This is a genomic window from Streptomyces sp. NPDC085927, assembly GCF_044540975.1.
Lineage (GTDB): Bacteria > Actinomycetota > Actinomycetes > Streptomycetales > Streptomycetaceae > Streptomyces > Streptomyces hirsutus.
Map to the genome: position 1 here is coordinate 216,958 of NZ_JBITSN010000008.1, position 56,209 is coordinate 273,166.

General features: G+C 72.3%; 52 protein-coding genes and 1 pseudogene (2 of these 53 running past the window's edge). 25 read left to right on the forward strand and 28 right to left on the reverse strand.

Going from position 1 to position 56,209, the window contains the following annotated elements; all coding sequences use genetic code 11:
* Both ACIF80_RS22405 and ACIF80_RS22410 read right to left on the reverse strand, forming a co-directional pair.
* Window positions 1-853 carry the 5' portion of a B12-binding domain-containing protein gene (locus ACIF80_RS22405; protein WP_399807272.1) on the reverse strand. The gene continues 254 nt to the left of window position 1, outside the view, so only the first 853 of its 1,107 coding nucleotides appear in the window; it begins with the start codon at window positions 851-853; its stop codon lies beyond the left edge, outside the window.
* Window positions 850-2,469 carry a PP2C family protein-serine/threonine phosphatase gene (locus ACIF80_RS22410; protein WP_399807274.1) on the reverse strand — a complete coding sequence of 540 codons (1,620 nt, stop codon included), beginning with the start codon at window positions 2,467-2,469 and terminating at the stop codon, window positions 850-852. Before ACIF80_RS22410 ends, ACIF80_RS22405 begins: the two co-directional genes overlap by 4 nt.
* A 681-nt stretch (window positions 2,470-3,150) precedes the next feature.
* Here ACIF80_RS22410 and ACIF80_RS22415 point away from each other — a divergent pair.
* On the forward strand, window positions 3,151-3,348 hold the full coding sequence (locus ACIF80_RS22415; protein ID WP_399807276.1) for a hypothetical protein: 198 nt from the start codon (window positions 3,151-3,153) through the stop codon (window positions 3,346-3,348).
* Between the two features lie 343 nt (window positions 3,349-3,691).
* On the opposite strand, the gene ACIF80_RS22420 is transcribed toward ACIF80_RS22415, so the two are convergent.
* Together ACIF80_RS22420 and ACIF80_RS22425 are read right to left on the reverse strand one after the other, a co-directional pair.
* Entirely contained in the window at window positions 3,692-4,126 is a 435-nt protein-coding gene (locus ACIF80_RS22420) for a DUF2267 domain-containing protein (RefSeq protein WP_399807278.1), read from the reverse strand.
* Between the two features lie 424 nt (window positions 4,127-4,550).
* The gene (locus ACIF80_RS22425) at window positions 4,551-4,985 is read right to left on the reverse strand and encodes an Hsp20/alpha crystallin family protein (protein ID WP_399807281.1); all 435 of its coding nucleotides are present in this window, start codon (window positions 4,983-4,985) and stop codon (window positions 4,551-4,553) included.
* 133 nt (window positions 4,986-5,118) lie between these two features.
* Here ACIF80_RS22425 and ACIF80_RS22430 point away from each other — a divergent pair, with 133 nt between their 5' ends.
* Window positions 5,119-5,811 carry a type III effector protein gene (locus ACIF80_RS22430; protein ID WP_399807284.1) on the forward strand — a complete coding sequence of 231 codons (693 nt, stop codon included), beginning with the start codon at window positions 5,119-5,121 and terminating at the stop codon, window positions 5,809-5,811.
* A 98-nt stretch (window positions 5,812-5,909) separates the two neighbouring features.
* Here the strand turns inward: ACIF80_RS22430 and ACIF80_RS22435 are convergent, their stop codons facing one another.
* The 4 genes from ACIF80_RS22435 to ACIF80_RS22450 all read right to left on the reverse strand — a co-directional run bounded on the left by ACIF80_RS22435 (window position 5,910) and on the right by ACIF80_RS22450 (window position 8,922).
* On the reverse strand, window positions 5,910-6,368 hold the full coding sequence (locus tag ACIF80_RS22435) for a DoxX family protein (protein ID WP_399807286.1): 459 nt from the start codon (window positions 6,366-6,368) through the stop codon (window positions 5,910-5,912).
* Window positions 6,369-6,872: 504 nt separating this feature from the next.
* Window positions 6,873-7,559, reverse strand: a complete 687-nt coding sequence (locus ACIF80_RS22440) for a hemerythrin domain-containing protein (RefSeq protein ID WP_399807288.1) — start codon at window positions 7,557-7,559, stop codon at window positions 6,873-6,875.
* A complete protein-coding gene (locus tag ACIF80_RS22445) occupies window positions 7,556-7,735 on the reverse strand; it encodes a hypothetical protein (protein WP_399807291.1) in 180 nt (59 codons plus the stop codon). Before ACIF80_RS22445 ends, ACIF80_RS22440 begins: the two co-directional genes overlap by 4 nt.
* A 50-nt stretch (window positions 7,736-7,785) precedes the next feature.
* Window positions 7,786-8,922, reverse strand: coding sequence for an HD domain-containing phosphohydrolase (locus ACIF80_RS22450; RefSeq protein WP_399807293.1), 1,137 nt, complete (start codon window positions 8,920-8,922; stop codon window positions 7,786-7,788).
* Between ACIF80_RS22450 and ACIF80_RS22455 the strand changes: the two genes are divergently transcribed.
* The 3 genes from ACIF80_RS22455 (at window position 8,826) to ykgO (ending at window position 10,300) form a co-directional block, all read left to right on the forward strand.
* A complete protein-coding gene (locus tag ACIF80_RS22455) occupies window positions 8,826-9,269 on the forward strand; it encodes a hypothetical protein (RefSeq protein ID WP_399807296.1) in 444 nt (147 codons plus the stop codon). The genes ACIF80_RS22450 and ACIF80_RS22455 overlap by 97 nt on opposite strands.
* A gap of 656 nt (window positions 9,270-9,925) precedes the next feature.
* Complete coding sequence (rpmG, locus tag ACIF80_RS22460) at window positions 9,926-10,090, forward strand: 50S ribosomal protein L33 (RefSeq protein ID WP_399807297.1); 165 nt, start codon at window positions 9,926-9,928, stop codon at window positions 10,088-10,090.
* 87 nt (window positions 10,091-10,177) lie between these two features.
* The gene (gene ykgO / locus ACIF80_RS22465; protein ID WP_006130958.1) at window positions 10,178-10,300 is read left to right on the forward strand and encodes a type B 50S ribosomal protein L36; all 123 of its coding nucleotides are present in this window, start codon (window positions 10,178-10,180) and stop codon (window positions 10,298-10,300) included.
* Window positions 10,301-10,409: 109 nt separating this feature from the next.
* On the opposite strand, the gene ACIF80_RS22470 is transcribed toward ykgO, so the two are convergent.
* The 3 genes from ACIF80_RS22470 to ACIF80_RS22480 all read right to left on the reverse strand — a co-directional run bounded on the left by ACIF80_RS22470 (window position 10,410) and on the right by ACIF80_RS22480 (window position 12,378).
* Complete coding sequence (locus ACIF80_RS22470) at window positions 10,410-10,817, reverse strand: DUF4190 domain-containing protein (RefSeq protein ID WP_399807299.1); 408 nt, start codon at window positions 10,815-10,817, stop codon at window positions 10,410-10,412.
* A gap of 26 nt (window positions 10,818-10,843) precedes the next feature.
* Entirely contained in the window at window positions 10,844-11,716 is an 873-nt protein-coding gene (locus ACIF80_RS22475; protein ID WP_399807302.1) for a hypothetical protein, read from the reverse strand.
* A gap of 239 nt (window positions 11,717-11,955) precedes the next feature.
* Window positions 11,956-12,378, reverse strand: coding sequence for a DUF6003 family protein (locus ACIF80_RS22480; RefSeq protein WP_399807304.1), 423 nt, complete (start codon window positions 12,376-12,378; stop codon window positions 11,956-11,958).
* Window positions 12,379-12,850: 472 nt separating this feature from the next.
* Here ACIF80_RS22480 and ACIF80_RS22485 point away from each other — a divergent pair, with 472 nt between their 5' ends.
* The 7 genes from ACIF80_RS22485 to ACIF80_RS22515 all read left to right on the forward strand — a co-directional run bounded on the left by ACIF80_RS22485 (window position 12,851) and on the right by ACIF80_RS22515 (window position 19,394).
* Window positions 12,851-13,576 (forward strand): VOC family protein, encoded by a 726-nt coding sequence (locus ACIF80_RS22485; RefSeq protein WP_399807306.1) that lies wholly within the window; start codon window positions 12,851-12,853, stop codon window positions 13,574-13,576.
* A gap of 505 nt (window positions 13,577-14,081) precedes the next feature.
* Window positions 14,082-14,435, forward strand: coding sequence for a sortase-dependent protein (locus ACIF80_RS22490; protein WP_399807309.1), 354 nt, complete (start codon window positions 14,082-14,084; stop codon window positions 14,433-14,435).
* The gene (locus ACIF80_RS22495; RefSeq protein ID WP_399807312.1) at window positions 14,432-15,046 is read left to right on the forward strand and encodes a class F sortase; all 615 of its coding nucleotides are present in this window, start codon (window positions 14,432-14,434) and stop codon (window positions 15,044-15,046) included. The genes ACIF80_RS22490 and ACIF80_RS22495 overlap by 4 nt, the downstream gene beginning before the upstream one ends.
* Before the next feature lie 104 nt (window positions 15,047-15,150).
* On the forward strand, window positions 15,151-15,642 hold the full coding sequence (locus ACIF80_RS22500; protein ID WP_399807314.1) for an RNA polymerase sigma factor: 492 nt from the start codon (window positions 15,151-15,153) through the stop codon (window positions 15,640-15,642).
* Complete coding sequence (locus tag ACIF80_RS22505) at window positions 15,626-16,048, forward strand: hypothetical protein (RefSeq protein WP_399807316.1); 423 nt, start codon at window positions 15,626-15,628, stop codon at window positions 16,046-16,048. The genes ACIF80_RS22500 and ACIF80_RS22505 overlap by 17 nt, the downstream gene beginning before the upstream one ends.
* A 506-nt stretch (window positions 16,049-16,554) precedes the next feature.
* Complete coding sequence (locus ACIF80_RS22510; protein ID WP_399807318.1) at window positions 16,555-17,754, forward strand: AAA family ATPase; 1,200 nt, start codon at window positions 16,555-16,557, stop codon at window positions 17,752-17,754.
* 20 nt (window positions 17,755-17,774) lie between these two features.
* Window positions 17,775-19,394: a VWA domain-containing protein gene (locus tag ACIF80_RS22515; RefSeq protein WP_399807574.1), complete on the forward strand. Its 1,620-nt coding sequence runs from the start codon at window positions 17,775-17,777 to the stop codon at window positions 19,392-19,394.
* A gap of 430 nt (window positions 19,395-19,824) precedes the next feature.
* Here ACIF80_RS22515 and ACIF80_RS22520 read toward each other — a convergent pair whose 3' ends face one another.
* Together ACIF80_RS22520 and ACIF80_RS22525 are read right to left on the reverse strand one after the other, a co-directional pair.
* On the reverse strand, window positions 19,825-20,724 hold the full coding sequence (locus ACIF80_RS22520) for a GNAT family N-acetyltransferase (protein WP_399807321.1): 900 nt from the start codon (window positions 20,722-20,724) through the stop codon (window positions 19,825-19,827).
* Between the two features lie 294 nt (window positions 20,725-21,018).
* Entirely contained in the window at window positions 21,019-21,918 is a 900-nt protein-coding gene (locus ACIF80_RS22525; protein ID WP_399807324.1) for an NAD-dependent protein deacetylase, read from the reverse strand.
* 546 nt (window positions 21,919-22,464) lie between these two features.
* Here ACIF80_RS22525 and ACIF80_RS22530 point away from each other — a divergent pair.
* The 8 genes from ACIF80_RS22530 to ACIF80_RS22565 all read left to right on the forward strand — a co-directional run bounded on the left by ACIF80_RS22530 (window position 22,465) and on the right by ACIF80_RS22565 (window position 30,638).
* Complete coding sequence (locus tag ACIF80_RS22530; RefSeq protein ID WP_399807326.1) at window positions 22,465-22,974, forward strand: hypothetical protein; 510 nt, start codon at window positions 22,465-22,467, stop codon at window positions 22,972-22,974.
* Between the two features lie 153 nt (window positions 22,975-23,127).
* Complete coding sequence (locus ACIF80_RS22535) at window positions 23,128-24,555, forward strand: flotillin family protein (protein WP_399807329.1); 1,428 nt, start codon at window positions 23,128-23,130, stop codon at window positions 24,553-24,555.
* 364 nt (window positions 24,556-24,919) lie between these two features.
* Window positions 24,920-25,807 (forward strand): alpha/beta fold hydrolase, encoded by an 888-nt coding sequence (locus tag ACIF80_RS22540; RefSeq protein ID WP_399807332.1) that lies wholly within the window; start codon window positions 24,920-24,922, stop codon window positions 25,805-25,807.
* Window positions 25,808-25,891: 84 nt separating this feature from the next.
* Complete coding sequence (locus ACIF80_RS22545) at window positions 25,892-26,080, forward strand: hypothetical protein (RefSeq protein ID WP_399807334.1); 189 nt, start codon at window positions 25,892-25,894, stop codon at window positions 26,078-26,080.
* 406 nt (window positions 26,081-26,486) lie between these two features.
* Entirely contained in the window at window positions 26,487-27,650 is a 1,164-nt protein-coding gene (locus tag ACIF80_RS22550; RefSeq protein WP_399807337.1) for a glycosyltransferase, read from the forward strand.
* Window positions 27,647-28,747: a glycosyltransferase family 4 protein gene (locus ACIF80_RS22555; RefSeq protein WP_399807340.1), complete on the forward strand. Its 1,101-nt coding sequence runs from the start codon at window positions 27,647-27,649 to the stop codon at window positions 28,745-28,747. The genes ACIF80_RS22550 and ACIF80_RS22555 overlap by 4 nt, the downstream gene beginning before the upstream one ends.
* The gene (locus tag ACIF80_RS22560) at window positions 28,744-29,769 is read left to right on the forward strand and encodes a glycosyltransferase (RefSeq protein WP_399807343.1); all 1,026 of its coding nucleotides are present in this window, start codon (window positions 28,744-28,746) and stop codon (window positions 29,767-29,769) included. The genes ACIF80_RS22555 and ACIF80_RS22560 overlap by 4 nt, the downstream gene beginning before the upstream one ends.
* A complete protein-coding gene (locus tag ACIF80_RS22565; RefSeq protein WP_399807346.1) occupies window positions 29,769-30,638 on the forward strand; it encodes a glycosyltransferase family 2 protein in 870 nt (289 codons plus the stop codon). Before ACIF80_RS22560 ends, ACIF80_RS22565 begins: the two co-directional genes overlap by 1 nt.
* A gap of 326 nt (window positions 30,639-30,964) precedes the next feature.
* On the opposite strand, the gene ACIF80_RS22570 is transcribed toward ACIF80_RS22565, so the two are convergent.
* Complete coding sequence (locus ACIF80_RS22570; protein ID WP_399807348.1) at window positions 30,965-32,431, reverse strand: FAD-binding oxidoreductase; 1,467 nt, start codon at window positions 32,429-32,431, stop codon at window positions 30,965-30,967.
* Between the two features lie 461 nt (window positions 32,432-32,892).
* On the opposite strand from ACIF80_RS22570, the gene ACIF80_RS22575 reads away from it, so the two are divergent.
* Window positions 32,893-34,104, forward strand: a complete 1,212-nt coding sequence (locus ACIF80_RS22575) for a cysteine desulfurase-like protein (protein ID WP_399807351.1) — start codon at window positions 32,893-32,895, stop codon at window positions 34,102-34,104.
* 218 nt (window positions 34,105-34,322) lie between these two features.
* On the opposite strand, the gene ACIF80_RS22580 is transcribed toward ACIF80_RS22575, so the two are convergent.
* On the reverse strand, window positions 34,323-34,604 hold the full coding sequence (locus ACIF80_RS22580; protein WP_399807354.1) for a hypothetical protein: 282 nt from the start codon (window positions 34,602-34,604) through the stop codon (window positions 34,323-34,325).
* 790 nt (window positions 34,605-35,394) lie between these two features.
* Complete coding sequence (locus ACIF80_RS22585) at window positions 35,395-36,321, reverse strand: GNAT family N-acetyltransferase (protein ID WP_399807356.1); 927 nt, start codon at window positions 36,319-36,321, stop codon at window positions 35,395-35,397.
* Between the two features lie 213 nt (window positions 36,322-36,534).
* On the opposite strand from ACIF80_RS22585, the pseudogene ACIF80_RS22590 reads away from it, so the two are divergent.
* The 3 genes and pseudogenes from ACIF80_RS22590 to ACIF80_RS22600 form a co-directional block, all read left to right on the forward strand.
* A pseudogene (locus ACIF80_RS22590) lies at window positions 36,535-36,828 on the forward strand (transposase); the annotation flags it as partial.
* Window positions 36,829-36,973: 145 nt separating this feature from the next.
* Complete coding sequence (locus ACIF80_RS22595) at window positions 36,974-38,092, forward strand: NAD(P)-dependent alcohol dehydrogenase (RefSeq protein ID WP_399807359.1); 1,119 nt, start codon at window positions 36,974-36,976, stop codon at window positions 38,090-38,092.
* A gap of 412 nt (window positions 38,093-38,504) precedes the next feature.
* A complete protein-coding gene (locus tag ACIF80_RS22600; protein ID WP_399807361.1) occupies window positions 38,505-39,617 on the forward strand; it encodes a glutamate--cysteine ligase in 1,113 nt (370 codons plus the stop codon).
* A gap of 9 nt (window positions 39,618-39,626) precedes the next feature.
* Here ACIF80_RS22600 and ACIF80_RS22605 read toward each other — a convergent pair whose 3' ends face one another.
* Window positions 39,627-39,794, reverse strand: coding sequence for a hypothetical protein (locus ACIF80_RS22605; protein WP_399807363.1), 168 nt, complete (start codon window positions 39,792-39,794; stop codon window positions 39,627-39,629).
* Window positions 39,795-40,086: 292 nt separating this feature from the next.
* Here ACIF80_RS22605 and ACIF80_RS22610 point away from each other — a divergent pair, with 292 nt between their 5' ends.
* A complete protein-coding gene (locus ACIF80_RS22610; RefSeq protein ID WP_399807365.1) occupies window positions 40,087-40,260 on the forward strand; it encodes a hypothetical protein in 174 nt (57 codons plus the stop codon).
* A gap of 192 nt (window positions 40,261-40,452) precedes the next feature.
* Here the strand turns inward: ACIF80_RS22610 and ACIF80_RS22615 are convergent, their stop codons facing one another.
* From ACIF80_RS22615 to ACIF80_RS22665, 11 genes are all read right to left on the reverse strand, one after another.
* Window positions 40,453-41,220, reverse strand: coding sequence for a CAP domain-containing protein (locus ACIF80_RS22615; RefSeq protein ID WP_399807368.1), 768 nt, complete (start codon window positions 41,218-41,220; stop codon window positions 40,453-40,455).
* A gap of 999 nt (window positions 41,221-42,219) precedes the next feature.
* Window positions 42,220-43,518, reverse strand: coding sequence for an amidohydrolase (locus ACIF80_RS22620; protein WP_399807370.1), 1,299 nt, complete (start codon window positions 43,516-43,518; stop codon window positions 42,220-42,222).
* 70 nt (window positions 43,519-43,588) lie between these two features.
* On the reverse strand, window positions 43,589-45,544 hold the full coding sequence (locus ACIF80_RS22625; RefSeq protein WP_399807373.1) for a TOMM precursor leader peptide-binding protein: 1,956 nt from the start codon (window positions 45,542-45,544) through the stop codon (window positions 43,589-43,591).
* Entirely contained in the window at window positions 45,541-46,296 is a 756-nt protein-coding gene (locus tag ACIF80_RS22630; RefSeq protein ID WP_399807376.1) for an ABC transporter permease, read from the reverse strand. Before ACIF80_RS22630 ends, ACIF80_RS22625 begins: the two co-directional genes overlap by 4 nt.
* Window positions 46,293-47,255: an ATP-binding cassette domain-containing protein gene (locus ACIF80_RS22635; protein ID WP_399807379.1), complete on the reverse strand. Its 963-nt coding sequence runs from the start codon at window positions 47,253-47,255 to the stop codon at window positions 46,293-46,295. The genes ACIF80_RS22630 and ACIF80_RS22635 overlap by 4 nt, the downstream gene beginning before the upstream one ends.
* 46 nt (window positions 47,256-47,301) lie before the next feature.
* A complete protein-coding gene (locus ACIF80_RS22640) occupies window positions 47,302-48,477 on the reverse strand; it encodes a metalloprotease (RefSeq protein WP_399807382.1) in 1,176 nt (391 codons plus the stop codon).
* The gene (locus ACIF80_RS22645; protein WP_399807384.1) at window positions 48,474-49,604 is read right to left on the reverse strand and encodes a lantibiotic dehydratase C-terminal domain-containing protein; all 1,131 of its coding nucleotides are present in this window, start codon (window positions 49,602-49,604) and stop codon (window positions 48,474-48,476) included. Before ACIF80_RS22645 ends, ACIF80_RS22640 begins: the two co-directional genes overlap by 4 nt.
* Window positions 49,592-52,414: a lantibiotic dehydratase gene (locus tag ACIF80_RS22650; RefSeq protein ID WP_399807387.1), complete on the reverse strand. Its 2,823-nt coding sequence runs from the start codon at window positions 52,412-52,414 to the stop codon at window positions 49,592-49,594. Before ACIF80_RS22650 ends, ACIF80_RS22645 begins: the two co-directional genes overlap by 13 nt.
* 19 nt (window positions 52,415-52,433) lie before the next feature.
* The gene (locus tag ACIF80_RS22655; RefSeq protein ID WP_399807390.1) at window positions 52,434-54,068 is read right to left on the reverse strand and encodes a nitroreductase family protein; all 1,635 of its coding nucleotides are present in this window, start codon (window positions 54,066-54,068) and stop codon (window positions 52,434-52,436) included.
* A 54-nt stretch (window positions 54,069-54,122) separates the two neighbouring features.
* Window positions 54,123-56,057: a TOMM precursor leader peptide-binding protein gene (locus ACIF80_RS22660; RefSeq protein WP_399807393.1), complete on the reverse strand. Its 1,935-nt coding sequence runs from the start codon at window positions 56,055-56,057 to the stop codon at window positions 54,123-54,125.
* Window positions 56,047-56,209, reverse strand: the end of a protein-coding gene (locus ACIF80_RS22665) for a TOMM precursor leader peptide-binding protein (protein WP_399807395.1). 2,099 nt of this gene lie beyond the right edge of the window; 163 of the gene's 2,262 nt are visible here — the last part of the coding sequence; the start codon falls outside the window, past its right edge; its stop codon occupies window positions 56,047-56,049. Before ACIF80_RS22665 ends, ACIF80_RS22660 begins: the two co-directional genes overlap by 11 nt.

The following is a 56,209-nucleotide window of genomic DNA, read 5'->3' on the forward strand; positions in this document are numbered from 1 at the left end:
TGTAGTCCTTCATCGCCGGAAAGCGCTGTTCCAGGAGCTGGAAGGTGTCGCGTACCAGACGGGTGCAGGACCGGGCGACCATGGTGTACTCCTGGTCGGCCAGATGCGGCAGGTCGTCGGTCGTCTGGCGGGCGGCCGAGGGCTGGGGCAGGGGACCGGCGGCGAGTTCGTCGGCGGCCGCGCGTGCTTCGGGCGCCCAGGCGTCGGCACCCAGCAGGCGGGCGTAGCGGCCGTCGGCGCCGAAGGCGAGACCACCAACCATGACCGGCGTGCCGGCGGCCTGGCACGCCGTGATCGCGGTGTGGGCCATGGGCAGGCGGGTGGGCAGCGAGCTGGACAGACACACCGCGGCGGGGGCGGTGCGGTGGATGTGCCCGATCAGGTGGGCGGTGGGCACCTGCGCGCCGAGGTAGTCCACCTCCCAGCCGCGCAGCCGCAGTGTCTCGGCCACCAGGCGCGCGGGCAGCGAGTGCCACTCCTGGTCCACGCAGGCGACCGCGACCCGGCCCCGGCCGGCAGCGGGGCGGTGGGGGGACAGGGTGACGATGACACGGTCGTTGATGGCGGTGGCGACGTGTTCCTCGGCCACGCTCATGCGGTTGGCGGCCCACTCCAGGCCGACCCGGTGCTGGACGGCACCTATGACGTCCAGCAGCACCGCCTCGGACTCCAGCCCTGCGTGCAGGGCGTCGGTGACGACGTCGACGGCCGAGTACTCGTCCCCCGCCCGGACGGCGGCCCACAGCCTGTCCGCCCACTGAGCGGCCTTCGTGTCACTGTGCGGTGAGGCGAGGCGGGCGCCGACATTGTGGCGGTTCGGCTCGTTCTGGAGGCCGGTGATGCGGGTGGTCATGCGGTGAACCTGCCCGGGGACGTCCCGTCCACCGCATTGAGATGGGCGCCGCGGGGCGCGGTGATGGCCATGAGGGCGATGTCGTCGTGGCGTCTGTGGCCGATCCACTGGGAGACGATCATCTGGACGCGCTCGACGACAGCCTCGGCCGGCATGCCGGCGCACTCGGCCACGGCACGCTTGAGGCGTTCGTCCCCGAACATGGTGTCGCCCAGCGGGCCGCCCTTGGCCTCGGTGACGCCGTCGGTGAAGAGGAGGCACGTTTCCCCCGGCGCGAGCCGGACCTGTGCGGTACGGGAGGTGACGGTCGGCAGGACACCGATCAGGGTTCCGCAGGTGTCGGCCTCCTCGACGGTTCCGTCACGGCGCACGATCAGCGGCGCGGGATGTCCGGCGGAGGTCAGCCGCAGCATGACGTCGTGCTCTTCACGGCGGACGGAGGCCATCACGAGGGTGGCGAAGCGGGTGTGGTGGCTGGTGCGCATGGCGTTGTTCAGCAAGCGCAGCATCTTGGCGTGATCGTCGGCCATGGGCAGCAGGGCGTGCAGCGTGTTGCGGATCTTGCCGGTGAGCACGGCGGCTTCCAGCCCCTTGCCCGCAACGTCCCCGAGGACGGCGAGGGTCTCCGGGAGGTCCTCACCGGGTGGGTGGACGTCGTAGAAGTCACCGCCGATGCGTTCGGTGTCCTTGCTGGCCCGGTAGCCGCCCGCGAACTCCACCCCCTGGACCTGCCTCAGGGCGGGCGGCAGGAGTTCTCGCATGAGGGTGTCGGAGATCGTGTTCTGCTCCGCGTAGAGGCGGGCGGCCGACATCGCGGCACCGGCCCGGGCGGCGAACAACCCGGCCAGCGCCTCTTCGGCCTCGGTGAAGGCGTTCTGCTGCGCGCGGCGCAGCAGGATCAGCGCACCGGCCGGCACCCCGTGGCCCGGAAGCGGAGTGATCGCCACCGAGCCGACCTCACCGAACCCCGCCGGGACCAGCCAGTCCGGGGCCGCGGCGGGGTCGATCCACTGCGTCGGCACCGGAGGGAAGCCCCGCAGCGCTTCGGCCAGGCCGGGCATGCTCTCCGGCGCCTCGGAGACCGTGGTACGAGTGAGCTCGCCCCGGTGGTCGCAGACGGCCACCGGCAGCTCCCTGGCCGGGACGGGCACGATGACCAGCGCGGCGTCAGCCAGATGCTCACTGGCCAGGCGGGCGGTGACCTCCATGCACCGGTCCAGGTTCAGCGACGTCAGCAGGGCGCTGGAGGCATCGGTGAGGAACCGCGTACGCGCGCGCTCCGCCTCCAGTTCCTCGACCACCGACCGGTAGGCGATGTCCTCCAGCAGCCACCACGCCGTGCCGCCGTCCGCGAGGAGGGACGGGCGCGCCGAGAAGAACCGGTCGCCCACCGGGCCGGTGACGGGGACCGGGCACGAAGCCCTGCTGGCGGTCGCGAGCCAGGCCGGGGAGAGAAGGGACTGGCCGGGGCGAGCGGCGGGCAGCAGGCCGCGGGCCATGTCGTTGAGTTCCACGACGTGCCCGTCCGCGTCCACCACCATCACCGGGCAGGGAGCGGTAGCAGCGCTCACCGTGCTCGCAGCACCGGCGCGGGGCCTGGTCGGGGAAGAAGTCATGGAACGGGCCCCTGTGCGTGGACCCTCACCTCACTTGACGAAGAGGACAGTTCCAAGAACAGTCCCGCAGCCGGGTGGCAATGTGCAACTGCCGCGCTCGTCATCGGCTCTTGCCGGCAACGGTATGGGCTGCGAATCCCCAGAACCAAGGGCCGGGCCCGCCCGGAGGGTCGCAGGACCGTGCGTAGTTTCACATCGTGTCCACGTGATGCCCGGGATGCGGACGCCCTGTGAAGCGTGCGACTCCGGCGAGCCGGAAGGAGGCCCGCGGGCGTCCTGCGCGGGCCGGGTTCCGGTCTCGGCTCTCGCGGTCCGAGTCCGGTGACCGGCCCGGTTCCCCGCGCCGAATATCAGGGTGTGTCCGGCCGTGAGGATCTCCTGCAGTGCCGTCATGCGCGTCGTTTTCACCCAGGGGCCCGGCACGAGCTACGACATCGCCGTGCAGCGAGCGAACGGGGCGGAACTCGCTCCGCGCAATGGGCCGGGCGGGCATCCGTACCTGCCGCACGACCTGGGCACTTCCTGGTCGAGGCGGAGGCGGGCATCCGGCTCGGGGTCTACGGGCGGCCGGCCGCCGGCGAGAACGGCCTGTTCCGGCCCGCCGATCCCGCGGAGCGCGCCAAGGCCGCGCGGCGTCGCAAGCCGAAGCAGGGAGAACCCTCTCCCCGGGCGCAGGCGGACATGGCCCGCTCGGAGCACCTGGCGGGCATCGCCGTACCCGTGTGGGAGGTGCGGCGCGGCCATGTACAGGAATTGCCCGCCTATGTGACGACGGATGAGATCCCCGCGGTGGTCGACCGGATCGTGTCCCGGTTCGACGACTACGCCGACCGCTGGCACACGCCGGCGGTCGGGGGTTCGCTGACCCTGACGTGGTGAGGACCCGGGCCACCAGTACCCCCTCGACCTCGACCGGCCGGTCCGGCACCCGGCGGAAGCCGGCCTCGCGGTCCACGACGTCGTTGAACTCGCCGCCGGTGGCGCGGTCCAGCTGCCGAGGACGGCTTCCGCGTCGGGGGGACGGTGTCCTGATCCGCGGGACCCGCTCGGCCCGGTCGTCTCGAGGACGGCGTACGGCACGCGTCTGACGGAACCCGGTCGCGCGGATCACGGCGCGTCCGCTTCGGGCTGCCGGACGCGCCGGGGAGCGTGGTCCGCTCATTCGGTCGCAGTGCCCCAGCCCTGTTCCGCAGCCGCGCACCGCCTGCGCACCGCCCCCGCGTCAGGCCGCCTGGGTGAGTTCGGCGCGGCCGAACAGCAGGGCGTAGCCGGTGGGGAGCTGGGCGAGGACACGGTCGAGGAGCTTCTCGCCGGCGAGCTGGGCGACGACGCGAAGGACGGTGCCCGTGTCCCAGCGGGTGGTGGCTGTCGTGCCGCCGGTGCGGCCCGACAGGTCCTTGACGAAACCCCAGCCGTTGAGGGGTTCGGTGGCGGGTATCTCCGAGGTGAAGAGGGCGGCGGCCTCATGCGGCAGCCTGGCCGCGAGGTCCACGCGCTCGTCGCCCGTCAGCTGCCGCCCGAGGGAGGCCAGCACGGCGCGCACGGCCTCCTCGGCCCGTGCGCGGGTGGGGTACGCGCCTTCGTACCGCACTCTTTCCAGCATCTGCTCGAAGGTCATGCTGACGGTGGACCGGTACGGCTCCTGCTGGGGAATCATCGGTGACGTGATCGCCTTTCTCGGGTGGGGTGATGGGGGAGGCGGTGGCCGGGGTTCTTCCGCCGGCCACCGGTGCCGCTCGGTCGGGGAAGGGGAGGTCGCTGCCTCCGGGCCCTCCACGCCGGGCGGCCTGACGGCGGGCCGCAGCCCGCCGGGACCGGAGGAGTACCCGGCGGGTGAGCTCTTCGGCCCACGGCGTCCGGGAGCACGTTGAGCACAGCGCGCCGTCGGCACCGTACGGGCCGCCCGCTTCGGTTTCCCGGGGGCTTCGTATGCGCCGAGTTCCTCGACCTGATCCGGGAACGCCTCCCCTCGCACGGCCGTCGTCGCGTTCTCGCGTACAGGGCGGCGCGTGGAGGGGAGGGAGCGCGGGGAGCGGCCGCAGGGCAGGCCGTCTCCCCGCCTCAGCGGCTGGGAGGGGGGCTCAGCCGCTGATCTCCTTGTGGGCGGAGCCGCCGCCGATGGCGATCCTGCGCGGCTTGGCGCGCTCGGCGATCGGGATACGCAGGGTCAGCACCCCCGCGTCGTAGTCCGCCTTGATGTGCTCGGTGTCCAGGGTGTCGGCCAGCACGACCTGGCGGGAGAAGACTCCCAGAGGCCGCTCGGAGAGCTCCATCTGTACGTCGTCCGCCTTGGTGACGGGCCGCCGCTCGGCCTTGACGGTCAGCATGTTCCGCTCGACGTCGATCTCGATCGCGTCCGTGGAGACACCGGGCAGGTCGAGGGCGATCACGTACTCCCCGCCCTCACGGTAGGCGTCCATGGGCATCGCCGACGGCCGCGACCAGGTGCCGGTCGTGTTCAGGAGCTGCTGGGTGAGTCGATCGAGCTCACGGAACGGGTCGGTGCGCATCAACATCGTGAAACACCTCCAGGGTTCAGGTCAGGCACTGTGCTGCCAATGCGGTTCACCTGCCTTCGTTGTAACATGTCATCCAAGTGATGACAAGTCGAGTGTCGCCGAGATGACGACAATGCCTGTTGGAGATTCCATGAGCAGTGACGACCGGCCCACCCCACGCGCCCGCGGTCTCACGCCCACGTCCTTCCTCGCCGCCGCCGCGCTGAACACCATCCACGAAGCCCTGCACACCGCCCGGACGTCGCAGGACGGGGCGCACCCCGGGTCCGCCGAGGCCAGCTCGGAGCAGGCACTCGCCGCGCTCCTGCTGCTCCGCGAGGTCCGCGATCAGCTCGCCGGGTGGGAGCCGGGCCTGATCGAAGAGGCCCGGGAGGCGGGCGCCAGCTGGGCCGACCTCGCCCACCCGCTGGGCGTCTCCAGCCGCCAGGCCGCCGAACGCCGCTACCTGCGCGTACGCCCCGGACATCCGGGGTCCACGGGCGAACAGCGGGTGCGGGCCACCCGCGACCGCCGCGCCGCCGACCGCACCGTCACCGCGTGGGCCCGCGCCAACGCCGCGGACCTGCGCCAGCTCGCCGGCCAGATCACCGCGCTCACCGATCTCCCCGCCGCCGCCCGCACCCCTGTCGCCGAACTCACCGCAGCCCTCGCCGAGAACGACGCCGCCGCCCTCGTCGGCCCCCTGACGGTGACGCGCGCGCATCTGTCGTCCGGCCACCCCGACCTCGCGGCGCGCGTCGATGACGTCGCCCGCCACACCGACCGGCTCCGCCGGCACAGCGGCGACCGGCGCGAAGGGCCTCGGAGGCCACCGGAGAGCTGAGCGCGGCCGGTGGCGATCCGGCCGTCGGTGCGCTGGAGGGCAGCCGGATCGGATGCGGCGCGGAGATCCCGTGCCGGACGTGCTCGCCCCGGCGCCGTCTACTCGGCCACCCGCTGCTCGGGCTCCGGACGGGCGGACGGCCGGACGTCGGTTCCCTCCCGGCCCACGAGGCCCGACAGGGACAGGGCGCCCGGCCCGAAGAACACGATGAGCAGGAACCCCCAGCAGAAGAGGGCAGGGGCGAGTCCGCCGTTCTGCAGCGGGAACAGGCCGTCCTTCTGGTGCTCGGTGAAGTAGGCGAAGGCCATGATGCCCGAGCTGACGAAGGCCGCGCTGCGCGTCATGACTCCCAGGAGGATGAGGACACCACACGTCAGCTCGATCACCCCGGCGTACCAGAACGGCCAGTCGCCCACCGGGCCGGCCGTTCGGTCCAGCACCCCGAAGACCGTAGCGGCGCCCTCACTGGTGAACAGCAGACCCAGGACCATACGGAACAGGCCCAGTACGAGGGGCTGGCGGCTCGTCAGCCGGTCGCTGATGCGTGCGGTGCTCATCGGGCACTCCTTGAAGAGGTCGCTGCGTGTCTTCCCGTCCTCCCTACGCATACGCGGCCCGGCGGGTTCAGGCGTGTCACGAGGTTCTCGCAAGTCATCGCGTTCCGTTTCCCTGAAGGCAGGGTCGCTCGGATCCCGGAACGAGGCACAGGCCTGTCGTCCGAACCGCTGACGGGGGCCGTGGGCCTCCTTGGAACGCCCCTCGGACCCGCCGGTGCGGTGGTGAGGCGGATGTCCGAAGTCTCCGGAGGAGTCGCCGGCCTTCGAGGGGCGCCCCGGCCTGCTCGCCGGGGCAGCGGATCGGGGCGCCTCCTGCCCACCGGCCCGCCGATGGCCGGCAAGCCCTCCCACCGAACGGGCACGCACGGGGTGGCGGACGAGCCTGTGGATCACCGACGAAGGCGGCGTGCGCTCAGGAGTGTGCCCAGGGCCCGAGGTCTCCGGCACGGGCGTCGCACAGGGCGGCGAAGGCGATGGCGAGAGGTGTCACGAGTTCCTCGTGTGTCATCCGCGATGCGCACGCCGGACGGCGCGACGCGTGAAGAGACCGACGGCCGCCGCCCCCGCCGCGCTTGCGGCGACCAGGGCTACGCGGCGGCCGGCCGGGGAGGCGAAGGGGGCGAGGTCTCGTACCCGGTCGAAGACGCTGAGCGGAAGGCCGCTCAGTGCGTTCCCCGGCGGACGCCGCGACACGGCGGGGTGAGGATGGGTGGGGGCGGTGGCCCGTACAGCCTCCCAGGCGGCGCCGATCTGCCGCAGCCTGCGATCGCTGAACGCTTCACGCAGCCGAGGCAGCAACTCGTCCTCTTCGTCGCGGATGTCCTGCGATATCAGGGTGAACGCCTGCTGGACCCATTCGGCACGGCGGGGGTCATCGGGAGACTTCTCGACCCGCGCGATCAACTCGTTGATCTCCTGATGCTCCTGCTCGACCCGCGCGGTGAGGTCTTCGCCATCGGAGCTGATACGCCGTAGAACAGGCCACAGGACGGTCTCCTCCGCGAAGGCGTGGCTGAACACCAACTGCACGATGTCCTGCCACAGGGCCTCCCGCTCACCGGGCGTGGTGTCGGCGGCGAGATGGCGGTTCATCATCGCGTCGAGCGCCGCGTGATCACGGCGCTGACGCATCAGAATGCTGCTCTCGCCCCCGAGCCGGGTGGCGTCCTTCTCACTGATCGAAGTCGTCATGATGCATCGTCCCCGGACGTGTCCTCGGTCCCTTGCGGCGTGTCCCTGCGGTCACCGGCATCGGACTCGCGTTCCTCGAGCCGTCGCGTGCTGTTCTCCTCCTCGGGCGGCACGTCCCTCTCGCCCGTGACCTGCTCCAAGGGGTGGGACGGTTCATCGTCGTGCTGGGCGGCCATGTCGGCTCCTCTCGTCACCCGGATTTCCGGGTCCCCCGCATCCGCGTGTCCTATCGGCCCGACACCGGTCGAGTGGGGAGCCCGCCCGAGGCGCACGCCGGACGCCACGGCCTGCCACCGGTCCGGGTCACGGCGGCTGCCGGATCGGTCGGGTCATGGCGCATACCTCGATTGCAGCAGTTCCCGGCCCGCGCAGTACTTCCGCGCCCGCCTGCTGCCGGGCCGGAGGGGACCGCTCCGGCAGGTTCCGCGTTCTGTCCACAACCAGTCGGTCGGTCGTCACCCGACGTACGCTCGTCACCGATTTCCGGTAGCGGAGGCGCATCCGCCACGAGCCCGCATGTTTTCCACGAGCCCGCGTGTTTTAAGGGAAGCAAGGCGTGTTCCATCGCGTACAGCGCGATGCCTGCCCGGGTCCGCCGCCCCGCCTTGTCGTAGATGTGAGTCAGATGATGGTCCACTGTGCGCGGGGAGATCGACAGTTCCCCGCCGATCTGCCGGTTCGTCAGCCCTCGCGCCGCAAGCCGGAGTACCTGTACCTCGCGGTCCGTCAGCCCGTCCGGCGGCGGCTGCCGCGGTGCCTCGACACCTGCCGCCTCGAGGACCAGAGCACACGCCCGCTTGTCCGCGCCGCCCTCATCGGCGTCGCGGACAAGCACCTTCGCGGCATCCGCGAGCGAATACGCTGGCCGGTGCGCGCGTGGCTCGGTGAGCGCGGCGAGCGTGTCGGCAGCCGCCAGGATGCGGGCCGCCAGTGGCAGGTCGCGCACCGGAGCGCCGCGGTGGTACCCGCCGCCGTCGGCCCGTTCGTGGTGAGCCGACGCGATCGGTGCGAGCGTGGCCAGCGCAGGTACTCGCTGGAGGATCCGATGGGTCCAGTACGTATGCATACGGACCTGTTCCGTCTCGGCCACCGTGAGGCTTCCCGGCCTGTCCCAGACGCCGGCCGGAACGACCACGCGGCCGAGGTCGTGCAGCAGCGCCGCGCTGTGCAACCCGTTCAGTGCTTCGTCGTCGCGTGCTCCCGGGGACAGGCCGCGGTCCGGTCGGCGTAGCCTTCTCCGGCTCTCCCTGGGGAACCCGTCTTCGTATGAACACCGACGCGCAGCACCCCGACCCTGAGCACCGCCGCCCGGACGGCGTGTCCGACACGACGGTCGAAGCCCTGGGCGGGCTGTCGAAGGCACTGGAGACGGTGGAGCGGGCCCGTGGCGCGCTCTACACGTTCCATCAGCTGACCGGCAGCGCCGACCTCGCTCTCGACGACGCGGTGCGCCTGCTCCGTGAGGCCGGCCACGAAGAGCAGGCAGACCGGGTGCAGCGCGAGATTCTCGGCCGCAACGTGATCCCAGGGCACTGGACCTTCCAGATCGTCGAGGCGTACAACGCCACGTACTACCGGCCCTTCCAGCAGATCGAGCAGGAGATCAGGCAGGAGCTGGCCGAGGGACGCGACCACCTGTACGAGGCGGAGATGAAGGAGGCCCGCCGTACCCGGCACCACCCCGACCACACGGCCCGTCCCGCCACCTGACCCTGCTCGGCGACGACGGCCGGAGAGGGCGCGCAGCCGGTCACGCCCGGGGAGCTCCCGGGCAGCCGTTCGAACCGCGCCCGCCCCGCCCCTGGCCCCGCCGGGGCCGGGACCGGGACGCCGTCCGGACCGTCGTGCGCACCCTGTCCCGAGTACGTGAGGGCGGAGGGCTCGGTGCCGACAGGCGCGCCTCACCACCGGCCGTCCTGCCCCGGGACGCCGGCCGACCGCAGCGAACTGGCGAACGAGCCGGTCGAGGCCGCCGAGGAGAAGCCGCTGAACAAGCCGGTCACCCGCTACGGACGGGGCGGTCCCTTCCGCATCGATGAGCTCGCCGGCCCGGGAACAAACGTGTGGGGGGACGTGTTGACGGCATCGTGGTCGTGGAGGGGACAGTGTCCCCGGGCCTCACCCACAGCCTGCAGGGACGATCGTTCGGCTGAAGCCCTGTGGAGCCTTTCGCCGCGTAGGCGACCGCCCTCCACGATCACTCGCACACGGCTTCGGTCCGCCCGGCGAGGTGCCGGGCACGGAGTGGGCGGCGACCCCGGCCCGCTGAACGCGGGAGGCGGAATACGGCGCCCGCCGATGCCGTTGTCCATCATGCCTGACATGTTCGAGTCAATGAGCTCGGGCGGTGGCGAAAGGAGCACCTCATGGCACGCAGCACTGCGCGGCCGGTCGTCAAGCTGAAGTCGACAGTGGGTACGGGAGTCACCTACGTGACCCGCAAGAACCGTCTGAACGACCCCGACCGGCTGATCCTGCGGAAGTACGACCCGGTCGCCGGTGAGCACGTCCTCTTCCGCGAAGAGCGGTGACACCCGCCTCCGTCGCCCCGCGGCGGAGGCTCCCGAGGGGGGAGACCGACGGTGACCCCTCGTGCGACCCCGCGGAAGGAGACCGTGATGAAGGTACGCAAGTCCTTGCGCTCGTTGAAGGCCAAGCCGGGCGCCCAGGTGGTGCGCCGGCGCGGCGTGACGTTCGTGATCAACAAGAAGGATCCGCGTTTCAAGGCCCGCCAGGGCTGACGAGCCGCTTTCGCCCACCGGACGGCCCGGTACCGCGCTCGCGGTACCGGGCCGTCCCTCGTGCCGGCCGAGGAGTGGGGCGGGAAGCCGGCCGGCGCTCAACCGGTGCTCACCGGTTGTCGGCCTCCCGGTCGAAGTCCTCTGCGCACTGCCGCCGGTCGGCTTCGGTGTCGGCGTGCTCGACACAGTCGGTGTAGTTCTTGAACTCGTCGCTGTTGAACACGGCCGCGCCCACCGCCAGAAGCACCGAGGAGGTGATGAGGACGAGCGCGCCGATCACCGCGCCGATCACGGACATCGTTCCGTTGGTGGCCACGCCGCGTTTCTTGCGCCGGTAGCCGAGCACTCCGAAGACCAGCGCCAGCAGACCGAGCACGATCCCGCCGATCACGGTCCAGAACAATACGGCGCCGACCAGTCCCAGAACGAGGGCCGCGATACCGAATCCGTTGCGGCGCTCACCCGGACCGGCGGGCCCGCCCTGCCGCCCCCCGTGGTGTCCTTGCGTCGATGTCATGGTCGCTACCTCCGGTACGAGACGGATCAGTTCTGCGTCTGCCCACGTTCGAGGGCCTTCCGGGTCAGGTCGGTGACCTGCCGGGACGGCGGTGCCTCCGCCTTCACGTCCGTACCGAAGTCGCTGAACTCCATGACGGTGCGCACCTTCGCCGACTGAGGAGACGCCGAGGTCCGGTCTGTGGCGCCACCCTCCGCGGGGGCCTTGAGCGTCATGTCGATCTGCTGCCGCCGGATGCGGCCGTCGTCGTCGAGCCATACGTCCATCGGCAGTGTCGGGCCGAGCTGCCGCCGCAGAGCGGCGCCGTTGGGGAGTTCGGTGACGTCGACGGCGACCCGGTAGTGGGTGGTGTTCACCTCGCCGACCTTGGCGGTGCCCTTGCGAGTGACGTCCTTGTCGTCGATGGCCTTGGCGAACGCGGCCGCTTGGGCGGGATCGTTGACGGACTGGTCCCCGACTCCCTGGCGCTCGGCCACCTTCTGCAAATCGATCTTGATCCACGGCTTGCTGCCCGGGGTCTCACTCCGGGGAAGCTTCTGGTAGAGCACCTGATCGACGACCCGCTGTTCGATGCGCTCGCCCTGTGCGCTGAGGGCCATGACGCTGTCACCGTCCTCCAGGTCGACGGTTCCCCGGCCGTTCGCCGTCACCGAGGTGCCGTCGGCCGAAGTCTGCACGCGCAGCGTCACCCGCGCGGTGTCCTGCTCGGCCGTCTTGTCGTAGGCGGCACGGACGGCCTCCGTGCCCTGCTCCCGAGCGCTGGACGTCTCCTTCCCCGCCGACCGGTCCTTTCCTTCCGCCGAGTCGCCGTCGTTGCCGCAACCGACCAGCACGGTGCCGGCCAGAACACCGGCCACGGTCGCCGTACCCACCCTGATGCTGCCGCCTGGCCTGACCATGTGATGTGTCTCCTCCCAGGTGTGGTGCGCCGGTCCGCCGCGGCACCGGCATGGTGTCCCGACTGCCCCTGTTTGCAGCGAAAACACTTGCGAAGAACGGTGTTTGACGTTCTGTCACTGCATTCACCGACCTGAGGGCACCCGGGCACGGCCGCGGCGCCCGGAGGGTGGGCCACCGGCTTGCGGCGTGTCGCCGTCGGCCGGGGCCCAGTCGCGGTCGCGGCCCGGCGGGGAGGGTGTCAGTGCGTCAACGCCTTGACGGCGGCCAGGTCTTCACCGGTCAGTTCCGCGATGCGGTGCGCCGGCACCCCGGATGCCAGGGCACGGACGAGCAGCGCGTCCCTGCCGTCCGCGCGGGAACGGTAGGCCAGCAGTTCCTCCTCCAGCCGGGCGACGTCGTGCGGCGCGGTATGCCGGCGTACGCGGCTCAACTCCTCCTCCCCGAGGGGGACGGGCAGCCGCTCGGCATCGTCGGGAAGGGCTGCCGTCTCCTCGGGCGGCAGCAGCCGGAGGTCGGGGGACGCCGCGGTGACCCCCTGTGCTTGCAGCCACGCCCGGACCGCGGGGGTCTCCATGCAGGCCAGTTCCCCGACGGCCGCGGGGGGCACGCCGAGCGTCACGGCCGTGCCGTTCAACAGGACGAGGTAGGCGTCATCGGTCATCCTCGGTTCCTCACGGGAGAAGTTCTTGTCCTGACGGCACCCCCTATACCCCCCATCGGCCGTCTCACGACCACTCCCGGCCGGCCGTCTCACGACCACTCCCGGCCGGCCGACGGCCCCGGCCGGCTGTGCGGCGGAGACTGCCGGACAAGTCGGGCGAGGGCGAACGACGGGCACCGCGTCCGGGCCGCCGGCGACCAGGCCGAACTCCACGTCCGGGCGGGTGGCTTCCACGGATTCGACGCCCTGTACCCGCAGGCACAGCTCTCGGCCACGGCCCGCCGAACCCGTACCGACCGGCTCTTGTCCGCGGAGGGCTGTGGCGACGGTGGCGAGCGGGCGAAAACGAGTTGACCGGGGGGCACCCCGTGGACAGTCTTCCTCCACGACCTGGACGAGACCTTGGTGCCGGTGAACTGCCCCCCGTGATCGACGGGTAGGGCAGTGATGCGGCTGATCGGAGATGCGGGAGATGACGTCTCAGCTCCATGCCCTCTGCTTCGATGCGAACGATCCCCTCCGCCTCTCGCGCTTCTGGGCCGGCGTCCTGGGTCGGGAGACGACCGACGACGCCGACGGCGGGCACACTCTCCTGCCGAACGACGACACCGGGTTCCGGATCCGGTTCCTCCCGACCCGGGAACAGAAGTCGGGGCAGAACCAGATGCACTTCGACCTGACGAGCACGTCCCCCGACGACCAGCAGCAGGTGGTGGCGAGGGCGCTCGGGCTCGGCGCCCGCCACATCGACATCGGTCAACGCCCCGAGGAGGGGCATGTGGTGCTCGCCGACCCCGAAGGCAACGAGTTCTGTGTCATCGAGCCGGGCAACAGCTTCCTCGCCGACTGCGGATTCATCGGAGCACTCGCGTGCGACGGATCACAGGAGGTCGGGTACTTCTGGAGCCGGGCCCTGGGCTGGCCGTTGGTCTGGGACCAGGACCAGGAGACCGCGATCCGCTCCCCACGAGGCGGCCCGAAGATCACGTGGGGTGGTCCGCCACTGATGCCGAAGACCGGGAAGAACCGGCTGTACTTCGACCTTGCTCCGCCCGCTCACGGTGATCAGCGGGCAGAGGTCGACCGTCTCGTCTCCCTCGGGGCGAAGCGCATCGACATCGGCCAGGGTGAGGCCGGCCGGGTGACGATGGCCGATCCCGACGGCCATGAGTTCTGTGTGCTGACGCCCCGGGACTGAAGGAGAACGACCACCGCTTCGAAGGTGCTCCTGTCCGGCTGCGTCCCAGCACGGCCGACAGGACACCGAGAGCGAGTGTCAGCCGGGGATTCCCTTCCATCGCGGCGACAATCCGGCCGCCGGCCGCGGTGACCACCAGGACAGCGGTGAGCTGCCGAACCAGTCTCACGAGAACTCCTTCACCACCTCCGTCGCAGGAACACCGCGGCCGCCCCCGACGCCATCCATCCGGCGGCCGGGAATCGTCACCACACAGTGGACACCTGTGGGCAGCTCGCACGGGGGGCAGGCCCAGGCCCGCAGGGCCGGCAGAACTCATCGCCGCCCGGGAAGCGGACCCCGGAAGGGCTCTCCCGCGCCATCGGCGGACCGCGCGGTCGCATCACGCCAACAGGGCTTTGCCTTCTCTTTGCAACCCGTGCCGCCGCCGCCTCGTCTCTCCGCACGATTCATGACCGAGCCCGCCGGGTCACCGTGCGGGAGGACCGAGGAAAGAGAGCGTTCCATGCGCCGAACCGTCTTCAGCGCCGCGGCACTCGCGTGCACCGCCGTGTTGGCGAGCGCGGTACCCGCGTTCGCCGACGACCCGACTCCCGCCGCCGAGGCCACAGCGACCCCGAGCGCGTCACCGGCGCCGGCCGAGTCCCCGGAGCCGGCTCCGACTCAGGCTCCGGCCGAGGAGGGGAGCACGGGCGGGGTATCCGTCATACCGAGCGGAGCGCCCGACACCGGTGCGGCACCGGAGCCGGCGCAGTCCGGAGCCGAGGCCGGGCTGATCGGCGGGGGTGCCACCGCGGTGCTCGCCGCCGGGGGCGCGGCGGTGTTCCTCGTACGCCGCCGGCGGGCGACCGGGGCATGACGTCGCTCTCCAGGCGCGCGTTCGTCACCGCGGCGACGGCCTCGTTGCTCGTCGGCTGCGGTGGCGGCGACCGGACCGGCCGGGCTCCGGCCGAACGCCGGGAGAGCACGTCACCGTCTTCGCGGCCTCCCGCCAAGGCGACGCGTGCACTTGGCCGTTCGGTCCCCGTCGGCTTGGAGATCCCGGCCATCGGGGTCGACACTCCGGTCATGCAGCTGGGGCTGGCCCGGGACCGTACCGTGCAGGTTCCCCCGCTCACGGCCGACGACGTGGCGGGCTGGTACCGGCACTCACCGACACCCGGCCGGATCGGCCCGTCGGTGATCCTCGGACACGTCACGGTCGGCGTCCACGGGGACGGTGTCTTCCGCCACCTCGCGCGGCTGCGTCGCAGCGACCGGATCGTGGCACGCCTGGAGAACGGCACGGCGGCGGTGTTCGCCGTCAGCTCGATCCGGACGGTCGCCAAGGCGGACTTCCCGACGGACGCGGTCTACGGAGACGTGGGCCGTCCGGAGCTGCGGCTCATCACGTGCGGCGGTCCGCGTACCGGTGAGGAGTACCGCGACAACGTGATCGTCTTCGCCGCGCTGAGCCCGGCGAGTCCCTGATCCGCCACGGGAGTTCCGGGCCGGTGGACGGTGCATCGGCCGGCCCGGGACCCTTCCCCGCGAGTGGCACCGCGTCACCGGTACCACCCCGACCATGGAGAGCATTGAAACGGTCCCGCGAGAAGGCAGCGTCCGAGCTGTTCGCCGCCCTCTATCCGCGTCTCGCCGGCTGGTGCCGCCGGCTGGTCGACGACGACGAGACGGCCCACGAGATCGCCTCGGAGGCGTTCACCCGGCTGTGGGCCCGCTGGACCTCCGTGGCGGAACCACGGGGCTTCCTCTACGTCACCGCGGCCAACCTCGTCCGGGACCACTGGCGCAAACTGGAGCGCGAACGCAGAGCGGTACACCGTGTCACCGCGGAAGCCGCCGTCCGTCCGCACAGTGAACCCGCCGACCCGTCCGTACGCTTGCTCGTGCAGTCGCTGCCGGAACGACTGCGCGTCCCGATCCTGCTGCACTATTACGCCGACATGCCGATCCGGGAGGTCTCCGTGGTGACCGGGCGCAAGGAAGGAACCGTCAAGGCCGACCTCCACGCGGCCCGCGAACTGCTCCGCGCCCACCTGAGGAGAAGCCTTGATCACACACTCTGACGATGGTCCGGACTTCGAACCCGACGACCCCCTCGCCGTCATCCTGCGGCCGGCCTCCGACTACCTCGGCCCGCCCTCCGGCCGGTACGAGGAGATCCGCCGCGCCGCGGCGCGCCGCCGGCTGGTCCGCGCCGCGGTCGGAGTCGGGGCGTCATGCGCCGTCGCCGCCCTCGTCGTCCTGCCGTTCCAGCCGGCGGCACCCGACAAGCCCGCGTCCCCCACCGTGCCCCTCGCCCCGCCTCCCGTGAGCGGCAGCCCCTCGCCCGCACCCGCTCCGACGGCGACACCCCGGCCCGTCGGCCCCAGCCCCGGCCCCAGTGAACAGCCCCGGACCGACGGCCCCGCCGCCCCGGCGAGCCGGCCCACCGCCGTGCCCACCGCGCCGCCGACGCCGGCCTCGCCCTAGCGTGGACGGGCGGGCCGGTCTGCCGGAACCGGGCGGACGATGACCGGGCCCGTCCCCACGCCGACGTGACGGACCTGCCTTCCACGGCCGTCCTCCACGCTTTCGACTTCACGTTGTTCGTCGTCGAGAAACTCGTGTACTGGGCCAGGGCTCATCCTTCGTGGCTTTCCTGTCACGGTTCACGACGCCGGCGGGCCTGTCCGGGCCGGTGCGGCTGTTCCTCCTGGCTGCCGTACTCGCCTTCGGCCGCCGATCCACCCGGCCCGTCCGGCCGCCCGCCCCCGGCGCTTTGCCGAGGTACCGGTTGTCCGCGGTCCGGGAACGGAAGCCAAACTCCGAACGGCTCGGTCCGACCGCCACTACGCTCGATCACTTGTCGTCCGCATCGGTGGGGAGATCTTGAGGGTCCCTCATGGGACCGGAGCCCCGAACCCTCTGTCGTGGCTCCGGATGCGGGAAGGGCTGGCTCGTCAGCCCGACGAACCGTCACGAACGAGGAGCTGACTGTGGGAGCAGAGGACGCGCAGGACACGGCCCAGAGGCTGCGGGCAGTCAGCGACGAGCTGTCGGACCGTTTCTACGAGCGGGCCGAAGTGGTGCGGACGCTGGTGGTGACGCTGCTGGCCGGACAGCACTCGTTGGTGCTCGGCCCGCCGGGGACGGCGAAGTCCGAGCTGGCCCGGGAGCTCACCGGCAGGCTCGAAGGAGCGTCCTACTGGGAGATCCTGCTGTCGAAGTTCACCGCGCCGACGAGAATGTTCGGTCCCGTCGACGTCGCCGCCCTGGCCCGGGGCGAGTACCGCCAGGTGTACGACGGCCGCGCCACGACCGCGCACGTCGCGTTCATCGACGAGATCTTCAAGTGCTCCACGGCCGCGCTCAACGAGACGCTGGGCTACCTCAACGAGCGGATCTACCATCCCGAGAGCGGAGGCGCGCCGATCCACTGCCCCCTGATCGGTGCCATCACGGCGAGCAACGAACTGCCCAGCGGGGAGGACTCGGCCGCGATCTACGACCGGCTCCTGGTGCGGATCGAGGTCGGCTACCTGGCAGATCCCTCGAACTTCGCCGCGCTGGTCCGCTCCGCCGTCAGCCGCCCGGCGGCACCGGCGCGGACCACGGTCGGGCTGGCCGCGTTGCAGCAGGCCGTGACCGAAGCCGTTCCGGCCGTGGAGGTCCCCGACGCGATCGTGGACGCGGTGTGCACACTGCGGGCCGCCCTGCGCCGCAAGGAACTGGTCGCCTCCGACCGCCGCTGGCGGCAGTCGGTGCGCCTGCTCCAGGCGTCCGCGTACCTCGCCGGCCGCCCGGCGGTCGCAGAGACCGACCTGTCGGTGCTGACCCACGTGCTGTGGGACTCCCCGGCCCAGCGTCCGACCGTCGAGCGTGAGGTGCTGCACCTGGTCAACCCCGACGCCAAGGAGGCGCTCGACCTGGCCGACACCATCGACGAACTGGAGGCCCAGCTCGACGCCATGGCCGGGCAGTCCCGCGAGGCGCTGAGCGACTGGGTCATCAAGAAGGCCCACAGCAGGCTCGCCATGGCGGGGAAGCGGCTGGAGAAACTCCGCGAGGAGGCGGCGGGCGCGGGCCGCTCCACGGCCGCCATCGACCGGGTCACCGGCCGCCAGCGTGCCGTCCGCGCCCGCGTGCTCACCGAAGCCCTCGGCGTGGACGCGAGCATGGTGCAGGCCCAGCCGTGAACAGCGGGGGGAACAGAGCCCTGGGCGGGACACCGAGCAGGCTCGACGAGGCGGGGAACAGGGCCGGGAAATGGCTGGGCCTGTCCGCCGGCGCTGCCGAGGCGCACACCGCGGCCGTGGTCGCGGACCGGTTCGAACAGATCACATGGCGCGACACGTACGAGCAGTCGGCCGGACTGCGCGAGCTGGCCGAGGAGCTGAACGGGCGCTACGACTGCACCACCGACCTCCTGACCGACGTGTTCCTGGCCGCTTACACAGTCGGCCCGCGGTTGCGCGAGCGAGAGGAGATGGACCTCTCCCGGCTGGTCAACCACCAGGTCATCACCTCGCTGGTGGAGTCACCGGAGTTCGCCGAACTGCGCCGGGAGACCGTCGGTGACCCCTACGCCGCCGCCTTGGCCGTGCTCGCCCAGGCCACCGCGCTGCGCCGGATGCTGGAGCACTCTGCGGATGCCCGGGAACAGGCGGAGCGGGTGAAGCGGGCCCGGCAGGACGCCGAAGACGCGGCGGCCGCCGTGGCCGAGGCGCTCCAGCAGGCCGCGGACGGGTCCGGTGATGACGGCAGCGTGCCGGCCCCGGCCGTGGAAGCGGTCCAACAGGCGATCGAGGCGGCCGAGGCGGCCGAGGCCGCTGCGCAGCAGATCGCGCAGGGCGCCGCCCAGGCTCTCGCGGTGGCGGCCCCCGGCATCCGCGCCGACGCGCGGAACTCGGTGGCGAAGGCCGCCGGGGCCGCGCGGGAGGAGGCCGCGCTGATGAGGGCATGGGGCGTCACCCCAGGAGAGTTGGAGCGGATGCCGTTCGACCGGCGCGCCCGGCTCGCCGAGCGGCTGCGCACCGGCCGTCTCGCCCAGTGGGCCGAACTGATCGGCCGTTTCCGGCAGATGGCCGACGGCGAGCGCGCCCGCAAGGTCGAGAACGCCACCGGGGAACTGGTCGGCGTCACACTCGGCAACGACCTCACCCGCGTGATCCCCTCCGAGTTGGCCGGCCTCGGCCTGCCCGAGTCGCGGGCGGTGTTCGCCGCGCGCTACGCCGCTGGGGAACTGATGCTCTACGACAGCGAGGGGGAGCGGGCCGCCGGCCGGGGCGCCGTCATCGCGTGCGTGGACACCTCGCACTCCATGTACGCGGAAGGGCCCGGCGGCGTCACCCGGGAGGCGTGGGCCAAGGCGTGCGCCCTGGCGCTACTGGATCAGGCCCGCCACGCGGGGCGGGACTTCGTCGGCATCCTGTTCTCCGCCGCCGACAGGATCCAGGTCTTCCGCTTTCCGTCCGAGCGGCCCGCCGGCATCGACCGGGTCCTCGACTTCGCGGAGACCTTCCTCGGCGGCGGCACCAGCTATCAGACGCCCCTGACAACGGCGGCCGAACTCCTGGAGGAGGAGTTCAACGACGCCACCCGCGCGCGCGGCGACATCGTGATGCTCACCGACGACGACTGCGGCGTCACCGAGGAATGGATGCGCGGCTGGAACGACGCCAAACACCTGCTGGGCTTCCGCGTCTTCGGTGTGGCCGTCGGATGCCCGCCCGCCGCCGAGGACGGCTCGGTCCTGGACGCCCTGTGCGACAACCTCCGCTCGATCGAGGACCTCACCGACGTCCACGCGGCCGCTGACCTCTTCCGGGTCATCTGACCCGGCCGAAGACGGTCGCTCCGGCTTTGGGGCCGGCAGGTCACGGGGTGGTCCCGCCCGCCGGATCGGGACGTCATCGCCTGAGCCGGGACCTGCGCGCTCGCCCCTCTCCCCGCGGGAGAGGCCATGGTCGCGTGCATGAGCGGGCTCCTACGCCGACCGAGGCGGCCTTCGCTCCCAAGACTACGTCGAAGTGGCATATCCCCAGGACCACGCGACACGGACGTCCCGGGGTGTCGGCGCACTCGCGTCGCATGGCTGGTCGTCTCCGAGACCGGCCGATCAAGTGCATGGAAGGACACGGAGGACCAGCCCGGGACAGTCACAAGCTCCGTGGAGAAGCTCAGGATGTTGGATGTATGCCACCACCACGGGGCGCGGCCCGGTGCCGGAGTAGAGGGCGCGCACCTCCTGCCCACGACCCGTACCGTCATCCCGCCGAGGGCGCGGGAAGCCGCTTCTCGAACCAGTGCTGGGCGTACGGCTCGTCGTTGAAGGCGGCAACCTCCTGGAAACCGCAGGAGCGGTACAGGCCGATCGCGGCGTCGAGCACCGTGTTGGTGTCCAGGCGCATCACCTCGCGGCCGTGCTGGGAGGCTTTCGCCTCCAGCTCGGCCAACAACCGACGGCCGAGACCGAGGCCCCTGGCATGGGGTGCGACCCACATGCGCTTGACCTCCGCCGGTGCCCCGGGCGGCAGCTTCAGACCGGCGCAGCCGACGGGCTCGCCGTGCAGGCGGGCGATGAGGAACAGGCCCTGCGGCGGGGAAAGTTCCGCGGCGTCGGGCAGCAGGCTCCGTGCGGGGTCGAATCCGGTCTCGAAGCGTTCCTGCAGTTCGGCGAAGTAGGACCGCAGACAGTGCTCGGCGTCGGGATGGTCCGGGGCTACGGCGTCCAGCGTGACCGTCGCGGCGCTCAGCAACCGGTCGACCTCGGCCATGACGGCGACCAGCCGGGCGCGCTGGGCGCTGTTGAGCGGTTCCAGGAGGCGGCCGGCCAGGTCGTCGCTCCGACGGCCGAGTTCGGCACGCTCCGCGCGGCCCGCGTCGGTGAGCCGGACGGTGCGCACCCGCCTGTCCCGGGAGTGCGGCTCCACGCTCACCAGACCGTCGGCCTCGAGGGAGCGCAGCAGTCGGCTGACGTACCCGGAATCGAGCCCCAGGCACTCGCGCAGCCGCCGTACGTCCTGGCCCTGTTCGCCGATCTCCCAGAGCAGCCGGGCCTCACCGATGGGCCGGTCGCGACCCAGGTACTGATCGTGAAGCACGCCCACGCATTCGGTGACGGTGCGGTTGAACCGCCGCACCTGGTCGATTTGTCCCGCATCCATTCTCTGATGTTAGTCAGAGAGTTCTGGCGACGTCGAGAGGAACCCCCGCATGCTCCTGGAGGGCCGGCCAGGCGTGTGCCGGCGCCCCGCCGCCCCCGCGAGGACTCGACGCCCGTGCGGGCGATCCGGTTCGCTCCGGGCGTGTGCGTTCAGCCGAGGGCTGCGGTCATGTCCTCGGCCGTGCGGGCGCTGGACGCGCGTGCTCGGCGTTGCGGCTCCGCGGCGGCACGAGAGGCGGGCTCGAGGGGCCGGCTCGAGGAGTCCGCGACGTTCCCGCCGCCGTCACCGACTCACTCAGGCCGTCAACTCGTCGTCGACGGAGGTGTCCAGCTGGCCGGCCAGCGTGGTGAGGGCCGTTCCCAGGGGGAGCGCGACCCGGGTGGTGGCGTGCCGGTCGCCCCGGGTGGGGGCCCGGTTGACGATCAGTACGGGCTTTCCGGCCTGGGCCGCCTGGCGGACGAACCGGAGCCCGGACATCACCGTCAGTGAGGAGCCCAGGACCAGCAGGGAAGCCGCCTCACGGACCAGCGTGCGGCAGTGCTCGACCCGGCGTGGCGGAACGGCTTCGCCGAAGAACACCACGTCCGGTTTGAGGATGCCGCCGCAGACCGTGCAGGGCAGCACGCGGAAGCCCTCGACCTGTTCGTCGGTGAGGTCGGCATCACCGTCCGGGTTGATTCCGGCGGCCGCCGGCTCGAAGCCCGCATTGGCCTCCTCCAGCCGCCGGGCGAGTTCGCTGCGTGCACTGAGGGCGCCACAGGAAAGGCAGACGACCCGGGCCAGGCTCCCGTGGAGTTCCACGACGCCCTCGCTGCCGGCGGCCTGGTGCAGGCCGTCGACGTTCTGGGTGATCACACCCGTGAGCAGGCCGTGCCGCGCGAACGCGGCCACGGCCCGGTGCCCGGCGTTGGGGCGGGCACGCCCGAAGGTGCGCCAGCCGAGGTGGCTGCGTGCCCAGTACCGGCGCCGGGCGTGGGTGCCGGCGGTGAAGTCCTGGTAGGTCATCGGAGTGTGCCGGCTCAGGCTCCCGCCCTCGCTCCGGTAGTCGGGGATGCCCGACTCCGTGGAGATGCCCGCCCCGCTGAGGACCAGCACACCGCCGGTGCTCAGCGCATCGGCGACCGGCTCCAGATCCGTGGTGCCCGGCAACAGGTCCTCGGCAGGGAGCCAGTTCAGAGTGGGGCGCATACGCATACCGCCAGGGTACGGAACAGGCCGTCACCATCCGCCTGCGCCGTCCATGACGCCGTTGCGGACACCTCGGCCGGTCGCGATCGACACCGATGCGATCGCCCGCCTCTCTCCGGGCCCGTCCCGCCCGGACGTCCTGCCGCACACGTCCGGGGGCAGGCCCGCACCAGGCACGCTCGGCCTCGGCGTCCGACCCGGGACGTCCAAGCCCCGGCCTATGACGGCGGACCCGCTCGGTGACGGCCTGCACCGGAGACGACATCCATGGACCCCGGCGCATCCCAGGGCATCGATCCTGCCGGAGTAGAGCAACGGCTGTGTACCCCCCGGCACCCCGTCACGCTCCGGGCCGAGACGCGACGGACCGTAACTCTCCCGCCTCGCGTCCACGTGGCCCGTACCGTGGCCGAAACGGGAGCGGAACCCCGAGGTCCGTCGGAAGGCGGCATTAAGAACGCGTAAAGATTGCCGGGTTCTGGCAATGTGCCCGTGCCGGGTCGCATGGGAGCATGCGGGTGCGGGAGATCATCGAGTGAAAGCGGGGCCCGAATGGACTGGTTTGTGGGTCTCGGTGTCGCGGGACTGGTTCTGCTGCTGTTCTCACTGATCTTCGACGGGATCCTGGAAGGCGTGTTCGGCGGCGTGCTGGACGGGCTGTTCGACGGGTTCCTGTCGCTGCCGGTCATCGCCGGGTTCGTGTCCATGCTCGGCTTCGGCGGCGCGATCGTCCTCGGTACGACGGGCCTGGGGGTCACCGGAGCGACGGCGGCCGGCATCGTGGCCGGGGCCGCCGCGGGGTGGCTGACCTGGAAGCTCAGCCGCGCCCTCATGCGGGACCAGACCGCTGCCACCCCGCGCGGCGGCGATCTCGTCGGCACCTCCGGCTCGGTGGTGACCGCCATCCCGGCCGAGGGATACGGCGAGGTGCTGGTGTATCTCGCCGGACAGCCGCTGAAGCTGGCCGCGAAGAGTTCGGGACCCGTCGCGCGGGGCGCCGAGGTCTGGGTGGAGTCCGCGCTGTCCGCGACATCGGTGGCGGTCCGGCCGGTCGAGCGCTGACCGGTACGTCGCCGCGGCGCGCCGCCCCGCCCGCGCCGGCCGTTTCCGCGGCCGGCGTGTCTCCCGCGTCTCCTGTTTTTGCGTCGCCCACGTTCATGTTTGATCCGAACCACATCGCCGTCCTCCGGGGAGGGCTGAGGGGATTCCACACATATGAGCTCTGTACTGATAGCAGTGATCGGAGTCGTCGTACTCCTGGTCCTGCTGGCCCTCGTGGTGGTCACCCGCTACAAGGTCGCGGGCCCCAGCGAGGCGTTCATCGTCACCGGCCGCCGCGGCAAGAAGTCCACCGACCCCGAGACCGGCCGGATCTTCACCGACAACAGCGGCCAGAAGGTCGTGGTCGGCGGCGGTGTCTTCGTCGTGCCCTTCGTCCAGCAGAAGTTCACCCTCGAACTGTCCAGCCGGCACATTCCGGTGGCCGTCCGGGGCGCGGTCACCCTGCGCGGGGTGAAGGCGAACCTCGAGGGTGTCGCCATCGTGAAGGTGGGCGGCACCGAGGACTCGATACGCGCCGCTGCCCAGCGGTTCCTGGACCAGCAGGACGGCATCGTCGGCTTCACCCAGGAAGTGCTGTCCGGCGCGCTGCGCTCCATCGTCGGGCGCATGTCCGTCGAGGACATCATCCGTGACCGCGCCGCCTTCGCCGGACAGGTCGCGGAGGAGGCCGAGGCCAGCCTTTCCGGGCAGGGACTCGTGCTGGACGCCTTCCAGATCCAGGACATCACCACGGAAGGCTCCTACCTCGAGGACCTGGGCCGGCCCGAGGCGGCCCGCGCCAAGCAGGAGGCCGACATCGCCGAGGCCGTCGCCCGGCGGGCCTCCGAGCAGGCCCGGCTCAAGGCGGAGGAGGAGATCGCGATCGCCCAGCGGACCTTCGCCCTGAAGCAGGCCGAGATCAAGGCCGAGACGGACGAGGCCGCGGCCCGCGCCGACGCCGCCGGCCCGCTCGCCGAGGCGGCCCGGCGGCAGGAGGTCCTGCAGGAGCAGGAGAAGGTCGCAGCCCGGCAGGCCGCGCTGACCGACCGCGAACTGGACACCAAGGTCCGCAAGCCCGCCGACGCCGCCCGCTACCAGGCCGAGCAGGAGGCCGAGGCCCGCCGTATCGCCTCGGTCAAGGAGGCCGAGGCGGCTGCCGAGCGGGCACGGCTGACCGGTGAGGGCGAGAAGGCCCACCGCGCGGCGCTCGCCGACGCCGTACGCCTCGAGGGCGACGCCGAAGCCGCCGCGATCGCCGCGAAGGGCTCGGCGGAGGCCGACGCCATGCACAAGAAGGCCGACGCCTTCGAGCGCTACGGCGACGCGGCGGTGCTGCAGATGCTGGTCGAGGTGCTGCCGCAGGTCGTCGGCAAGGCCGCCGAGCCGCTGGCCGCCGTGGACAAGCTGACCGTCATCTCCACCGACGGTGCGGGGCAGCTCACGCGCACCGTCACCGACAACGTCGCCCAGGGCATGGAGCTCCTCAACTCCGCCACCGGTGTCGACCTCGCCCAGCTCCTCCAGGGGCTCACCCAGCGCGGTACGTCGACGACGCCCGCTCCCGCGGAGCCCGCCAACGGCAAGGTCGAGATCTCGGAGTGACGTTCCCGGCGTCGGAGCCCGCACGCCCTTCCGGTGTGCGGGCTCCGACGCTGTGTGTACGGCATGGAACGACGCGGAGAGCTCCGCCCCGGACGTCACGAGGTCCCTCAGTGACGGCCGTGGTGCAGGCGGGACCCTGCGGCACGTACGTCTTTCGGTAGGAGAGCACGGACTCCCTCGCGAGGCCGGTCGTCGGTCAAGCGGTGCGGTCGCCGGGTGCGGCCGGTGGCTGCCGGGGGTCTTCGCCGGCCGACGCGGTTGTTTCAAGGTGATGTGCGTAGCCGTTGCCGGCCTGGGCAGGAGGAACTGCTGATGCCGCGCCGGCGGCAAGAGCAGTGCGGGTGCCGAGCCCCAGGAGGCCAGGGTGTTCGAGGGATTCGAGACGGCGCGGGTCGACATCGGTGAGGCATCCGCCTTCGTCCGCTTCGGCGGGGACGGTCCGCCGGTGGTGCTCCTGCACGGTCATCCCCGCACCTCGGCGACGTGGCACCGGGTCGCTCCGCTGCTCGTGCGGGCCGGTCACACGGTGGTGTGCCCGGACCTGCGGGGCTACGGGCGTTCCAGGGGACCGCGGTTCACGGCGGATCACGCGGGCTATTCCAAGCGCGCGGTCGCCGGGGACGTGGTGGCCGTGATGCGCCACCTCGGACATCACCGGTTCGCGCTTGTGGGCCACGACCGCGGGGGCAGTGTGGCGCTGCGCCTCACACTCGATCACCCCGACGCCGTCTCCCGGGTGGCGTTCGTGGACTGCCTGCCGCTGACGGAGCATCTGTCGCGGATCACTGTCGACTTCGCCACCCAGTGGTGGCACTGGTTCTTCTTCGCGCAGCCGGGCATCCCCGAGCGGGTCATCACCGCCGATCCCGACAGCTGGTACCACGGCGACCCCGAGACCATGGGCCAGGAGAACTACGACGAGTGGCGGCAGGCCACACGCGATCCCGACGTGGTACGAGCGATGCTGGAGGACTACCGAGCCGGCCTCACCATCGACCGGCAGCACGAGGAAGCCGACCGGGCCGCCGGCGCACGCATCACCTGCCCGACACTCGTCCTCCGGTCGCTGCGGGACGATCTGGAGGATCTGTACGGAGACCCCGCCGCGATCTGGACCCGGTGGGCCGACGACGTCCGCGGCCACGGCATCGACTCCGGACATCACGTCGCCGAACAGGCACCCGAGGCCCTGGCCTCCGCACTCACCGACTTCCTTCAGCCGGACCCCGGCGGCCGTGACACGACCTTGTGACGTTGCCCCGGTCGGCCGTCACGGGTGTGACGATTCGGCCGTCCGTGGGGTGCGGGAACTCGACCGTGGACCCTGGACGACGAGTTGTGGGCGGCGGCCGAACCGCTGCTGCCACCCTGGCCGACGACGACTCCGGGGTCGCAGCCGATGGACGACCGGCTGTGTCTGCAGAGCGTCCTCCACGCCCTCCATGTCCTCCACAACGGCATCAACCGGCAACTCCTGCCTCCGGAGCGGGGGTTCGGGCCGGAACGGACTGCCGGCGGAAACTGAACCGGTGGCCCGAGGCGGGCGCCTTCGGACAGTTCCACCAGGTCCTGCCGGCGAAGCCGTACGCGGCCGACGCCCCGGACCGGACCCGGGCCTGCGGGGACGCTTCTCACGTCCGCGCGAAGAAGGGGTGCCGGGACCGGCCCGCCGCCGGTCGACCGCTGGAAAACGGGCAATAAGGGCGGGGCGGGATCGAGGACGATGCCGGCGGGCGGCCCGGCGCGCCCGTCGGGGTAGCCCGAGCCGGTCATGTTCGCCCGGACGGCTGAGCCCGGCATGCTGCCGACCGTCCGACGGGGGACTGTGGGTTCCGGAGAAAGCGGCCTCCACCGTGCTCTGCGCGACACGGTCTTCGGCGGGATCCGAAGGGACGGGGCGGCTTCCAGCGTGACGGAACGAGGAGACAACTGTGCCCGAACCGGTCGCCCACCGCCGTACTGCGAACCCGACGCCCCACACGTCCGGCGGCGGTGCGGATCCGCGGCCCGGCGGCAGACCCGGTCCGCAGGCCGGGACCGTCGGCACCATCCGGGTCGCCTCGGTCCCCGCCGGGCACGTCTACGTGCGCCACCTGTCCCCGCCCGGCGGCGACCACGTGGTCCGCCTGCCCGATCCCCGCCCCTGCGGAGCCCCCATCGGGTCCCAGCAGTGGTGGCCACCGGTCATGCTCGACGCGGACTGGGTCGACGAACACGCCGGAACCTTCGACGTCTTCCACCTCCACTTCGGGTTCGACGCGCAGACCCCTTCGGGACTGCGGGCACTCCTCGATGCCCTGCGCCGGAACGGCAAACCGCTCGTCCACACCGTCCACGACCTCGTCAATCCCCACCATCACGACGAGAGCGAGCACCGGGCGCAGCTGGATGTGCTCGTCCCCGGGGCCGACCGGCTCATCACCCTCACCCCGGGCGCCGCGGAAGAGATCACCGCACGCTGGGGCCGCACCGCACTGGTCCTGCCGCACCCGCACGTGGTCCCCCCGCCCGGCCTGATACGGCCTCGGCCCGAACACGGCACGTTCACGGTCGGTGTGCACGCCAAGAGCCTGCGCGCCAACATGGACCCGCTGCCCGTGGTCCGGGTGCTCGCCGACACGTTGTCGGAGCTGCCCGACGCGGTGCTGCGCGTCGACTGCCACCCGGAGATCGACGACCCGTCAAGCCACTTCCACGCGCCCGGAGTGCTCGACGAGCTGCGTGAGATGGACCGCAGGGAGCAACTGGAGCTGAGCGTCCACCACTACTTCGACGACGACGCGCTGTGGGACTACCTGATCGGCCTCGACGTGTCCGTGCTGCCCTACCGCTTCGGGACCCACTCCGGATGGCTGGAAGCGTGCCACGACCTGGGGACCACCGTCGTCGCCCCCTCCTGCGGGTTCTACGCGCAGCAACGGCCCTGCCTCAGCTACGGGCACGACCGGCGAGGGCTGGACGCGGCGTCGCTGCGGGAGGCGGTGCGCGCCGCCTACGAGGAGCGTCCCACCTGGCGGGCCGACCCGGCGGACCGCCGGGCCGAGCGCCGCCGGCTCGCCGGGGAACACGAAGCGCTCTACGCGGACCTCCTGTGACGGCTGCCGTGCAGCCCGCTCCGCAGCCCCTGCTCGCGCCCCTGCGGATCGCCCTGATCGCTTCCGCCCGGCATCCGATCCGCGATCCCTTCGCCGGCGGTCTCGAAGCGCACACCTGGACGCTGTCCAAGGCGCTGATCGCGCGCGGTCACGAGGTCACCGTCTTCGCGGGCCCGGGCTCCGACCCCGCACTGGGAGTGGTGGAGATGCCGTTGCGGCCGCCCCGGATCAGCGAGACCGCCCGCTGGGACACGAGCATGGTGGCCTCGGAGTGGCTGGAGGAGCACCACGCCTACCTCCAGCTGATGCTCGACCTCTCCCACGAGCCGGTGCGGTACGACATCGTGCACAACAACAGCCTGCACTACCTGCCGGTGGCGATGGCCGCAGCCTTGCCCGTCCCGGTGGTCACCACCCTGCACACCCCGCCCACCCCGTGGCTCGAATCGGCCATCCAGGCGGCGCGGCACTGCCCGGTGCGGTTCAGCGCGGTCAGCGAGCACACCGCCACGTCGTGGCAGCACGTGGTGCCCGACGCCACCGTGGTGCGCAACGGCATCGACACCCGGCGCTGGCATCCGGGCCCCGGCGGGGAGGAGCTGGTCTGGTCGGGGCGGATCGTGCCCGAGAAGGGCGCGCACCTGGCGATCGAGGCCGCACGGCTGGCCGGACGAGGGCTGCGGCTCGCGGGACCCGTGGGGGACACGGAGTACTTCGAGGCGTGCATCCGCCCCTGGCTGGACCGCACGATCACCTACGCGGGTCACCTTCCGCAGCCCGAACTGTGCGAGCTGGTCGGCTCCTCGGCGGCGGCCGTCGTCACCCCCTGCTGGGACGAACCGTACGGACTGGTGACGGCGGAGGCGCTGGCCTGCGGCACACCGGTGTGCGGGTTCGACCGCGGCGCGCTGCCGGAGATCGTCACAGGCGACTGCGCCCGGCTCGTGCCGCCCGGCGACTGCGTGGCGCTCGCGAAGGCCGTCGAGCCGACGATCGGTCTGTCCCGGGCCGCCGCCCGGCGGCACGCGGAGTCCTTCTGTTCCGTGGAGGTCATGACGCGCAGCTACGAGCGCTTCTACCGGGCGGTGCCGCCATGATCGGCTACTACGTGCACCACCAGGGCAGCGGCCACGTGAACCGCGCGCGGACCATCGCCGCGCACTGCCCCCTCCCGGTGACCGGTCTGTCCAGCCTGGCGGCACCCGACGACTGGCCCGGGCACTGGGTGCACCTGCCGGGGGACGACGACGGCGACCCCGCGGCGTTCGGCGACGTGACGGCGGGCGGCCGGCTGCACTGGGCGCCGGTCCGGCACGCCGGGCTGCGCGGGCGCATGGCATTGATCGCGCAGTGGATCGCGGCGGCCTCGCCCCGGCTGCTGGTGTGCGACGTCTCCATCGAAGTGGCCCTGCTGGCACGGCTCCTGGGCACTCCCGTCGCGGTGATGGCCATGCGGGGCGAGCGAACCGACCCTCCGCACCGGATGGCCTACGACCTGGCCGATCTGCTCCTCGCCCCCTGGCCGGCCGAGCTGCCCGAGCCCGGCTGGCCAGGGCCCTGGCGGGCCAAGACGGTCCACACCGGCGCGTTCTCCCGCTTCGACGGCCGCCCGCACCACGCACCTGCCGAGGAGCGTGCGGACCGTCCGCGCATGCGGCGGGTACTGCTGTTCATGGGGTCGGGCGGGACCGGCGTCTCACCCGGCGAGGTGAAGGCCGCGCGGGCAGCCACCCCCGGCTGGCGGTGGACGACGCTCGGCGGCCCGGACAGCGGATGGTCTGCCGATCCGTGGCCCGCCCTGTGCGCGGCTGACGTCGTGGTCACGCACGCGGGCCAGAACGCCCTGGCCGAGTGCGCCGCCGCACGCCGCCCGGCGGTGGTCGTCCCGCAGGAGCGGCCGTTCGGCGAACAGGCCGCCACGGGGCGCGCCCTGATGCGCGGCCGGCTCGCGGTCGTCGCCTCAGGATGGCCGGAAGCCGAGGAGTGGCCCGCACTGCTGGAACAGGCCCGCGCGCACGGCGGAGCCCGGTGGCCCCGGTGGGCGCCCGGCGACGGCGCCGTCCGGGCCGCGACCGCCCTGGCCGACGCCGCCCGCGCACGAGACGGACGAACCCTCTGATGCACACCGCCGTGATCACTCTCGCGGCCGGCCGGCACAGGCATCTCGCCCTGCAGCAGGCCGGACTCGCCGCCGGCTCGCGCACGCCGGAACAATACGTCGTCGTCGCCATGGACGACCCGGACCTGGGCGGCGTCCTGGCCGGCCGCCGACCCGCCGCGACGATCGTCGACTGCCCCGTGCGCGACGGGAACCTCCCCCTGGCCCGCGCCCGGAACCTCGGCGCCGCCCACGCCCTGGAGCACGGGGCCGAACTGCTGGTCTTCCTGGACGTCGACTGCGTCCCCGGAGAGCGGCTGCTGGAGCGCTACGCCCAGGTGGCCCGAGACCCCGCCCACCGCCGCTCCCTGCTCTGCGGCACTGTCGCCTACCTGCCACCACCCGGACCCACCGGCTACCGCCTGGCCCACCTCCCCGTGCTCGCCCAACCCCACCCCGCCCGCCCGGCACCCGCGCCCGACGAGACCCGCGACGGCGGGGACCACACGCTGTTCTGGTCGCTGTCCTTCGCCCTGACCACCGACACCTGGCACACCGTTGGCGGCTTCTGCGAGGAGTACGAGGGGTACGGCGGCGAGGACACGGACTACGGCCAACGGGCCCGCACCTCCGGTGTCGGGCTCACCTGGGTGGGCGGCGCACCGGCCTTCCACCAGCACCACCCGGCCTCCAGCCCGCCGGTGGAACACCTCGACGACATCCTCCGCAACGCCGAAATCTTCCACCGCCGCTGGGGGTGGTGGCCCATGAACGGCTGGCTCGACGAGTTCACCTCCTGCGGACTGGTCCACTGGAACCGCTCCACCGCCCGCTGGGAGCGCAGCCCGGCCCCCGGGGCCGACCCGGTCACGGCACATCCGCGCGAATGACAGCGTGTCCCCTGTGCTGAACCGACGGCGGTCGGCCGGTCAGGAGACGGTCCGCCCGATCCCCGGCGACGTCGCCTGCGGGCGGCATCGGCCCACTGGACCTCAGCCACCTCGATCGCCGGACGATGGACTCGGCGGGAACGGGGGAGTCCACGTGCACCCGGTTCTTGAACCCCTTCGCCCCCAGGCTCGAGGAGTGGTGGCTCGCCCTTGCCGGCGCACTCAACGGCTTCCTGCCGTTCCGGGTGAGTCACGCCTCGCCCGAAAGGGAGGGCGACCGCCCGTATGACGTCTGTTCACAAACTCACGGCCTGTTCAAGGCCTGTTCACGGCCTGCCCGCGGCCGGGGCGAAGAGGCCCTCCGGGTCGTACGCGGCGCGGGTGCGCTCGAGCCGCCCCTCGTGCGAACCGAAGACCGCGCCGCGCAACTCGGTCGCGTCCTCGCCGAGCCCGGCGAAGTTGACGTACGTCCCGCCGCTCGAGAACGGCTTCATCGCGTCCCACGCCGAGCGCGCCCATCCGATCGCGGTCTCGTCCAGCGCCGGGTCCTGCCAGCCCGCGTCGATGCTCACGTTGTAGCGTGCGGACCGATGCGCGAACGCGCTCTCGTCGGGGCCGACGCGCGCCACGGCGCCGCCCAGGGTGCGCACGACGATCAGGCTTTCCGGAGTCGGCCTCCGGGAGTACCACTCCATCAGGGTCCTGATGGCCTCGTCGCTCAGCTCGTCCATGAAGTGCGACTTCATGAAGTAGCGTTCACCGTCGGGGAACCGCCAGGTATTCGCGCTCTGCAGCGCGACGTAGGGAACGGTTCCGCTCAAGTCCATGAGCGGTGGCCCCAGTTCGCGTTGCGGCGCCAGCGCGGCGGTGGCAGCGTCGCCCGGCGGGCCCCCGTACACGGCACCGACCATCACGCAGTTCGACCGGTGCAGTTCCTGCGGGACCGCGGGGTCCGCGGGGACGCTCCAGAGCAGGAGTTCCGGCGTGACCGTCTCCGGCGCGGAGTACGTCGCGTCCCGCCAGGCCCGCAGCACTTCCTCGGCGCGCTCGTAGGGGTGGAGAACCAGCACACCGGACACCTCGGGCCCGAGCGGGTGGAGGCCGAACTCGAAGGACGTGACGACTCCGATCCCCCGCCCCCCGCCGCGCGCCGCCCAGAACAGCTCGGGTTCTTCCTCCCGGCTCACCGTGCGTACCGCGCCGTCCGCGGTGACGATCTCGAACGAGCGGACGTTGTCGCAGCTCAGGCCGAACGTCCGCATCACAAAGCCGAAGCCGCCGCCGAGCGTGAGACCGGCGATTCCGGTGGCCGAGATCTCCCCGCCCGGCGTGGCCAGAGCATGCAACTGGGTCTCACGGTCGAGCTCGCCCCAGGTCACGCCCGCCTGGGCCCGCGCGGTACGGGCAGTGGGGTCGACGTGCACGCCCTTCATGCGCGACAGGTCGATCACCAGCCCGTCGTCGCACACCCCGCTGCCCGCCACCTGGTGCCCGCCCCCGCGGATGCTGACGAGAGGACGGTGCTCGCGCGCGACCCGTACCGCCTCGACCACGTCCGCCGTACCGGAGCACTGGGCGATGAGCGCGGGGCGGCGGTCGATCAGCCCGTTCCACACGGCCCGGGCCTCGTCGTAGCCGGGGTGCCCGCGGTCGATCACCTCGCCCTGGAGCGAGGAACGAAGCTCGTCCGCCAGCGCCTGAGCAGCGGCGGCCGGCAACGCAGCTCCTTGATTGTCCGGCATGTGCGTCACCTTCTCCGGGGTGCGCTGCTTGCTGCCGTTGTCTCGTTTCACGCTAGTCCGGAGTGTTCGGGCCCGCATGCCGGCCCGACGACTCCTTGGGCAGCACGGGGCCCGTCATCACCGCCGGGTGCGTTGCTGTGGCGCTTGCCGTGGGCCGACCACCCGCCGGCACACCACCCGCCCGCTACGACGATCCGCGGACCCTGGCGGCCCACCGCACTCCCAAGCGGTCGCCCGAAGTGAGCGGCACCCGGGGACCAGGGACTGACCGACCACGACATCGCCACCGGCGACCGCACTCTGTACAGGCCCCGAAGGCCGGTGACCGGCCGCGGAGCGGGACGGGGCCGGACCCAACTCGTGATCGTCCGCCCCTGTCCTGCTCAGGCCGGGGGCGACAGAATCGGGAACAGGACCGACCGGTGGGCAGTCACCCACACTCGGGCCCTCTCCTTCGGCCCGTACCGGGGCAGGAACCGCGGGAGAGGACCCTGGGACGAACAGGAGCTCTCGTGACGTACGACGTCGAAACCATCCGCGCGCAGTTCCCCGCACTGACCGCCGGGACAGCCCACTTCGACGGCCCCGGCGGCACCCAGACCCCCAGGCCCGTCATCGAGGCCGTCTCGGACGCGCTGAGCAACCCTCTGTCGAACCGGGGACACGGGACGATCGGGGAGCGCAACGCCGAGAACATCGTCACCGCGTGCCGGCAGGCGCTGGCCGACCTTCTGGGAGCGGACCCGGCCGGGATCGTGTTCGGGCGCAGTGCCACGCAGCTCGCCTACGACTTCTCGCGCACCCTTGCCAAGACCTGGTCGCCCGGGGACGAGGTCGTCGTGACCCGACTGGATCACGACTCGAACATCCGCCCCTGGGTCCAGGCCGCCGCCCAGGCCGGAGCCACCGTACGCTGGGCCGACTTCGACCCGGTCACCGGGGAACTGACCGCCGACGACATCCGGGCAGTGCTCTCGGAACGTACCCGGCTGGTCGCTGTGACCGCCGCCTCCAACCTGATCGGCACGCGTCCCCGGATCGCCGGGATCTCCCGCCTGGTGCACGAGGCGGGCGCGCTGATGTACGTCGACGGTGTGCACTACACGGCCCATTCCCTGGTCGACGTCGAGCAGCTGGGCGCGGACTTCTTCGCCTGTTCCCCGTACAAGTTCCTCGGTCCGCACCACGGAGTGCTCGCCGCCCGGCCCGAGTTGCTGGAGACACTGCACCCCGACAAGCTGCTGCCCTCCACCGACGCCGTCCCGGAACGCTTCGAACTCGGCACGTTGCCCTACGAGTTCCTCGCGGGCACCCGTGCCGCCGTCGACTTCCTCGCCGGACTCGACGCACACGCGTCAGGCACCCGGCGTCAGCGGCTGGCCGCGGCTTTCGCGGCGCTCGAGGGACACGAGGAGAACCTGCGGGCCCAGATCGACAAGGGACTGAGCACCCTCGACGGTGTCACGGTCCACTCCAACGCCGCCGACCGTACGCCCACCCTGCTGCTGACCGTCGACGGTCGCAGCACGACGGATGCCTGTCGGTTCCTCTCGGAACGCGGTGTCCACGCGCCGTCCGGGTCCTTCTACGCGATCGAGGCCTCCCGCAGGCTCGGCCTCTCGGACACCGGAGGACTGCGTGTGGGCCTCGCCCCCTACAACAACACGGAAGACGTGGAGCGGCTCCTGGCCGGCCTGTCCGATTTCCTGGACGGGCGTTCCTGACGCCCGGTTACCTCGCCCACCTCGGTGTTCAATCCCGGCGGCACCGCAACCTGTGGGTGGATGCAGCAGCGCCGTGCCGGCAGCGGGCTGCGAAGCCGGCCACCAAGAGGCCGGCATCGGCCGGCATGGCGTTGCGGGCTTGCCGGCGGGGGAGAATTGACACAACCCGGGGAAGGCGTTTCGGGCGCCTTCCCCGGGCCTGGGTGTACTGCTGTGGCTTACGCCTTCGCGGCTCGGCAGGCGTTGTCCGCGATGAGTGCCGGCACGGACGACACGTTCATGAGCAGGACGCGGCACAGGAGCTGATCGGCCGGGAGGCCGGAACCGCCGACCGTGCAGGCGAGGTTGGTGTCGGTGCTGGAGTAGCCCTGGGACGCGAGGTAGGACGTACAGTCGCTGGGCGCGGCCTGCGCCGAGGGCGCGGTCACCAACATGGTGCCGCCGACGGCGGCTGCGGTGACCGCCGCAGCCGCCAGACGAGCGCGAAGGGGACGCCTCATGATTCCTCCCGAGGTGAGCGGAAATCCCGGAAGGGGACCCTTCCGGAATTGCTCTACAAGGTAAGCGCACTTACCGATGAAATGAACGGGGAGCGCGGGGAGTGAATTTGGCCCCATGGGCCCGGCGTAAAGAAATGGCTTCTGCAGGGCGCTCGGGAGGGAGGTGCTTTCCTGTGTCTTCCGGTATTCCTGTGACACCTAGGGTGGAGGAGGTATCCGAGCGATCTGATTGTGAACTCCGAACGGAAGAACCGATCGGAGGTGATCGAATGGCACATCATGCCCGTCATGGCAGGTTGGCCAATTTCGCGCGGTGCCGGCACAGCCCGGAAGCGGCGGTGCTCCACCTTTCCCAGGATTCAAACCCGACAAAGGGGAGCGTGTGAAGCATTGAACGGCTGGTAAGTTGTAAAGGAGCGCAAACGAGGCATCGCCATTTCCGCGATGACGGGCGGCGCCGGGAGAACCGGTGGCCTCGCTGACGGCGACCAGCAAGGCTGCGGCGATATCGACCGCGACCCTCGCCCCCCATATCGGGCCCCGGGACGGCACCGTCATCGAGACCGACACCGGCTCCCGCGTCAGCACCAGGCCCGAGCCGGAGCACCATCCTGAAACGTGTCGCAGAAAGCCGTCGGCGGGTACCCCCTTCGTCTTCGCCGTGGTGGACGAAGGGGGAGACCGTCCCGGGAAACGTCGCGGTCGGCGCGGCGGCTCGACGGCACCGGACGGGGCGGGTGCCGTACCGGACGACACCGGCGGTCCGTGGGCAGCGGTGCCGACTGCGGTCTCAGCTCAGGACGGTTTCCCAGGTGTCGACGGCGAAATGGGTCGTCATCCCGTGGCGCTCGTACAGCCGGGGAGCCCCGGTGGCGTTCGCGGTGTCCACGCCGAGCCCGACGGTGTCCCGACCCCGTGCCGCGAAGGCCGCGAAGGCGTGCCGGAGCAGGAAACCACCGAGGCCCAGCCCGCGGGCCCCGGTCAGGACGCCGAGGCTGGGGATCCACCCCATGGCCTCCCGGTCGTCGCGCGCCAGCAGGAACCCGGCGTCCCCCAGCTCGTCGGTGGAGACGATCCACACCAGGGACCAGTCCAGCGCGTCGGCGTCGATGTCGTGCAGCCACTGGTCGTACGTGCGTGGCTGGAAGTCGAAGTGGTCGGCGAAGGACGCCTGGTGGAGCGCGTGGACGCGGACCCGGTCCTCCTCGGCGCCGCAGTTCCGTATCCGCACGCCGGCGGGCACCCCGGGCACCACGTCCTGCGCGGGGTCCAGCGGGCGGCGCTTCACGTGGTACCGCCGTACGACCTGCCAGCCCCGCGTCAGGAGCAGTCGCGTGTCGAGGGTGGGCGCCACGTTGAGGTGGAGGTGGACCACTGCTCGCTCGGCGCCGTTCTCCCGTGCCTTCTCCAGCGCCCTGGCCTCCATCGCCTCCAACAGGTGCGCACCGGGCCGCTGATGGTCGGGCAGCACGTAGTGGTCGATGTCGATGCGGTCGCCGCCGGACTCGTCCCACAGCAGCCCGTAGGCCACCAACAGGTCCCCGTCCCACACGAGCCACGAGTCGCGCTCCAGATCGGTCCCGGGGTGTTTCAGATCGGCCTGGACGGTGTGCAGGTCGGTCTCGGGCCGGCCGATCTCGATCTCGTCGACCTTGTTGAGCAGTTCGGTGACGGCGGGCGCATCCGTGAGCGCGGCAGGCCGCAGGGAGTAGGGCATGACAACCAAGAGTCCGGGGAAGAGGCGCGGCCCGCAATGGTTTTTTGGCGGGCGCCCGTGCCGGGGGAGGGTACGGGCACCCGGTCGTCCGGACCGCGCGGCGTCAGCGGACGAGACGGAGCGGAAGATCCGAAAGACGCCACGGCCGAAGCCCGCATCCACCACCAGCGGCGAGTTCAGGCACATCAAGGGGGTGCTCCATCCGCCCGTCCTGTCGTGGTGCCCGACCGGCCCGCCCCCAACGGCGCTCAGCCTTTCGTGGTCGCCCGGGACATGGGCGGCCAGGCCGCCTGCCCGCCTGATCCGGCCGGGCGCAGGATCGTCGGCCACCACCCGGGCGAGGCCGAAGACCGACACGGAAGATGCCGCGGTGACCGCGGACGCCGCCCGCGCCGTGCCGCACATCCTGCGCCTCCTGGAGCCGCCACCGTCCTGGTGGGCTTCGCCCAGGACCTCGTGGCCGCGGCCACCCGCACCTCCCACCGGAACCGCGGCCTGCTCACCCGGGATCCGGCCTGGAGCGCGTCCCGGCCCTGTCCGTCGGCAGGACGCTCCCAGGCCCCGGCATCTGCCGTGAGCAGGCGGTTCGGGCCGGTTAACCGCCCTACGCCGGGTACCCGGCCGGAACGCGCACCACCGCGAGGAGGACGCCATGCCCGATACCGAAGCCGCGGTCGTCCGTCCCGGTACCGGAACCTTCGCCTGGGAAACCCTCCAGGTGGATGAGCCACGCCCTGACGAGCTGCTGGTCCGGATCGTCGGTGTCGGCATCTGCCACACCGACCTCGCCACTCGCGACGAACACCTGCACACCCCCATGCCCGCCGTGCTGGGCCACGAAGGCGCGGGCGTGGTGGAGGCGGTCGGCTCCGCCGTGACCCGGGCGAAGCCGGGCGACCGGGTACTGCTGTCGTTCAGCTCCTGCGGCCACTGTCCCGCCTGCCTGCACGGACACCCGGCCTACTGCACCACCTTCATCCCGCGCAACTTCGACGGCGCCCGGCCCGACGGCAGCATGCCGTTCCGGGACCAGCGGGGCGAGACGGTCGGCGGCCGGTTCTTCGGCCAGTCCTCCTTCGCCCGCCGCACCCTCGTCGACGAACGCAGCACCGTCCCGGTGGAAACCGCCGACGAGGACGAACTCGCCCTGCTGGCCCCGGTCGGCTGCGGCATCCAGACCGGCGCGGGCGCCGTCCTCAACGAGCTGCGACCCGGCACCGGCGAGTCCGTCGCGGTGTTCGGAGCCGGGGCCGTCGGCCTTTCCGCCGTCATGGCCGCCGCCCTCACCCCGGCCGCGAAGATCATCGCCATCGACATCGTTCCCTCGCGGCTGGAACTGGCCCTGGAGCTGGGCGCCACGCACACGATGAACGGAAATCAGGAGGACACCCCGCAACGACTACGGGAGATCACCGGCGGCCGAGGCGTGGACCGTGCCCTGGAGAGCAGCGGTGTCCCGGCCCTGCTGCGCCAGGCCATCGACTCCCTGGCACTCGGCCACGGCACGGTGGCGGTCGCCGGCGCACCTCCGGTCGGCACGGACGGCACGTTCGACGTCAACTTCCTGCTCAACGGCCGCACGATCCGCGGTGTGACCGAGGGTGACAGCGACCTGACGACGTTCATCCCCGCCCTGGTCGACCTCTACCGCTCAGGAAGGCTGCCGTTCGACCGCATGGCACGCCTGTACGAACCAAGCCGGATCAACGAGGCCGCCGCGGACGCGGCGGGCGGCCAAGTCCTGAAACCGGTGCTGCGATTCACGGACTGACGGGCCACCGCCGAGCGTGGGCGGCGGCACACGAGCGGGCCCCGGTTCCCGCCGGCGCCGTCGAGGGTGTGGCCGCAGGGCGGTTCATCGCCGGTTCCTGTTTCTGCGCAGAGGGTGGTGGCTGCCTCGAGGAGCCTCTCCTGCCGGCGGCGTCGGCCGGTTCTGAACGCTGCCGCTGTGTGTCTTCCGGAGCAGGTGCCTTCCGGCTGTCCTAGGCTGTAATGTCCCCGACCCGACAACCGTTCAGCAGCCTGCCCCGGAGTCCCGGGCCACCGGCGGATGCATCGAGGCCCCACTGCCGTCGGCAGCGGGTCAGGCGGCTCCTCCAGGCATGGCGCGTCGTCGCGGGGGCATCTGCCTGCCACGATCCGGGCGGGACCGGGGACCATGAGCAGGAGACGAGGGCAACGGCATGCGAAGTGTGGGCGTGGAAGAGGAACTGCTGCTGGTGGACCCGGAGAGTGGTGAGCCGGCCGCCGTCTCCGACGCGGCGCTCGCGGCCGCCGACCGCCGGGCCTGGCAGCACGGAGGGGACGGCGCGAAGAACCACCAGTTCGAGGAGGAGCTTCAACAGGAGCAGGTGGAGTTCGCGACCGAGCCGGTGACGGAGATGGGCCGGCTCCAGGAGGAGATCACCCGCTGCCGCAGGGAGGCGGCGCGGCATGCGGACGCTGCCGGTGCGAGGGTGGTGGCGGTGGCGACTTCGCCGTTGGCCGTCGAGCCGTCGCTGAGTACCGGTACCCGTTATCGGTGGCTGGGTGAGCAGTTCGGGGTGACGGCCCAGGAGCAGCTGACCTGTGGCTGCCATGTGCACGTGTCGGTGGACTCCGACGAGGAGGGTGTGGCTGTCCTGGACCGTATACGCCCGTGGCTGGCGGTTCTGATGGCGATGAGCGCGAACTCGCCTTTCTGGCAGGGGCAGGACACCGGCTACGGCAGCTATCGCAGCCGGGTGTGGAACCGCTGGCCGTCCGCCGGTCCGGTCGAGATCTTCGGGTCCGCCGACCGCTACCACGAGCAGGTTACCGCCATGGTCGGGACGGGGGTTCTCCGTGACGAGGGCATGGTCTACTTCGACGCCCGGCTCTCCGCCACGTATCCCACCGTGGAGATCCGTGTGGCGGACGTGTGCCTGGACGCGTCTGCGCCTGTGCTGCTGGCCGCGCTCGCGCGTGCCCTGGTGGAGACGTCCGCCCGGGCCTGGCAGGACGGCGTACCGCCGGACAGGGTCGGGGCGGGTCTGCTGCGCCTCGCCTCGTGGCGAGCGGGACGCTCGGGCCTCGACGGTCCCCTCCTGCACCCCGAGACCATGCGCGAGACCTCAGCTGCCGAGGTGGTGCGGGCCATGTACCGGCACGTTCGTGAGGCGCTGGTGGACCACGGCGACGACGATCTCGTCCGCGAGGGCATCGCCCGCCTCCTCGAACAGGGCAGCGGGGCGCGTACGCAACGCCGACTGCTGGCCGAGGAGGGCAGCCTCGCCCGTGTCGTGACCCGCTGCGCCGACTTGACCACGAGCAGCTGACGTCCTCCGCTACGTCCCGGAGGCGGACTCCGCGGGCGTGTGGAAGGCGTCCTGGCCGCACCGCTGGGACAAGGCCGACAGCCTCGCCTCCCAGGACGGCGGCAAGAACGCCTGCTCCGGTACCACGACGTTCACGTACGACGACGCCTCCGGGCCGACCGGCAAGAGCGGCTGCATCCCCACTGCCCCGTCAGGTGACACCCGAGCCGCTCAAAGACTTACAGATCTCCCTCTGAGGAGTTGTCGAGTGCCGGACGGCCCGCCCGGCGGTGGGGCAGAGGTCCCTGGTGGGAGCCCCACGACGGCCCACCCCTACCACCGACGGTGGGGCGTACGCCACCGGGTGACGTCAATCGCCGCGGCCCATCCCTCTCTGGAGAGGTGACGCCGAAACAGTTCAGTCTCCGCGCAGGCTTGTGGGGGCGATGTCTGGGCATACGGGCTTCACCCTTTGGAGAGGAGCCTGTTCATGCTTGGCACAGTGGCGGCGGTGCTGTTCTTCCTCGCGTTTTTGATCAACGCGGCGGACATCGGCACCAACGATGTGTTCTCTTCGGTGAATGTGATGTTGCTGGGGCTGACCGCCCTGGCTCTGCATGTGGCGGGAATCGGCGCCGGCTGGGCTTCCAGGAGCCGACGCTGACCCGGATCCCACGCCCGCTGCCCCGGTGACGGGGTGCTCGAGGCCGTGCCACCGCCCTGAGCACCCCGTCGCCCTTCGGGGGCAGTCGTTCTTCTTCACGCCGGGCTCGACCACCTCCGGTGGGGCTGACGCGTCGCTCGTCGTGTGCGTCGCGCTGACAGCAGGCCACCGAGGTGTGTGAGCGTACGGCGCCTACCGGGCCGTGCCGAAGTCCTGGGTCCAGTAGGAGCCGGGCTGCGCGAGGCCGACACCGATCTCCTTGAACGCGCAGTTGAGTATGTTCTCCTTGTGGCCGGGGCTGGCCATCCAGCCGGCCATCACCTGCTCGGGAGTGGAGTAGCCGTAGGCGACGTTCTCGCCGTAGGTGCTCCAGCTGTAGCCGGCGCGTGTGATGCGGTCGTCGGGCGAGGATCCGTCCGAGCCGGTGTGCGACATGTTGCTGCTCGCCGCCATGTCCTCGCTGTGCTTCTGCGCGGCCTCGGTCAGGGCGGTGTTCACCTTCACCGGGGAGCAACCGGCCTTGCCGCGTTCGGCGTTGACAATTTCCACGACCTTGGCGATGGCTCCGGTGGCCTCGGGGGCGCCCGTCGCGGCGGGGCTCGAAGCACTGGCGGAGGGCTCGGGGCCGGCCGTAGTGGGCTTCGGGGCCGCGGTGGTGGGTTTCGGAGCGGCCGCGGTGGGCTTGGGGGCCGTGGTGGCGGGCTTGGAGGTGGATGCCCGGGGGGCCGTCTTCTTCGGCTTGTGCGACGGATCGGCGCTGCTGCGCTGCGGTGTCCCGGTCTTCGAAGCGCTCGCGGTGGCGGCCGGTGTGTTCGACGGCGCCGCTGTGGGCTCACTGCGCTGACGGCTGTTCCCCTGGTGGTGCCAGCCGGTGTCGTCCCACCTGTCCTCGGCCGCGACCGAGGCAGCGGTGTCCTGGTGCTGCCGTTGCCCGTTGCCGGGCCAGTCGGTACAGGCCATGGCGGCCGAGGGTATGCCTATGACGCCGATGGCTACTGCCGTGACGATCGGCCGCCGATAGCGCTGCTGATGACGATGCTTTCCCATGTGTGCCTTCACCCCTGCTGTCCGGAGGTTGGTCATTCTTGGGACGGCCCGGCACCGGGCGCAAAGGGCCGTTGCACTACTGCGCTTCGTAGTTCCGCGAGGTCCTTGCGGCGGGCGGGAGAGCGTGCCGACCTGCTCGCGACGGGCCCCTCGGGATGCCTGCTGCCTCGTCAGGAGCCTCGGTCCTGCGGAAGAACCGCGGCTCTCGGCTCCCCACCGGAGCACCGCTCACCTCGACCCGCTCCGCGTTCACCGCAAGCCGGACAAATCCTTTATGTCGCCGGAGCGGGTCCTACTAAGCGGAACGGATAGATCGGGACGCGGCGTGACAGATGTCACGGAATCGTGTGTTCCGGAACGGTGCCGGAAGCCGGAGAACGCGCCCGCAGGCCGTCGGGCGGCGGGGCGGAGCCACCTGCCCTCACCGTGAGCGATCCGTGGAACACCTGTGGGGCCCGCCGCCTGCCCGGAACAAGCACGCGATTCGCAGTTGTGGATGCTTGGCGCACGGCGCCGGCTGTGTTCCTGCGGGGACGGGCTGCAGTGACGGCCTACGGCCTCCCGGATCCACCACGCGGCGACGGTAGAGGGTCGGGGCGCCGATCAGGCCGGCGCCCGCTTCTCTGGTACGTCGGCCAGTGGCCCTTCGATCACGGCGCTCAGAGGGAGACCCATGCCACCGACACCTGAACCCAGGCCAGGCATTCGAGGGGCGCATCCCCCCCCACGAGACGCTACCCACCCGTCGGCTGCAAACCGTTCGGCACAACCCCCGATCACGGCCGATGCATCGACGACCGGCACATCGACGACCGGTGCATCGGCGGTCCGAGAGAGTCTGGACATGGCATGGCATGCGGCCAGGCCGGAGGCCGGTATGTGACGCGGCGGTCCGGGCCCGGCCGGGGATCGTCACCCGTCGGCGAACCGGTCCACCGCCGCGGCCGCCAGCGCGCCGATCGCGGGCCGCAGGGCACTCCCGACGTGCGGGGCGAAGAACGGGGAATGGTTCGGGGCCGGCGCGGCCTCGGGACCGCCCGCCACCGCCCGGCGCCACTCCCGCGCACCCACCACCCCCAGCATCCAGTAGACCAACGGGACTCCGCGCAGGCCGTGGACGGGGGCGCCGGCGTCCCCGAACAACGGGAAGTCCTCGGCGGCCATCGAACCGGGCCAGTCCAGCACCCGCCCGGCGCCCAGGAGCGCGGCATGGGCCCGCCGTACGGAGGCGGTGCGCCGCGGGTCGCACAGCAGGGCCGCCGAGCGGGAGGCGACCGTCACCTCCGGCTCGCGCGGCGCCCCCGCGGCGGCGCTCTCCGCGAGGACGACGCGGCGCACCGCGGACAGCGCCCGCTCCAGGGACGCCTCGTTCGCCGCACGCAGCGCGATGCCCAGCCGGGCCTCGTCGGGGATGACGTTGGCGGTGGTCCCGGCCCGCAGGGTGCCCACCGTCAGGGTCACCTGGTCGGCGGGCGCGGTCTCGCGGGCCACGACGCCCTGGAGCCGGGTCACCACCGAGGCCGCGGCGACCACCGGGTCCACCGCCAGGTGCGGGGTGGCGACGTGGCCGCCCCGCCCGTACAGCAGGACGTCGAGCACCGCGCCGGCCGCCGCCATCGGCACCCGCTCCGGCGCGTGCGCGACCGTGCCCGCGGGCAGCGGCGCGGCGTGCTGGGCCAGCACGACGTCGGGCCGGCCGAACCGTTCGTACAGGCCGTCACCCAGCATGGCCTCGGCCCCGCACAGCGTCTCCTCGGCGGGCTGCCCCACCACCACCAGGGTGCCCCGCCACCGGTCGGTGAGGCGCGCGAGCAGGCCGGCCGCGCCGGTGGCCGCGGCCATGTGCAGATCGTGGCCGCAGGCGTGCATGGCGCCGTTGCGGCCGGCGTACGGAAGTCCGGTCCGCTCCTCGACCGGGAGCGCGTCGAGTTCGGCCCGCAGCCACACCCGGGGACCGTCCCCGTTGCGCAGGACGCCGACCACGCCGTGACCGCCCACCCGCCGGGTCACCGCACAGCCGGCCGCCTCCAGCGACCGGGCGAAACGGTCGGCGGTGCGCTCCTCCCGCCCGGACGTCTCCGGATGCGCGTGCAGGTCCAGGTACAGGTCGAGGGCGGGCCGCAGCACCTCCCCGGCACGCGCGAGGAGACCTTCCGGGGCCGGGGCGTCTGGCGCCGGGGGAGCGGGGGAGGGGTGGGACGGCGGGTTCATCGGCCAACTCCGCGAGGACGGCCGGGTCCCCGCCGCGCCGCGGCGGGGACCCGGAAGAGGACGGACGGATTCAGGGGAAGGGATGCGGGGCCCGCACGACGTCCGCGTCGGCCAGGTCGCTGTCCCGGTGCCCGCCGCGGCGCAGCGCCGTCCGCAGCCGGGGCATGAGCAGGGCCCGCTGCCGGTTCCAGCCGAAGTCGATCGGCAGCAGCCCCGGCACCACCGTGGCGACCGTGCGCAGTCCCGCCCGCTCCTGCTCGGGCGAGGTCTGGTCGACGACGATCACGTCGTGGCCCGCCGCGACCAGTTCGTCCCGCACCACCGCGACGTCGTCCCGCAGGTCGCCGGTGCGGGGCCGGCCGTCGCGCTCCCAGTCCCCGTACACCTCGTCGAAGGGGCGGGCCGGGGACGGCTCCAGGTAGGTCCGCGCGTACGCGGACATCCGGGGCAGCCCGTACAGCTGGGGGTGGTCCTTCAGATGGCGCACCAGGAAGAAGTCGTCCGCCATCGCCTCCAGTTCGTCCCGGCGTTCGGCGGTCTGCCGGGACAGGTGCGGGATGTAGCTCAGCACCTCCGACAGTGCCCCCTCGACCGCGGACCTCGGGTCCAGGGAGGCCGCCGCGGCGAAGGACAGGGTGCCCGGTCCGCCGTCCCGGCGGACGCCGACCACGGTGACGGCCGGGACCGCCAGGTCGATCCGGTTGTCGAAGACATGGACGTCGTAGCCCTGCAGGGCGGCCCGCTCGGCCATCGCGACGGCCGTGGGACTGCCCACCGTGGCCAGGTCGATACGGGGCAGCCGGGCCGCGCCGTACCAGCCGTTGAGGAAGGAGTCACGCTCGATGAGTTCGAGCAGGCCGCCCAGGACGGCCTCCTCCGGACAGCCGCCGATGGCGCAGCCGTTGGAGCACTCGAAGACGAAGTTGTCGCCTGCCAGCGGGGCGCTGTAGTAGACCAGCCGCGACGGCACCAGCACCGGACGCTCGTCCCGCAGCGACCAGCCCCACTCCCAGGGGATGGGCCGGCCCGGGTCGAAGGGGTCGGTCAGCGGATCGTCCCGGTAGGTCTCCGGGCTGTAGAGCCCGCACACCTCGGGGTCGACCGCGTCGGCCCGCAGCTCCTCGTAGGAGCCGACGACCGGCGCGCGGCCCCCGCGCCGGTGGGTGCCCGCGTACCGTTCCAGGCCCTCCAGGAACGCCAGCCGGCGGCTGGTGGCGAAGGAGTTCTCCTGCCCGCTCCAGGTGACGTCGTGCAGTCCCGCGTAGCCGCGGACGAAGGCACTGCCGGCCACCGGGGCGGTGGTGGACGAGGTGACGTCGGTCCAGGTGCCGGCCCCCAGGGCACCGCAGACCGGGTTGGCCAGGGCGTCGGTGGGCAACGGGTAGGAGAACGCCGACCGCAGCCGGTAGGTGTCCGGGTCCGGCTTGGGGCGCGAGGTGAGGGTGAGCGGCTCGACGCCGGCCGTCGCCGGGGTGCGGCGGCCGCAGTCCGGGCAGAGCGGGTCGGCGAGCAGCGGGTACGTCCGGACCGTCAGGTTCGCCAGGTCCAGCCGGGTCACCTGCGGCAGGGCGCGGTCCGCCGGATGCTCCGCAGGGGGCGCCGGGAGCGGCCCGCGCAGCAGCGCCTCGCACAGCGCGGTCACGGTGTCCCGGACGTGGCCGGTGAGCACCGGCCAGGCACCGGCCGGACGGGGCCCGTCGGGCCCGGCGGTCTCCAGGGCGTTGCGTTCGCTGCGGCTGCGCAGCCGCTGCCAGCGCAGGGCCAGGCAGCGTCCGCAGGCGGGAGCGGTCCCGTCGCCGCCCCACGGGCCGAACAGCACCGCCGAGGCGGTGACGTGGACCAGCGCGGTGGGGCGGTCCGCGGCCCAGGGGTCCCGCTCCCGGGCGTGGGGGCCGCCCGCGCCGACTGCGCCCACCGGGACCACCCGGGGGGCGTCGTCGGCGCCGAAGTGGCCGTCCAGGGCTGCCTGCAGGGCGTCGCGGGCCCGTGTCATCGGGTGCGCGAGCGGCAGGGTCGCGGAACTCATGAGGACTTCGTCCAGCGGAAGGTGCGCGCCGCGACGGCACCGAAGACCACGGCGAACGCGACGAGCCCCAGGGAGCCCCAGCCGATGTCCGCCAGATCACCGCGGCCGGTCAGCGCGGCCGACACCGCGTCGTTGAGGTAGCGCAGCGGCAGGACCATCGAGACCTTCTGCAGCCAGTCCGGCATGGCGTCCAGCGGAAAGAACGAACCGGACAGGAACGCCATGGGCAGCATCAGGAAGTTGGCGATGCCGGCCACCGACTCCGGGGTGTCGGCGACGCTGCCGATGATCACGCCGAGCAGCAGGAACGTGGTGATGCCGAGGAGCATGACGGGAATCAGCAGCGGCCACCGGGAGTCGGGCACCAGGTCGAAGCCCGGAAGCATCGCCACCCCGACGAACAGCACCGACTGCACCAGGCCCACGCCCAGGGCGAGCACGTACCGGGAACCGATGACGGCGGTCAGCGGGGCGGGGGACAGCCGGATCATGCGCAGGATGTCGTCCGAGCGCCACTGCATCAGCGTGAACCCGATGCCGAAGACGGCGGCGTTGGCGACGCCCCAGGAGAGCACCCCGGCGGCCGTGTAGGAGAGGTAGGAGAAGCCGCTCTCCTCGACGCTGCGACCGCGGAAGACGAGACCGAAGACGACGAGGAAGATCAGCGGGAAGGCGAAGGTGAAGAAGACGGTCGTCTTGTCCCGGACCTGGGCGCGGTAGCCCGCCGCGGTCAGCGCGGAGTAGGCGCTCATGACTGCTCCTGGTTGTTCGATGCGAGGGGGGACTGCGGCCGGGCGGTGAGCTCGAGGTAGACGTCCTCGAGGCTGGGGCTGCGGGTCTGCACGCCGTCCAGGCCGGTGAGGGGGTCGAGGGCGGCGAGAACCCGGCCGGTGGCGCGGGTCTGCAGGACGAGGTGCCCGCCCTGAACCGCGACGCCCTCCACGCCCGGCAGTCCGGCTGCCCGCTCCTCGTCGATCCGGCCGAGCGGGACCAGCAGCCGGCTGGTGGCGCCGAAGTTCCCGATCAGGTTCTGCGGTTCGTCGGTGACGACGAGCCGGCCGTCCAGCAGGATGCCCACCCGGTCGCAGAGCGCTTCCGCCTCGTCCAGGTGGTGGGTGGTGTAGACGATGGTCCGGCCCGCCGCCTTCAGCCCGCGCAGCACCTCCCACAGATCGCGCCGGCCCTCCGTGTCCAGCGCGGCGGTCGGCTCGTCGAGGAAGATCAGTTCGGGTCCGTGGACCAGCGCGGAGGCGATGGCGAGCCGCTGCCGCTGGCCCCCGGAGAGGTCGTCGACCCGGACGCCGTGCTGGGCGCCCAGACCCACGGCCTCCAGGGTGCGGTCGACGGCCGCGCGGTCCGTGCCGAACAGCGCCGCGACGGTGCGCAGGTGCTCGTGCACGGTCTGCCGCACGAAGAAGGCCGAGGACTGGGTCTGCACGCCCATGCGCGGCAGCAGGCCGGTGTTGCGCGGCCAGGTCGACTCGCCGAACACCGTGACCGAGCCGGAGTCGGCCCGGCGCAGCCCTTCCATGATCTCCACCAGGGTGGACTTGCCCGCCCCGTTGGGGCCCAGCAGCCCGAAGAACTCACCGCGCCGGATGTCCAGAGAGACCCCGTCGACCGCCCGCCGGCTGCCGTAGTTCTTGGTCACGTTGTCGACCACGACGGCCGGTTGGGCTCCGTGGTCCGTGGTGGGGGAGGGGGAGCTCATACGGGTACCTCATTCATGAGTTGCGTGTTCTTTCGGGGTCGGAGCGTCATCGGAGGAACAGCCACACGACGGCGGCGCAGGTGCCGGCCGCCGCGACGAGCACCAGGGCGGCCGCCGTGACGGCGTAGGAGACGTACAGGCGGCGGGCGCGCGGCGGGTAGGCGGCGACGGCGTCCCGCCCGCGGCGGCGCAGGGTCAGGTACGCGCCGGTCTCCGGGGCGAGGTTGGCGGCGCCCAGCAGGTGGCCGAGCATGCGGTAGCCGTCCAGCGGGGGCAGCGGGACCAGATTGCTCAGCGCCTGCACGATGCCGGCGAAGAGCATCCCGGTCAGCACCGGGCGGGCAGGGTCGGCCGGGTCCAGGAGCGCCCGCCACAGTGCGAAGGGCAGCAGGAGCGCCAGGTTGACGTAGGCGCCCGCGGCGGCGACCACCAGCTTCGCCCGCAGGCCGGGCAGGAACAGGTAGTTGTCGACCGTGCAGTACATCATCATGGCCGGGAACCGCCAGCGCAGCCCGATCTCGGACACCACGCCGCCGTAGTGCCGGGCGGCGACGCCGTGGGCGAGTTCGTGCAGGCAGATGCTGAACCAGAGGAAGACCGCGAACGGGACGAGCGCCAGGGGGCTGGTGAGCAGCTCCCACGTCCCGTCGAGGAACGCCCTCGCGTCCCACAGGACGGCGACGGTCATCACCACCACGGCAGCGGCCACCGGCAGTTGCGCCCAGGGGCGCAGCACCGGCCGCAGCAGCCGGTGCAGGCGCCCCGTCGTCGCGTGGGCGTCGGCGACGGTCCGCCGGCTGCCCGCCCAGAAGGTGCCGGTACGGGCCGGGCCGGGCTCCGGCGGCGCGGGCTCCGGTGAGCCGTCGAGCAGACCCCGGGTGCCCAGCAGACCCAGGAGCCGCGTCCACTGCTCCTCCGGCAGCCTGCGTTGGAAGCGTTCCGCGTACGCGGCCACCACGTCGTCGACGTTCCGTGTCCCGTCGAGCAGACCGATGACGAAGTGCTCGCGCGGCCCCACCTCGAACGCGGCGCCGCTGACCGGGTGCTTGATCAGGTGGACGGTGCGCGGGCCGCGCAGCAGCGCCGGACTGATCAGCACACCCTGCCGCAGAGCGGGCCGGTAGGCCCGGGCGGCGGCGGCGGCCCGGTCCGCGGCCGGGCCGTCGCCGGCGGTCCGCCCGGTGTGGCCGGCGGCGGTGCCGGGGTGATCGGTGGTGCTCATGAGGCCGCCTGCCGTCCCTGGGCCGGTTCGCGCAGCACCCGGCCCAGGACGAAGGCCAGGTACGCCTCGTCCCGGATGGTCACGTGCAGCCGGTTGTTCGTCATGTGCATGTACGGGGAGAGGAGGCGGGGCAGCACCGCCGCGGCATGCGTGACCGTCACCAGGGGGGCCGCGTCGGGGTCCTCGGCGCGCACCTGGCCGGCGTCCTCACGGGCCGGGCCGTCCCAGGCCGGGAAGGCGAGTTCGCCGCGCGCGGTGAGGTCCACCACCCGCTCGCGCAGCTCCAGGCAGTGCTCGGCCCAGCGGCGCAGGAACGCCGGCAGCCCGGACAGGTCACCGCTCGCCACCGTCTGCCGCACCTGGGCGAAACGGGCGCCGAGGGCGGGCGCCTCCCGCTCGTAGGTGCGTTCGTACTCGCTGGACCCGATGAAACCGGTGCCGGGGAACAGCCGGTGCCAGAAGTCGTAGTAGGAGTCGAGGTAGTCCGCGAGCCGCTCCTCCTCGGGCAGGAAGCAGCCGGCCATCACCATCATCAGCTGCGCGGAGGTGCCCAGCAGCACCGTCCGCAGGTGCAGGTTCATGCTCCGGTACGCCTCCAGCACGAGGTCGCTGGAGTGCCGGAAGTGCCACTCGGCGAGCTCCACACCGGCCGGGCCGCCGTACTTGGCGTACTCGGGGGCGTAGACCTCGTAGGAGAACGAGTTGTTCGGTCTGAGGTTCATCCGGCCGTCCGGGCCCATGTACGCGGCGCGGTCCTCACCGGGGAACTCGATGTCGAACAGGGAGTTGTAGAAGTCCTTCAGGAAGCCCGAGTCGACCTCGTACAGGGCGGGGCGGGTCTTCAGGAAGCCGCTGATCGCCTCCTCCGCGCGGCGGCGCACCTCGGCCTCGGCCTCCGGACCGCTCGGCCGCAGCCGCAGCCGGACGTGCGGGCCCTCCAGCCAGTAGTTGATGAAGAAGTAGCCCGACAGCAGCCCCTCCTCGGTGAGCCGGTCCACCAGCGGACGGACGCACTTCACCAGCAACGGCTGGGGACTGGCGGCGTAGAAGACGTGCAGCGCCAGCCACGGCGAGGGGGCGGCGCCCGGAGCGGGCCGGAAGGCCGCGGGTTCGGTCAGTTCGGACATGAGGGCGCGACCTCCTGGTCGGACTGCGGCAGCTGACGGGTGGTGAAGGTCTCCACGGCGAGTTCGGCGACGTGCCGGCCGCGCCGGGAAGTGAGGTGGAGGCCGTCCTCTGCGGGAAGCATCTCCCGGAAGGCCACCCGGGTACCGGGCTTCCGCTCCACCAGGGCGTCGAACGTGGCCAGGCACAGCGGGCTGTCGAAGTCGACGTGGACGGGCTTGGCCCCGATGGGCCCCTGTCCGGGGTGGGAGACCGTGGCGAAGCAGCGGTCCGGCAGACCGTGGGCGCGCTGCCAGCGCCGGTACTCCAGGTAGTGCTCCTCCTCGCCCGAGCCCTGGACGCGGACCGGCAGGACCTCGGCGTCCGCGGTCCAGGTGCGCCGGCCGACCACCACGTCCCCGTGCGTGACCCGGGGCCTGCGGGTGACCCCGCCGACCGCCTCGCCCTCGGGCACCCCCGACCAGACGTCGAAGGGCGCCATGGTGCTGGGGGAGAGGAGCAGCAGGCTGCGCGGGATCTCCGGGAGCGCGATCGGCACGAGGTAGCCGAGGTACACCGGCACGACCTCGCGGCCGAGGCGACGGGAGCGGAGCACCAGCCGGCCGGCCGCCTCGTCGTGGACGACGTAGAGGTCGTCCAGGTGGATCCGGTCCTCCTCGGGCACGGTGCTGGTCTCGCCGGGGCACACGATCTGATGGCCGGTCAGCCGTCCGTGCAGGTTGAGGTTGCTGGTGACCGGGCCGCCGGTGACCTCCGCCAGCACGGCACCGTCCGGGCAACGGGCCGCCATCTCCGCGCGCAGCGCGTCGCAGAATCCGGGAGCGGCCGGGTCGCCGTCCGGGGCGGCGCCGTCGTAGAGGTGGGTGAACCGGCTGAAGGGGAAGGCCAGTCCGCCGTACGACTTGTTGAGCACCACCAGGGGCCGGCCGCCCTCGGGCCGGGACAGTTGCAGATGGTGGCTCTGCGGGGTGAAGTGGCCGGTGATCGGGCCGAGTTCACCGGCGGTCTCGGACAGCAGCGCGGTGGGGAGCTCGATCTCCTCGGCGTCGCGCTCCCCGCTCTCCCGCCACAGGGAGCACATCCCCGCGTGGAAGTGGCGGCGGGCCCGGTCGAGGGACTTCATCTCGCTCTGCCCGAGCCAGTTCTCCTCGGGCACATAGGCGCCCTGGTCGTCGAAGGAGACCCGCTTGGAGGTGAAGGAGATGTACTGGTCGAAGAAGTCCTCGTGGAAGTCGTGGACCAGGCCGAGCAGGTCGTCGCACCGGCCGCCGCGCCCGTAACGGGCGATGAAGAAGCCCAGGAGGGTGAGGCGCTGCGGCAGCGTCAGGTCGAACAATGGCAGAACGCCCTCGACGGCGCGCAGGGCCCGGCCGGTGTCCCCGCCGAGCACGGCGGACGCGCACTCCGACACGCCACCGGTGTCCACGTCCTCGTACACCAGGGTCTGCGGGAGCGCCGGTTCGGCCGCCCCCAGTTCCCGCTGGGCCTCGAGGAGCCCGGTGCGCAGGGTGCCCAGCAGGGCACGGCGTTCGTCGACACCGGCCCCGGGGTAGCGGGCGAGGCAGTCGGCCGGGCCGTCCAGCAGGCCGGCCAGCCCGTCGGCCCAGGCGGCACCCAGCGAGCGCAGGGCGTCCTGGTAGGAGCGCAGCGGATCGCGGTCGTGCACGTCCGCGCGGAGCACCGGCACCTGCACCATGCCGAGGTCCAGCAGGGTCGACGCGTACCGCTCGCATGCCTCGCGCCCCGCCTCGTGTTCGCTCTCCAGCCAGGCCACCAGATCCCGGTGGCGCACCGGTTCCGGGTGTCCGCCGAGCCACTCCAGCAGCCGCTCCAGCGTGCCGCTGCTGCGCAGGAAGAACAGCCGGTCGCGGACCGCGTCGAAGGTGACCGCGGCACTGTCGTCGCCCGCGGCCAGCACGTGGCGCACGTAGCGGATGCGGTCGGCGTCGCGTCCCCAGCCCGGCGAGAGGACCACCGGCAGGTCCTGGCGGCGTGCCGGGTCGGCCGTGATCAGTTCGGTGAGCCGGGCCAGGGCCACCACGTTGAGCCGCACGTGGCTCACCCAGTCCTCGCCGGTGTGCAGCACCGCCCCGCCATCCGCGGGGCCGTCGGTGAAGGTGCCCAGACCGATGCCGGTGAAGGTGCTGAACGGGCTGGTCTTGCAGGCCGTGCGGTACAGGTAGGTCAGCGCGGACCGCTCGATCTTGCGCAGGCGGTTGCCCGGCCGCGGGCCGGTGTCGCGCAGGTAGGTGTCCAGCCGCCCGTCGAGGGCGGGCGAGGCGAGGAGCAGACCGAGGCGCAGCCGGTCGTCGGCCAGCACCTCGCGCAACACGCGCCGGTTCTCCCGCAGTTCACCGGCGAGCAGGCCGGCGCCGTCGGCCCGGAACACCTCCAGGCGGGCACGGTCGCGCAGCCACTCCTCGGTGAGCCGGCCGGTGTGCGGATCCCGTTCCGTCACCAGGCGGACGGCGGCCGCGGGGTCGGCCGGCAGCCGGTTGTTGAAGATCTGCCGCCGCAGGTTGATCAGGCCGCGGCGGGCGGCGGCGTCACCCGGGCCCTCCTCGGGGCCGGTGGTCGACTTGACCAGGGTGTGCAGCAGGTCGCTCAGCGCCGCACCGGCGGCACTCAGTCGTTCCTCCTCGTCCAGCACGGTGTCGGCCCAGCGGCGGGTGCCGGGGCAGCGCAGTCCGTGCACGGTCTCGACGGGCAGACCGGCGGCGCGCAGCACGAAGCGCCGGCCGAGTTCCCAGGGGACGGCGGGGGCGGCGGGCTCCGGGAGGGTGTCCGGGGTGCCGGACTCTATCGAGGTCATCAGCATTCCTTCGCGGCCGTCAGGCGATGTCGTGGCGGAAGTCGGCGGGCCCGGGCCGTTCGTGACCGAGGGCCATGATGAGCAGGGGGGCCTCGTCCCCGTCCGCCAGGCCGAGCCGCTCGACGAAGGAGACGTTGTCGAAGCCGAGCGCCACACCGGCGCCCAGGCTCAGGGCGGACGCCGCCAGGTAGAAGCTCTGCGCGACGGCTCCGGCGGTGCCGACGGCCAGCCGGTAACCGCGGTCGCCGACGGCGTCCAGCACGGCGGTGGTCCGCACGGTGGGCACGAGCACCACCCCGGCCTGCTCCAGGTTGTAGTTGGCCAGGAAGTAGTTCTCCTGCAGGAAGGAGCCCTGCGGGCCGGCGGCCACCAGCCGCAGGTCGCCGCGTTCGGCGTCGTAGACGTACGCTCCCGCCTCCACGCCCTCGACGTGGTTGACGAAGGCGTACACCCGGGCCAGCCGGACCTCGCCGGCCGGGTCGGTGTCGCCCGCCAGCCGGGTCCCGGCGCAGGCCGCCAGCACCGCCGACAGATGCTCCCCGGCCACCCGGCGCCGGGCGTCGAACCGGCCGAAGCTGGAGCGCCGGTCGCGCAGGGTGCGGCGCAGGCCGGTGCCGGGGAAGGCCGGAGCGGGCAGCTCCACCCGGTCGCCGCCGGCGTCGGCGGGCAGGGCCGCGGCGGACGCCAGCGCCCCGGGGGCGGGCCGGTCGGTGGCGCCGGCCAGGGTCGCGGAGTGCATCGCGCGCAGCGCGGTGAAGTCCAGCAGGGTGCGGGAGCGTTCGACGTCCCGGTGCCGGACGGCGGGCCGGTGGGCCGGGTCGGTGCGCGGGACGCCGCCGAGGGCCGGGGCCCGCGAGGACACCGGCGCGTCCCAGTGCAGCGGCACGACCGCGAACACGGTCTCCTCCTCGCCCGCCACCCCGAGCAGCTCGTTCAGCAGAGGCTCGTCGAACCACATCACGGGGGCGAGGCGCAGTCCCCGGGCGGCGGCCCAGATCCGCCAGGTGTGCACCAGGGTGCCGACGTCGGTGGAGACCACGTGGAAGGAGAAACTGTTGTACTTGAAGGAGTTCTGCCAGTACTTGACGCCGAGGATCAGGTACTGGTCGGTGTCGAGGGCCTCGGCGGGCGCGTCCGGGCCCAGCGCCCGGCGGACCCGGTCGGTGACGTCGCCGGCCAGCAGCCGCTGCAGGGCGTGGCGGTGGATGTCGTAGTAGTGCAGGCCCGGGGTGAGGGGGCCGCAGGCACCGGACGCCCAGTGGATGCTCACCGGGTACAGGCCCCCGCCGCCCGCGGTGCCGCGCGACCAGTTGGCGTGCGTGTAGAACGGCAGACCGGGCAGGTCGGTGTTGGCCTGGATGCCCAGGCGGCGCCCGGTCAGCCCGTAGGAGTCCTGGAGCATCGCCGACAGCAGCGGCAGGCTGAATCCACGGGCGGCGTCGCCGTCCCGCACCGGGACCGTGCCGGGCAGCAGCCCCGGTGCGACCGGGACATCGGCGAGGTCCTCGGTGGCGGGCAGCGCGAACGCCTCGGCGTGCGGATAGTACTTGCCCTTGCGCGGGCCGTCGTCCCAGTTCACGACATGGTCGGTGGGCTCCATCGGGACGCGGCCGCGGTGCAGGATGGCGTGCGCGTAGTCATGGGCGTACCCCACGGGATCCCCCTCTCCTCGGTTCGCCGGCGCTCGCGCGCCGGGGCGGTCGGCCGCTCATGGGAACGGATGCGGGCCGGGGTTGAGCCCGGCCTCGGTCAGGTCGTCCGCACGCAACCCCGCCTCGCGCAGCGCGGTACGCATGCGCGGCATGTGCCGGGCCCGCTGCCTGCTCCAGCCGAAGTCGAGCGGCAGCAGCCCGGGCACCAGCACCTTCACGGTGTACAGCCCGAGGGCGTGCTGCTCGGGTGTGGTCTGGTCGACGACGACGACGTCGAACCCGGCGGACGTCACGGACTCCACGGCGGCGAGCAGGTCGTCCCGCACGTCCGGGCCGGAGCCGTCGGCGCGGCTCCAGGCCAGGTCGGCCACGCCCAAGGGCGCTGCGGGCGCGGGCCGGCGCAGCAGGAAGTCGGCGTGACGGCCCATCTCCGGCACCGCGTAGACCAGCGGATGGTCGTGCAGGCTGGTGATCTTCTCGTGGTCGGCGGCCATGGCGAGGTACCCGTCCGCGTTCCGTTCGAAGCGGTGCAGCAGCTGCACCGAGTCGGTGGCGATCTCGCACAGAGCGGCGGCGAGCGCGGCCTCCGGGTCGAGGGAGGCCCCGGCCCCGAAGCACATCCGGGCGGGCCCCCCGTCGAACCGCTCGGCGACTCCGGTGACCACGGGGACCGGGAAGGTGATCCGGGTGTCGAAGAAGCGGGCCCGGTACCCGTACATGGCCATGCGGTCGACCATGAAGCGGGTGCGCGGGTCGGCGCTGGTCGAGGGGTCGATCTCGCGCAGCGGCTGCATCCCGTGCCAGGCGAGCAGGAAGGCGTCCCGCTCCAGGGCCTCCATCAGTCCGCTGAGCACGGCCTCCTCCAGACTGCCCCCGGAGGCGCAGCCGTTGGAGCTCTCCTGCACGAAACGGTGCTCGATGCCCGGCTTGTGGTAGAAGGCCAGGATCTCCGGCACGGGGCGCGGCCGACCGTCCCGCAGCGACCAGCCCCACACCCAGGGGATCGCCCGGTCCGGTGTGAACGGAGGCACCCAGGGGTTCGCCCGGTGGAAGTCGTCCGTGTACAGGCCGGTCTGGCGCGGGTCGACGGCGTCCGGCCCGAGGTCGTCCAGGGCGGCGGTCAGGGTGACGGCGCGGCCCCGGGCACGCATCCCGGCGAAGCGTTCCAGGCCCTCCAGCACGCCGATGCGGGTGCTGTCGTGGTACGTGTCGGCGTGCCCGCCCCAGAACGTCTCCCGCAGGTAGTCGCCGGAGCGGCTGGAGAAACAGCCCACCGTGGCCGAGGTGGTCGGCGAGGTGACGTCGCACACCACCGACGGGCCGACCGCCCCCCAGTGCGGGTTGGCGAACGCGTCCACCCGTAGGCCGTAGTCGTCCAGCGGGCGGACCCGGCCGACGCCCGGCCGGTACTTCGACGCGGGCCGAAGGCTCAGGGCCGCCGACTCGGCCGTCACCGGCTCGGGGGTGCCGCAGCGGGGGCAGTCCGGCTCCGGCACCAGGGGATGGTGGCGGACCGTCAGTTCCTCCAGGTCCATCAGCCACACGTCGGGGAACGGCGCGTCCCCGGCCGGGCCGGCCGCGGCGAGCCGGGCGATCAGCGTGGCGACCGCCTGCGCGGCGAACGGCACCAGATAGGGCCAGGGGCCCGCCTCCCGGGTGCCGCCGCGCAGCTCCAGGCCCTCCCGCAGACCGACCGAGCGCACCCCCTGCCAGCGGCGCCGCAGGCACACGGCGCAGCCCGCCCGGCCCTCGGCGGGCCAGGGACCGATCACCGCCTGCCGGCCGTACAGATGCACGGGGAGGACGGTGTCCGGGGCATCCCCGATGTCGGCGAAGGCGTCCCGCACCCCGAGCGCTCCGACCCCGATGTCGGGAACCGGGCGTCCGGGTACGGCGGGCAGGTCGCACAGGGCCCGGCGGAGGTCCTCCGCGAAGCGGCGGCACGCGTCCCGGCGCGGCTCCGCGGCGGCCTCGGTCAGGTCAACGGTCATCGCCGGCCGCCCCGGTGAGCAGAACGCGGACGGTGTGGATCCCGGCGGCGGGCAGGTCGGCCGCATGCGTGGCTACGACGAGGGCGTCCCGGCCGGCCGAGGCCAGCCGCTCCAGGACGTCCGCCCACGTCACCGGCGGCCGGTCGGCGGCC

Coding starts and splice junctions, on each gene's coding strand:
- ACIF80_RS22535 (WP_399807329.1), top strand. CDS start 23,128: ATGAGCTCTGTACTGATAGCAGTGATCGGAGTCGTCGTACTCCTGGTC.
- ACIF80_RS22645 (WP_399807384.1), bottom strand. CDS start 49,604: ATGTCCGAACTGACCGAACCCGCGGCCTTCCGGCCCGCTCCGGGCGCC.
- ACIF80_RS22485 (WP_399807306.1), top strand. CDS start 12,851: ATGACGTCTCAGCTCCATGCCCTCTGCTTCGATGCGAACGATCCCCTC.
- ACIF80_RS22410 (WP_399807274.1), bottom strand. CDS start 2,469: ATGACTTCTTCCCCGACCAGGCCCCGCGCCGGTGCTGCGAGCACGGTG.
- ACIF80_RS22560 (WP_399807343.1), top strand. CDS start 28,744: ATGATCGGCTACTACGTGCACCACCAGGGCAGCGGCCACGTGAACCGC.
- ACIF80_RS22520 (WP_399807321.1), bottom strand. CDS start 20,724: ATGGATGCGGGACAAATCGACCAGGTGCGGCGGTTCAACCGCACCGTC.
- ACIF80_RS22635 (WP_399807379.1), bottom strand. CDS start 47,255: ATGAGCTCCCCCTCCCCCACCACGGACCACGGAGCCCAACCGGCCGTC.
- ACIF80_RS22625 (WP_399807373.1), bottom strand. CDS start 45,544: ATGAGTTCCGCGACCCTGCCGCTCGCGCACCCGATGACACGGGCCCGC.
- rpmG (WP_399807297.1), top strand. CDS start 9,926: ATGGCACGCAGCACTGCGCGGCCGGTCGTCAAGCTGAAGTCGACAGTG.
- ACIF80_RS22455 (WP_399807296.1), top strand. CDS start 8,826: ATGAACACCGACGCGCAGCACCCCGACCCTGAGCACCGCCGCCCGGAC.
- ACIF80_RS22480 (WP_399807304.1), bottom strand. CDS start 12,378: ATGACCGATGACGCCTACCTCGTCCTGTTGAACGGCACGGCCGTGACG.
- ACIF80_RS22600 (WP_399807361.1), top strand. CDS start 38,505: ATGCGAAGTGTGGGCGTGGAAGAGGAACTGCTGCTGGTGGACCCGGAG.
- ACIF80_RS22530 (WP_399807326.1), top strand. CDS start 22,465: ATGGACTGGTTTGTGGGTCTCGGTGTCGCGGGACTGGTTCTGCTGCTG.
- ACIF80_RS22620 (WP_399807370.1), bottom strand. CDS start 43,518: ATGAACCCGCCGTCCCACCCCTCCCCCGCTCCCCCGGCGCCAGACGCC.
- ACIF80_RS22415 (WP_399807276.1), top strand. CDS start 3,151: ATGGCCCGCTCGGAGCACCTGGCGGGCATCGCCGTACCCGTGTGGGAG.
- ACIF80_RS22445 (WP_399807291.1), bottom strand. CDS start 7,735: ATGGCCGCCCAGCACGACGATGAACCGTCCCACCCCTTGGAGCAGGTC.
- ACIF80_RS22640 (WP_399807382.1), bottom strand. CDS start 48,477: ATGAGCACCACCGATCACCCCGGCACCGCCGCCGGCCACACCGGGCGG.
- ACIF80_RS22605 (WP_399807363.1), bottom strand. CDS start 39,794: ATGCAGCCGCTCTTGCCGGTCGGCCCGGAGGCGTCGTCGTACGTGAAC.
- ACIF80_RS22425 (WP_399807281.1), bottom strand. CDS start 4,985: ATGTTGATGCGCACCGACCCGTTCCGTGAGCTCGATCGACTCACCCAG.
- ACIF80_RS22660 (WP_399807393.1), bottom strand. CDS start 56,057: ATGACCGTTGACCTGACCGAGGCCGCCGCGGAGCCGCGCCGGGACGCG.
- ACIF80_RS22495 (WP_399807312.1), top strand. CDS start 14,432: ATGACGTCGCTCTCCAGGCGCGCGTTCGTCACCGCGGCGACGGCCTCG.
- ACIF80_RS22440 (WP_399807288.1), bottom strand. CDS start 7,559: ATGACGACTTCGATCAGTGAGAAGGACGCCACCCGGCTCGGGGGCGAG.
- ACIF80_RS22580 (WP_399807354.1), bottom strand. CDS start 34,604: ATGAGGCGTCCCCTTCGCGCTCGTCTGGCGGCTGCGGCGGTCACCGCA.
- ACIF80_RS22435 (WP_399807286.1), bottom strand. CDS start 6,368: ATGAGCACCGCACGCATCAGCGACCGGCTGACGAGCCGCCAGCCCCTC.
- ACIF80_RS22650 (WP_399807387.1), bottom strand. CDS start 52,414: ATGACCTCGATAGAGTCCGGCACCCCGGACACCCTCCCGGAGCCCGCC.
- ACIF80_RS22585 (WP_399807356.1), bottom strand. CDS start 36,321: ATGCCCTACTCCCTGCGGCCTGCCGCGCTCACGGATGCGCCCGCCGTC.
- ACIF80_RS22525 (WP_399807324.1), bottom strand. CDS start 21,918: ATGCGTATGCGCCCCACTCTGAACTGGCTCCCTGCCGAGGACCTGTTG.
- ACIF80_RS22490 (WP_399807309.1), top strand. CDS start 14,082: ATGCGCCGAACCGTCTTCAGCGCCGCGGCACTCGCGTGCACCGCCGTG.
- ACIF80_RS22565 (WP_399807346.1), top strand. CDS start 29,769: ATGCACACCGCCGTGATCACTCTCGCGGCCGGCCGGCACAGGCATCTC.
- ACIF80_RS22475 (WP_399807302.1), bottom strand. CDS start 11,716: ATGGTCAGGCCAGGCGGCAGCATCAGGGTGGGTACGGCGACCGTGGCC.
- ACIF80_RS22595 (WP_399807359.1), top strand. CDS start 36,974: ATGCCCGATACCGAAGCCGCGGTCGTCCGTCCCGGTACCGGAACCTTC.
- ACIF80_RS22615 (WP_399807368.1), bottom strand. CDS start 41,220: ATGGCCTGTACCGACTGGCCCGGCAACGGGCAACGGCAGCACCAGGAC.
- ACIF80_RS22630 (WP_399807376.1), bottom strand. CDS start 46,296: ATGAGCGCCTACTCCGCGCTGACCGCGGCGGGCTACCGCGCCCAGGTC.
- ACIF80_RS22420 (WP_399807278.1), bottom strand. CDS start 4,126: ATGATTCCCCAGCAGGAGCCGTACCGGTCCACCGTCAGCATGACCTTC.
- ACIF80_RS22610 (WP_399807365.1), top strand. CDS start 40,087: ATGCTTGGCACAGTGGCGGCGGTGCTGTTCTTCCTCGCGTTTTTGATC.
- ACIF80_RS22470 (WP_399807299.1), bottom strand. CDS start 10,817: ATGACATCGACGCAAGGACACCACGGGGGGCGGCAGGGCGGGCCCGCC.
- ACIF80_RS22430 (WP_399807284.1), top strand. CDS start 5,119: ATGAGCAGTGACGACCGGCCCACCCCACGCGCCCGCGGTCTCACGCCC.
- ykgO (WP_006130958.1), top strand. CDS start 10,178: ATGAAGGTACGCAAGTCCTTGCGCTCGTTGAAGGCCAAGCCGGGCGCC.